Source organism: Streptomyces hokutonensis, from assembly GCF_042751305.1.
In the GTDB taxonomy this organism is placed as follows: domain Bacteria; phylum Actinomycetota; class Actinomycetes; order Streptomycetales; family Streptomycetaceae; genus Streptomyces; species Streptomyces hokutonensis_A.
The window spans coordinates 170,895-217,173 of record NZ_JBHYWD010000012.1 but is presented as its reverse complement, the minus strand read 5'-3'; the positions used below and the strand labels follow the sequence as shown (position 1 = coordinate 217,173).

At 71.0% G+C, this 46,279-nt stretch carries 43 protein-coding genes; 14 read left to right on the top strand and 29 right to left on the bottom strand.

Annotation, left to right across the window (positions count from 1 at the left end):
* Nucleotides 1-171 precede the first annotated feature (171 nt).
* Entirely contained in the window at nucleotides 172-1,905 is a 1,734-nt protein-coding gene (gene leuA / locus ACFXC1_RS30170; RefSeq protein WP_381248221.1) for a 2-isopropylmalate synthase, read from the bottom strand.
* A gap of 302 nt (nucleotides 1,906-2,207) precedes the next feature.
* On the opposite strand from leuA, the gene ACFXC1_RS30165 reads away from it, so the two are divergent.
* Genes ACFXC1_RS30165 through ACFXC1_RS30150 form a run of 4 tightly spaced genes read left to right on the top strand, consistent with a single transcriptional unit; the run spans nucleotide 2,208 to nucleotide 6,241 of the window.
* On the top strand, nucleotides 2,208-3,275 hold the full coding sequence (locus ACFXC1_RS30165) for a M4 family metallopeptidase (protein ID WP_381248218.1): 1,068 nt from the start codon (nucleotides 2,208-2,210) through the stop codon (nucleotides 3,273-3,275).
* Nucleotides 3,276-3,319: 44 nt separating this feature from the next.
* Entirely contained in the window at nucleotides 3,320-3,586 is a 267-nt protein-coding gene (locus tag ACFXC1_RS30160) for a protealysin inhibitor emfourin (protein WP_200712879.1), read from the top strand.
* A gap of 46 nt (nucleotides 3,587-3,632) precedes the next feature.
* Nucleotides 3,633-4,973, top strand: coding sequence for a GH1 family beta-glucosidase (locus ACFXC1_RS30155; protein ID WP_381248214.1), 1,341 nt, complete (start codon nucleotides 3,633-3,635; stop codon nucleotides 4,971-4,973).
* Nucleotides 4,970-6,241: an MFS transporter gene (locus ACFXC1_RS30150; protein WP_381248211.1), complete on the top strand. Its 1,272-nt coding sequence runs from the start codon at nucleotides 4,970-4,972 to the stop codon at nucleotides 6,239-6,241. The genes ACFXC1_RS30155 and ACFXC1_RS30150 overlap by 4 nt, the downstream gene beginning before the upstream one ends.
* A 6-nt stretch (nucleotides 6,242-6,247) precedes the next feature.
* On the opposite strand, the gene ACFXC1_RS30145 is transcribed toward ACFXC1_RS30150, so the two are convergent.
* Complete coding sequence (locus ACFXC1_RS30145) at nucleotides 6,248-7,102, bottom strand: NAD-dependent epimerase/dehydratase family protein (protein WP_381248443.1); 855 nt, start codon at nucleotides 7,100-7,102, stop codon at nucleotides 6,248-6,250.
* A 118-nt stretch (nucleotides 7,103-7,220) separates the two neighbouring features.
* Between ACFXC1_RS30145 and ACFXC1_RS30140 the strand changes: the two genes are divergently transcribed.
* A complete protein-coding gene (locus ACFXC1_RS30140; protein WP_381248208.1) occupies nucleotides 7,221-8,078 on the top strand; it encodes a helix-turn-helix transcriptional regulator in 858 nt (285 codons plus the stop codon).
* A gap of 111 nt (nucleotides 8,079-8,189) precedes the next feature.
* On the opposite strand, the gene era is transcribed toward ACFXC1_RS30140, so the two are convergent.
* A complete protein-coding gene (era, locus tag ACFXC1_RS30135) occupies nucleotides 8,190-9,149 on the bottom strand; it encodes a GTPase Era (RefSeq protein WP_199811129.1) in 960 nt (319 codons plus the stop codon).
* Nucleotides 9,150-9,314: 165 nt separating this feature from the next.
* On the opposite strand from era, the gene ACFXC1_RS30130 reads away from it, so the two are divergent.
* Together ACFXC1_RS30130 and ACFXC1_RS30125 are read left to right on the top strand one after the other, a co-directional pair.
* Nucleotides 9,315-10,631, top strand: a complete 1,317-nt coding sequence (locus ACFXC1_RS30130) for an ammonium transporter (protein WP_381248205.1) — start codon at nucleotides 9,315-9,317, stop codon at nucleotides 10,629-10,631.
* Nucleotides 10,628-10,966 carry a P-II family nitrogen regulator gene (locus ACFXC1_RS30125; RefSeq protein WP_033285968.1) on the top strand — a complete coding sequence of 113 codons (339 nt, stop codon included), beginning with the start codon at nucleotides 10,628-10,630 and terminating at the stop codon, nucleotides 10,964-10,966. The genes ACFXC1_RS30130 and ACFXC1_RS30125 overlap by 4 nt, the downstream gene beginning before the upstream one ends.
* On the opposite strand, the gene ACFXC1_RS30120 is transcribed toward ACFXC1_RS30125, so the two are convergent.
* The 8 genes from ACFXC1_RS30120 to ACFXC1_RS30085 all read right to left on the bottom strand — a co-directional run bounded on the left by ACFXC1_RS30120 (nucleotide 10,860) and on the right by ACFXC1_RS30085 (nucleotide 19,014).
* The gene (locus ACFXC1_RS30120) at nucleotides 10,860-11,873 is read right to left on the bottom strand and encodes a WxL protein peptidoglycan domain-containing protein (protein ID WP_381248202.1); all 1,014 of its coding nucleotides are present in this window, start codon (nucleotides 11,871-11,873) and stop codon (nucleotides 10,860-10,862) included. The genes ACFXC1_RS30125 and ACFXC1_RS30120 overlap by 107 nt on opposite strands.
* A gap of 79 nt (nucleotides 11,874-11,952) precedes the next feature.
* The gene (locus tag ACFXC1_RS30115) at nucleotides 11,953-13,269 is read right to left on the bottom strand and encodes a WxL domain-containing protein (protein WP_381248200.1); all 1,317 of its coding nucleotides are present in this window, start codon (nucleotides 13,267-13,269) and stop codon (nucleotides 11,953-11,955) included.
* A gap of 185 nt (nucleotides 13,270-13,454) precedes the next feature.
* Nucleotides 13,455-13,940, bottom strand: a complete 486-nt coding sequence (locus tag ACFXC1_RS30110) for a hypothetical protein (protein WP_381248198.1) — start codon at nucleotides 13,938-13,940, stop codon at nucleotides 13,455-13,457.
* A 362-nt stretch (nucleotides 13,941-14,302) separates the two neighbouring features.
* A complete protein-coding gene (locus tag ACFXC1_RS30105; RefSeq protein ID WP_381248195.1) occupies nucleotides 14,303-14,656 on the bottom strand; it encodes a cytidine deaminase in 354 nt (117 codons plus the stop codon).
* 36 nt (nucleotides 14,657-14,692) lie between these two features.
* Complete coding sequence (locus tag ACFXC1_RS30100; protein WP_381248193.1) at nucleotides 14,693-15,052, bottom strand: MmcQ/YjbR family DNA-binding protein; 360 nt, start codon at nucleotides 15,050-15,052, stop codon at nucleotides 14,693-14,695.
* The gene (locus ACFXC1_RS30095) at nucleotides 15,049-16,356 is read right to left on the bottom strand and encodes a hemolysin family protein (RefSeq protein WP_381248190.1); all 1,308 of its coding nucleotides are present in this window, start codon (nucleotides 16,354-16,356) and stop codon (nucleotides 15,049-15,051) included. Before ACFXC1_RS30095 ends, ACFXC1_RS30100 begins: the two co-directional genes overlap by 4 nt.
* A 21-nt stretch (nucleotides 16,357-16,377) precedes the next feature.
* Nucleotides 16,378-16,875, bottom strand: a complete 498-nt coding sequence (gene ybeY / locus ACFXC1_RS30090; RefSeq protein WP_381248188.1) for an rRNA maturation RNase YbeY — start codon at nucleotides 16,873-16,875, stop codon at nucleotides 16,378-16,380.
* 12 nt (nucleotides 16,876-16,887) lie between these two features.
* Complete coding sequence (locus ACFXC1_RS30085; RefSeq protein WP_381248186.1) at nucleotides 16,888-19,014, bottom strand: PhoH family protein; 2,127 nt, start codon at nucleotides 19,012-19,014, stop codon at nucleotides 16,888-16,890.
* A gap of 284 nt (nucleotides 19,015-19,298) precedes the next feature.
* Between ACFXC1_RS30085 and ACFXC1_RS30080 the strand changes: the two genes are divergently transcribed.
* A complete protein-coding gene (locus ACFXC1_RS30080) occupies nucleotides 19,299-20,015 on the top strand; it encodes an FAD binding domain-containing protein (RefSeq protein WP_381248183.1) in 717 nt (238 codons plus the stop codon).
* Nucleotides 20,016-20,082: 67 nt separating this feature from the next.
* Here ACFXC1_RS30080 and ACFXC1_RS30075 read toward each other — a convergent pair whose 3' ends face one another.
* The 3 genes from ACFXC1_RS30075 to ACFXC1_RS30065 all read right to left on the bottom strand — a co-directional run bounded on the left by ACFXC1_RS30075 (nucleotide 20,083) and on the right by ACFXC1_RS30065 (nucleotide 23,614).
* Nucleotides 20,083-21,246 (bottom strand): carbohydrate kinase family protein, encoded by a 1,164-nt coding sequence (locus ACFXC1_RS30075; RefSeq protein ID WP_381248180.1) that lies wholly within the window; start codon nucleotides 21,244-21,246, stop codon nucleotides 20,083-20,085.
* A gap of 185 nt (nucleotides 21,247-21,431) precedes the next feature.
* The gene (locus tag ACFXC1_RS30070; RefSeq protein ID WP_381248178.1) at nucleotides 21,432-22,721 is read right to left on the bottom strand and encodes a glucarate dehydratase family protein; all 1,290 of its coding nucleotides are present in this window, start codon (nucleotides 22,719-22,721) and stop codon (nucleotides 21,432-21,434) included.
* Nucleotides 22,718-23,614, bottom strand: a complete 897-nt coding sequence (locus ACFXC1_RS30065) for a 5-dehydro-4-deoxyglucarate dehydratase (protein ID WP_381248440.1) — start codon at nucleotides 23,612-23,614, stop codon at nucleotides 22,718-22,720. The genes ACFXC1_RS30070 and ACFXC1_RS30065 overlap by 4 nt, the downstream gene beginning before the upstream one ends.
* A 147-nt stretch (nucleotides 23,615-23,761) precedes the next feature.
* On the opposite strand from ACFXC1_RS30065, the gene ACFXC1_RS30060 reads away from it, so the two are divergent.
* Nucleotides 23,762-24,544 carry an IclR family transcriptional regulator gene (locus ACFXC1_RS30060; RefSeq protein ID WP_381248176.1) on the top strand — a complete coding sequence of 261 codons (783 nt, stop codon included), beginning with the start codon at nucleotides 23,762-23,764 and terminating at the stop codon, nucleotides 24,542-24,544.
* A gap of 74 nt (nucleotides 24,545-24,618) precedes the next feature.
* Here the strand turns inward: ACFXC1_RS30060 and ACFXC1_RS30055 are convergent, their stop codons facing one another.
* Nucleotides 24,619-25,821: a serine hydrolase domain-containing protein gene (locus ACFXC1_RS30055; RefSeq protein ID WP_381248173.1), complete on the bottom strand. Its 1,203-nt coding sequence runs from the start codon at nucleotides 25,819-25,821 to the stop codon at nucleotides 24,619-24,621.
* A 385-nt stretch (nucleotides 25,822-26,206) separates the two neighbouring features.
* Between ACFXC1_RS30055 and ACFXC1_RS30050 the strand changes: the two genes are divergently transcribed.
* Entirely contained in the window at nucleotides 26,207-27,484 is a 1,278-nt protein-coding gene (locus tag ACFXC1_RS30050; RefSeq protein ID WP_381248170.1) for an MFS transporter, read from the top strand.
* On the opposite strand, the gene ACFXC1_RS30045 is transcribed toward ACFXC1_RS30050, so the two are convergent.
* The 10 genes from ACFXC1_RS30045 to hrcA form a co-directional block, all read right to left on the bottom strand.
* Nucleotides 27,448-28,440 carry an adenosine deaminase gene (locus tag ACFXC1_RS30045; RefSeq protein ID WP_381248167.1) on the bottom strand — a complete coding sequence of 331 codons (993 nt, stop codon included), beginning with the start codon at nucleotides 28,438-28,440 and terminating at the stop codon, nucleotides 27,448-27,450. The genes ACFXC1_RS30050 and ACFXC1_RS30045 overlap by 37 nt on opposite strands.
* 20 nt (nucleotides 28,441-28,460) lie before the next feature.
* The gene (locus ACFXC1_RS30040; RefSeq protein WP_381248164.1) at nucleotides 28,461-29,366 is read right to left on the bottom strand and encodes a ribonuclease Z; all 906 of its coding nucleotides are present in this window, start codon (nucleotides 29,364-29,366) and stop codon (nucleotides 28,461-28,463) included.
* Between the two features lie 6 nt (nucleotides 29,367-29,372).
* Nucleotides 29,373-29,726 (bottom strand): histidine triad nucleotide-binding protein, encoded by a 354-nt coding sequence (locus ACFXC1_RS30035; RefSeq protein WP_381248161.1) that lies wholly within the window; start codon nucleotides 29,724-29,726, stop codon nucleotides 29,373-29,375.
* A gap of 99 nt (nucleotides 29,727-29,825) precedes the next feature.
* Nucleotides 29,826-33,053 (bottom strand): S41 family peptidase, encoded by a 3,228-nt coding sequence (locus tag ACFXC1_RS30030; protein ID WP_381248158.1) that lies wholly within the window; start codon nucleotides 33,051-33,053, stop codon nucleotides 29,826-29,828.
* A gap of 70 nt (nucleotides 33,054-33,123) precedes the next feature.
* Complete coding sequence (locus ACFXC1_RS30025) at nucleotides 33,124-33,636, bottom strand: hypothetical protein (protein WP_381248437.1); 513 nt, start codon at nucleotides 33,634-33,636, stop codon at nucleotides 33,124-33,126.
* 142 nt (nucleotides 33,637-33,778) lie between these two features.
* Nucleotides 33,779-34,171, bottom strand: a complete 393-nt coding sequence (locus ACFXC1_RS30020; protein WP_381248155.1) for a VOC family protein — start codon at nucleotides 34,169-34,171, stop codon at nucleotides 33,779-33,781.
* A gap of 28 nt (nucleotides 34,172-34,199) precedes the next feature.
* Nucleotides 34,200-34,955 carry a 16S rRNA (uracil(1498)-N(3))-methyltransferase gene (locus ACFXC1_RS30015; protein WP_381248152.1) on the bottom strand — a complete coding sequence of 252 codons (756 nt, stop codon included), beginning with the start codon at nucleotides 34,953-34,955 and terminating at the stop codon, nucleotides 34,200-34,202.
* Nucleotides 34,952-36,028, bottom strand: coding sequence for a nitronate monooxygenase (locus ACFXC1_RS30010; protein ID WP_381248150.1), 1,077 nt, complete (start codon nucleotides 36,026-36,028; stop codon nucleotides 34,952-34,954). The genes ACFXC1_RS30015 and ACFXC1_RS30010 overlap by 4 nt, the downstream gene beginning before the upstream one ends.
* 123 nt (nucleotides 36,029-36,151) lie before the next feature.
* Entirely contained in the window at nucleotides 36,152-37,288 is a 1,137-nt protein-coding gene (gene dnaJ / locus ACFXC1_RS30005) for a molecular chaperone DnaJ (protein WP_381248147.1), read from the bottom strand.
* Complete coding sequence (hrcA, locus tag ACFXC1_RS30000) at nucleotides 37,289-38,305, bottom strand: heat-inducible transcriptional repressor HrcA (RefSeq protein ID WP_381248145.1); 1,017 nt, start codon at nucleotides 38,303-38,305, stop codon at nucleotides 37,289-37,291.
* 174 nt (nucleotides 38,306-38,479) lie between these two features.
* On the opposite strand from hrcA, the gene ACFXC1_RS29995 reads away from it, so the two are divergent.
* Nucleotides 38,480-39,199: an MBL fold metallo-hydrolase gene (locus ACFXC1_RS29995; RefSeq protein ID WP_381248142.1), complete on the top strand. Its 720-nt coding sequence runs from the start codon at nucleotides 38,480-38,482 to the stop codon at nucleotides 39,197-39,199.
* 34 nt (nucleotides 39,200-39,233) lie between these two features.
* Entirely contained in the window at nucleotides 39,234-40,034 is an 801-nt protein-coding gene (locus tag ACFXC1_RS29990; protein WP_381248139.1) for a DUF3097 domain-containing protein, read from the top strand.
* On the opposite strand, the gene ACFXC1_RS29985 is transcribed toward ACFXC1_RS29990, so the two are convergent.
* Nucleotides 40,024-40,590 (bottom strand): Uma2 family endonuclease, encoded by a 567-nt coding sequence (locus ACFXC1_RS29985; RefSeq protein ID WP_381248136.1) that lies wholly within the window; start codon nucleotides 40,588-40,590, stop codon nucleotides 40,024-40,026. The genes ACFXC1_RS29990 and ACFXC1_RS29985 overlap by 11 nt on opposite strands.
* Nucleotides 40,591-40,690: 100 nt before the next feature.
* Entirely contained in the window at nucleotides 40,691-41,923 is a 1,233-nt protein-coding gene (gene hemW / locus ACFXC1_RS29980; protein WP_381248133.1) for a radical SAM family heme chaperone HemW, read from the bottom strand.
* 205 nt (nucleotides 41,924-42,128) lie between these two features.
* On the opposite strand from hemW, the gene ACFXC1_RS29975 reads away from it, so the two are divergent.
* On the top strand, nucleotides 42,129-42,902 hold the full coding sequence (locus ACFXC1_RS29975; protein WP_381248434.1) for a L,D-transpeptidase: 774 nt from the start codon (nucleotides 42,129-42,131) through the stop codon (nucleotides 42,900-42,902).
* Here the strand turns inward: ACFXC1_RS29975 and ACFXC1_RS29970 are convergent.
* On the bottom strand, nucleotides 42,817-43,938 hold the full coding sequence (locus ACFXC1_RS29970) for a Dyp-type peroxidase (RefSeq protein ID WP_381248431.1): 1,122 nt from the start codon (nucleotides 43,936-43,938) through the stop codon (nucleotides 42,817-42,819). The genes ACFXC1_RS29975 and ACFXC1_RS29970 overlap by 86 nt on opposite strands.
* Before the next feature lie 65 nt (nucleotides 43,939-44,003).
* Here ACFXC1_RS29970 and ACFXC1_RS29965 point away from each other — a divergent pair, with 65 nt between their 5' ends.
* Nucleotides 44,004-45,362: a right-handed parallel beta-helix repeat-containing protein gene (locus ACFXC1_RS29965; protein WP_381248130.1), complete on the top strand. Its 1,359-nt coding sequence runs from the start codon at nucleotides 44,004-44,006 to the stop codon at nucleotides 45,360-45,362.
* Here the strand turns inward: ACFXC1_RS29965 and ACFXC1_RS29960 are convergent.
* A complete protein-coding gene (locus ACFXC1_RS29960; protein WP_381248128.1) occupies nucleotides 45,330-46,169 on the bottom strand; it encodes a hypothetical protein in 840 nt (279 codons plus the stop codon). The two genes, ACFXC1_RS29965 and ACFXC1_RS29960, sit on opposite strands and share 33 nt — an antisense overlap.
* Nucleotides 46,170-46,279 lie beyond the last annotated feature (110 nt).

The window sequence follows — 46,279 nt, the reverse complement described above, 5'->3', positions numbered from 1 at the left end:
CCAGCGCCGGGCGGGCGTTATTTTAGCAACTTTGTTTAGCTGGTGTCAGTACCCAGTACGTCACCTGATCGTGACCTCCACATCTATGGGCCGGTAAACGACGGGGCCCCGCCCGCCGGAGAGCGGCGTGCGGGGCCCTTGAGCGACGGGTAAACCGCCGGTCAGGATGGTTCAGCGGGTAGCGCGGTTGACGGCCGAGACGACCGCCTTCAGTGAGGCACGTGTCGTATTCGCGTCGATCCCGATTCCCCACAGAACCTTGTCGTCGATCGCGCACTCGATGTACGAGGCGGCCTGCGCGGAGGCGCCCTCGCTCATCGTGTGCTCCTGGTAGTCCAGGAGCCGTACGTCGATGCCGACGGACTGCAGGGCGTCGAAGAACGCGGAGATCGGGCCGTTGCCCGAGCCGGTCAGGACGGTGTCGACGCCGTCGACCGTCGCCTCCACCTTCAGCGTGTCCACGCCGTCCGTGTCGGTGGTCGACTGGCCGGTCTTGACCTGGATACGGCCCCAGGGGTTGTCCGGGTTCGGCAGGTACTCGTCCTCGAAGGTCGCCCAGATCTGCTTGGGGGTGACCTCGCCGCCCTCGGCGTCCGTCTTGGCCTGGATCAGCTTCGAGAACTCGATCTGCATCCGGCGCGGCAGGTCCAGCTTGTGGTCGTTCTTCAGGACGTACGCGATCCCGCCCTTGCCCGACTGCGAGTTGACCCGGATGACGGCCTCGTAGGAGCGGCCGACGTCCTTCGGGTCGATCGGCAGGTACGGGACCGCCCACTCGATGTCGTCGACGGTGACGCCCTTGGCCTTGGCGTCGGCCTCCATGGCGTCGAAGCCCTTCTTGATGGCGTCCTGGTGGGAGCCGGAGAAGGACGTGTAGACCAGGTCGCCCACGTACGGGTGGCGCGGGTGGACCTCCATCTGGTTGCAGTACTCCCACGTACGACGGATCTCGTCGATGTCGGAGAAGTCGATCTGCGGGTCGACGCCCTGGGAGAACAGGTTCATGCCCAGGGTGACCAGGTCGACGTTGCCGGTGCGCTCGCCCTGGCCGAACAGGCAGCCCTCGACGCGGTCGGCGCCGGCCATCAGCGCCAGTTCGGCGGCGGCTACGGCCGTACCACGGTCGTTGTGCGGGTGGATCGACAGCACCACGTGCTCGCGGCGGGACAGGTGGCGCCCCATCCACTCGAAGCGGTCGGCGTGCGTGGAGGGGGTCGAACGCTCAACGGTGGCGGGCAGGTTGAGGATGATCTCGCGGCCCGGGCCGGGCTGCCAGACGTCCATGACCGCCTCGCAGACCTCCAGTGCGAAGTCCAGCTCGGTGTCCGTGAAGATCTCCGGGCTGTACTGGTAGCCGAACTCCGTCTCCGGGCCCAGCAGCTTCCCGGCGTACTCCATCACCAGGCGGGTGCCGTCGACGGCGATCTGCTTGATGTCGTCCTTGGAGCCGCGGAAGACCACGCGGCGGAAGACGGGCGCGGTCGCGTTGTAGAGGTGCAGGGTGGCGCGCTTGGCGCCCTTCAGGGACTCCACGGTCCGCTCGATCAGGTCCTCGCGGGCCTGCGTCAGCACGGAGATCGTGACGTCGTCCGGGATCGCGCCCTCTTCCTCGACGATCGAGCGCACGAAGTCGAAGTCGGTCTGGCCGGAGGCCGGGAAGCCGACCTCGATCTCCTTGTAGCCCATCTTGACCAGCAGGTCGAACATCGCGCGCTTGCGCGCCGGTGACATGGGGTCGATCAGGGCCTGGTTGCCGTCCCGCAGGTCCGTGGAGAGCCAGCGGGGGGCGACGGTGATCCGCTGGCCGGGCCAGGTGCGGTCGGGGATGTCGACCTGCTCGTACTGGCCGTACTTGTGGATCGGCATGGAACTGGGCTGCTGGCGATTGACGCGGCTGCTTGCCATGATGCGGGGGCTCCTCGTGGTGTCCTGAAGGACGGCCGACGGCGCAACGCCAGACTCCGCGGGGAGGGGGTCGGCCTACGACTACAGGCCCTCGCCGCGGCAGCTAAGGAGAAGCAGCCCGATACGCATGATGTCCAGCAGACTAGCCGAGTCGTGCGCGGTGCGGGGGGCCGTATCACTATGCGGGACATCGGCCGTCGTATACCACTCTCTGCTACGGGACTGTGATGATTGTCCCCGTATTTCACCAATCATGGTTGCCGGTAGTGACAGCCGCATGACTCAGTGCCAAGGTGCCGGGCATGACGACTCACGGGGGCTTCGAGCCCGTCTTCTGCACGATCGTCCCACCGCATGTCCTCGACAAGCTCGCCCAGCACGAGGACCCCGCGCTCGCCGGTCCCGCCCGCGAGACCCTGCAGCGCGACGCCTACGAGCGCACCCACCGCCGGCTGACCACGGTGCTCGGCGCACCGACCGTCGCCGCGCCCACCGAGACCGACAAGCCGCGGCGCACGATCTACGACGCCAAGCACAAGCAGGACCTGCCCGGCAAGAAGGTCCGCGCCGAGGGTTCCGACCCCGGCAAGGACGCGACCGTCAACCGCGCCTACGCGGGCCTCGGCGCCACCTTCGAGCTCTACCTCAACGCCTTCAACCGGCACTCCATCGACGGCGAGGGCCTGCCGCTCAACGCCTCCGTCCACTACGACGTGAAGTACGACAACGCGTTCTGGAACGGCGAACAGATGGTGTTCGGCGACGGCGACGGCGAGCTGTTCCTCGACTTCACCATCCCGGTCGACGTCATCGGCCACGAACTCACCCACGGCGTCACGCAGTACACCGCGAACCTGACCTACTTCGGCCAGTCCGGCGCCCTGAACGAGTCGATCTCCGACGTCTTCGGCTCCCTCATCAAGCAGTACTCGCTCGGCCAGACCGCCGCCGAGGCCGACTGGCTGATCGGCGCGGGCCTGCTCGCCCCGCGCGTCTCCGGCGTCGCCCTGCGTTCCATGAAGGCCCCGGGCACGGCCTACGACGACGACGCGCTCGGCAAGGACCCGCAGCCCGCGACGATGGACGGCTTCGTCAAGACCGGGCGCGACAACGGCGGTGTGCACCTCAACTCCGGCATCCCCAACCACGCCTTCTACCTGGTCGCCGACGCGCTCGGCGGCCACGCCTGGGAGAAGGCAGGACAGATCTGGTACGACGTGCTGACCGGCGGCGAACTCAAGAAGGACGCCCTGTTCACCGACTTCGCGACGCTCACGGTCGCCGCCGCGAAGACGCGGTTCGGGGACGGCGGTGAGGAACTGCAGGCCGTGCAGAAGGCGTGGGAGCAGGTCGGGGTGCCGATCTCGTAACCACGGCGGTCGCGCCGGGCCCGTATCCGTACTAGACAGGACCCATGCGTATTCAGGTACGGCGCACGGGCGGGTTCGGTGGCATCGAGCGCCGCGGCGAGGTCGACACCTCGGCGCGGCCCGACGCCCATGAGTGGCACGCGCTGGCCGAGCGGGCGGTCGCCGACGGCCAGCGCACGCCGAAGTCCGGTGTACCGGACGGCTTCCACTACGAGATCACGGTGGACGGGAAGACCGTGTACACGGCCGACCCCAGGCTTACGGAGGAGCAACGGACGTTGATCCAGAGGGTGTTGAAGGAAGGTGCGTAACTGCTTGTTCACGCCCGCCCGTTGACACCCGTTACCACCGGTACGGATGATCCGGCGCATGGCGACTGATGCAGGCAACCCGATACCCCGGTTCCCGGCCGATTTCCTCTGGGGCGTCTCGACCTCGGCCCACCAGATCGAGGGTGCGGCGGACAAGCGCGATCCCTCCGTCTGGGACGTGTTCGAGGCCGAACCGGGCCGGATCAAGGACGGTTCCACGGCGGCGGTGGCCTGCGACCACTTCCACCGCCACCGCGAGGACGTGGCCCTCCTGGACGACCTCGGCGTGGACGCGTACCGCTTCTCGATCTCCTGGCCGCGGGTGAACTCCCCCGGCGGCCTCGACTTCTACGACCGTCTCGTCGACGACCTGCTCGCGGCGGGCGTCCGTCCGGTGCCGACCCTGTTCCACTGGGACCTCCCGGTCGGGCTGGACTGGCTGGAGCGGGACACGGCCTCGCGCCTCGCCGAGTACGTGTCGGTGGTCGCCGACCGCCTCGGCGACCGCGTCAAGAAGTGGATCACCCTCAACGAGCCTGCGGAACAAACCCTGTTGGGCCACGCGCTCGGCGCCCACGCCCCGGGCAAGACGCTCCTGTTCGACGCGCTCCCGGTCGCCCACCACCAACTCCTCGCCCACGGCCTGTCGGTACGGGCGCTGCGCGCGGCCGGTGCCGCCGACATCGGGATCGCCAACTCCCACGGCCCGACCTGGCCGGCCTCGCAGGAGCCGGAGGACATCGAGGCGGCGAACTTCTACGACCTGCTCCTCAACCGCCTCTTCGCCGACCCTCTGCTCCTGGGCGAATACCCGTCCGGGCTCGGCGAGTTGATGCCGGGTGACGTGGAGTCCGACCTGAAGGTGATCGCCGAGCCGATCGACTGGTACGGCATCAACTACTACGCGCCGACCCTGGTCGGGGCACCCCAGGGCGCCGAGATCGAGTTCGGCGGTCTGACCCTCCCCGCCGAACTCCCCTTCTCCGTAAGGGAGATCGAGGGCGTACCGGTCACCGACTTCGGCTGGCCGGTGGTCCCCGAGGGCCTCACCGAACTCCTCACCACCTTCCACGACCGCTACGGCGACCGCCTCCCGCCCGTCGTCATCACCGAGAACGGCTGCTCCTACGACGGCCTCGACGACCAGGACCGGATCGCCTACCTCGACGGCCATGTCCGGGCGCTGCACGGGGCGTTGGAGGCGGGCGTGGACGTCCGCGGCTACTTCGTGTGGTCGCTCCTCGACAACTTCGAGTGGGCGGAGGGCTACCAGCGCCGCTTCGGCCTCGTCCACGTCGACTACGACACGCTGACGCGCACCCCGAAGGCGTCGTACGGCTGGTTCCAGGGCCTGCTGCGGGCGCAGAGAGAGCGGGGACAGGGATGACGACGGCCGACGCGGCGGACGCGGTCTCCGCGCCCGGCGCCCTCGCCGAACCCGTCGAACGCGTCGGCCGGGGCTGGACCTCCGCGCTCTCGCTCGCCAACGGGGCGATCTGGGTGGGCTGGTACGGCCCGCTCCAGATCCTGCTGGCTTCCCAGGCCAAGGACTTCGCGCCCGGCACCGGCATGTCCAAGGAGACGATGCTCGCGTGGGTGACCGGCGCGGGCGCGCTGGTGTCCCTGGTCGCCAATCCGCTCTTCGGCGCGCTGTCCGACCGTACGACCTCGCGGTGGGGGCGCCGTACGCCGTGGATCGTGGCCGGGTCGGCGGGCGGGGCGCTGTCGTTGCTGCTGCTCGCGGGCGCGGGCGGGGTGTGGACGATGGCGGCCGGCTGGTGCCTGGTCCAACTCACCCTGAACGCGGCCTTCGCGGCGGTCACGGCGGCCGTCCCCGACCGCGTCCCGCGCCTCCAACGGGGCTCTGTGGGCGGCTGGTTGGGCGCCGCGCAGATCCTGGGCGTGGTCGCCGGCACGGGGCTTGCGACGGCGGCCGGGGGCATCGGGGCGGGCTATGTGGCGTGCGCCGTGTTCACGGCGGTGGGCGTGCTCCCGTACGTCCTCCGCTACAAGGACCTGCAACTCCGCCCGGCGGACCGGCCGTTGTGGTCCTGGCAGGGCTTCTTCAAGGGCTTCTGGCTGAGCCCGCGCCGCTATCCGGACCTCGGCTGGGCATGGCTGACCCGCTTCCTGATCAACCTGAGCAATGCACTGGTCCTCCTCTACCTCCTGTACTACCTGCGCGACCGTCTGCACTACCACGACCCGGACCAGGGGGTCCTGATCCTCACGGCCGTGAACGGCCTGACACTCCTGGCCACGGTCGTGGTCGGCGGGGTGTGGTCCGACCGGGTCGGCCGCCGCAAGCCGTTCGTGATCTGGTCCGGCGTGCTGATGGCGGTCGCCACGGCGGTCCTCGCGGGCTGGCAGACCTGGCCCGGCGCGGTGGCCTCGGCGGCCCTCCTCGGCATCGGCTTCGGCGTCTTCACCTCGGTCGACTTCGCCCTGATGACGGACGTCCTCCCCAAGGCCCTGGACCGCGGCAAGGACCTCGGCGTCATCAACGTCGCCAACGCGCTTCCGCAGGTCGCGGCCCCCGCCCTGGCCGCGCCGATCGTGACGTATCTGGGCGGGTACCGGGTGCTGTATCTGGTGTCGGCGGTGATCGGGATGGCGGGGGCGTTGCTGGTTCGGCGGATTCGGGGGGTGGAGTGAGGCGGGTCAGAGCACGCCCGCGTCCCGTGCCGACCATGCCGTCGGGAACATCGGGCGGTAGCCCAGCTCGCGGCGGATGCGTTCCGTGGACATGACGCCGAACCAGGGGTCGGGGTCGGTGTTCCGGGCGAGTTCGGCGGGGATCTCCACGCCGTTGAGCAGGTGCAGGTCGACCGCGGTGACCGGCGCGTCGTCGGCGATGTTGTAGACGCGGCCGGCGATTCCCGGGGCGTGCAGGATGCGGAGAAGGCCCTGGGCCACGTCCGCGTGGTGGCCCATGTGAAGGCGCTGGTTCGAGGCCCAATGTGCCGCCCACCGAAGGGAGTTGACGAGGTGGGGGTCGCCCTCGCCGTAGACGAACGGGAGCCGGGCGACGCGGACGTCCATGTCGGTGAGCGAGAGGAGTTCACGCTCCGCCGCCACCTTCGACTCGTTGTACGCGCCCCACATCTTGCCGCCGGGGCGGCTCTCGTCCTCCTCGGTCAGCGGCCGGCCGCGCCCCACGCCGTAGATCATCCCGGTGCTCACCTGGACGAAGCGCCGTACGCCGGAGGTCAGTGCCGCTCGGCCGAGGGCGACCGCCGCCGCGTGGTTGACGGCCCAGGCCTCCTCGTCCGGTACGCCGCGGAAGGACGCGGCGACGTTCAGGACCGCGTCGGCGCCGGACACCGCCTTGCCCAGTGCGTCCTCGTCCCTCAGGTCACCGAGTACGACCTCGGCGCCCAGCTCGGCGAAGGGTTCGCCGCGTGTCTCGTCGCGGACCAGGACCCGTACCCGCTCCCCTGCCCGGCTCTGCGCCAGCAGCCTCGGTACGAAGCGGCGGCCGACCTGTCCCGTCGCGCCTGTCACCAGTGTCAGCATCATGTGCTCCTCTCGTCCCGATCAGCTTTGGGCAGCCGGGCCGCGGCCGGGAGAGACCTTCCGATCAGGGGATCAGCAGTCCCTGGATAAGCCGGGCGGACTGCCGCACGCTGGAAGCGTGAACCGAGCCGAACTCGCCGACTTCCTGCGCCGGGGCCGGGCCCGCCTCGACCCCTCCGACGTGGGCCTCACGACCGGCGCCCGCCGCCGTACGCCCGGTCTGCGCCGCGAGGAGGTGGCGCAGCTCGCCGGGATGTCGGTGGACTACTACACGCGCCTCGAACAGTCCCGGGGCCCGCACCCGTCCCGCCAGATGCTCACGGCGCTCGCACGGGCGCTGCGGCTCACGGACGACGAACGCGACCACCTCTTCCATCTGACGGGAGAGGAACCGCCGCGCCGGGGAGGCGGGACCGCGCACCTGCGGCCGGCCCTCCTGCTGGTCCTGGACCGGCTGCACGACACCCCGGCGCATGTGTCCAGCGACTGCGGTGAGGTGATCGCGCAGAACGCGATGGCACGGGCCCTGTCGGGCGACGCGTTCGCCCGCCCGCCCCGGGAACGCAACATGCTCCGCCGCTTCTTCCTGGACCCCGCCTCACGGGAACTGTTCCCACCGGAGGACATCCCGGACCACGCCCGCGCCCACGTGGCGAACCTCCGGGCAGTGGCCGCGGCCCGCCCCGACGACCCGGAACCGGCCGCACTGGTGGCCGAACTACGGGCGGGAAGCGAGGAGTTCGCCCACCTGTGGGACCAGCACGAGGTGGCTGTACGCCGCCAGTCCACGAAGCGCTTCCGCCACCCCCTGGTCGGCCTCCTGGAACTGGACTGCGAGGTCCTCCTGAACCAGGACGACCACTACCTGCTGATCATCCACACGGCACGGCCGGGCACGGAGTCGTACGAGCGCTTGCAGCTGCTGCGGGTGGTGGGGTTGCAGGACATGTCCCTCACACCACGCCAGACGGGGTGAAAATCCAGCCCCTCCGGCGTTTGAGGAGCGGGGTCCGGGGCGGAGCCCCGGAGGGATGGGACAGGTAGGGGCGGCGGGGGCGAAAAAGCCCGCAGAACCCCGACCGGCCCTCTAGAACCCCAGCTTCCGCAACTGCCGAGGATCCCGCTGCCAGTCCTTCGCCACCTTCACATGGAGGTCCAGGAAGACCGGCGTCCCCAGCAACGCCTCGATCTGCTTGCGTGACTTGATCCCGACCTGCTTCAGCCGCGCGCCCTTCGGGCCGATGATGATGCCCTTCTGGCTCGGCCGCTCGATGTAGACGAAGGCGTGGATGTCGAGGAGGGGCTTGTCGGCCGGGCGGTCCTCGCGCGGGAGCATCTCCTCGACGACGACGGCGATGGAGTGCGGCAGCTCGTCCCGCACACCCTCCAGCGCCGCCTCACGGATCAGCTCCGCGATCATGACCTGCTCGGGCTCGTCGGTGAGGTCGCCCTCGGGGTACAGCGCAGGCCCCTCCGGCAGCAGCGGGATGAGGAGGTCGGCGAGCAGATCCACCTGCTGGTCCGCGACCGCCGACACCGGCACGATCTCCGCCCACTCGAATCCCAGCTCCTTGCCGAGCTGGTCGATGGCGATGAGCTGCTCGGCGAGGGTCTTGGAGTCGACCAGGTCGGTCTTCGTGACGATCGCGATCTTCGGCGTCTTCTTGATGGACGCCAGTTCCTTCGCGATGAAACGGTCGCCCGGGCCGAGCTTCTCGTTCGCCGGGAGGCAGAAGCCGATGACGTCGACCTCGGCCCAGGTCGTGCGGACGATGTCGTTGAGCCGCTGGCCGAGCAGCGTGCGCGGCTTGTGCAGGCCAGGGGTGTCGACCAGGATCAGCTGCGCGTCCGGCCGGTGGACGATGCCGCGGACCGTGTGCCGCGTGGTCTGCGGCTGGTTGGCGGTGATCGCCACCTTCTGGCCGACCAGAGCATTCGTAAGGGTGGACTTGCCCGCGTTGGGGCGGCCCACGAAGCAGGCGAAGCCGGCGCGGTGAGGAGCCTCGGACGGCTTGGATGACGGGGTACGAACGCTCATGGCGCCCATTGTCCCTGATCCACAGGCCCGCGCCGCACAACAGTCCACCGGAGCCTCACACGGTGAGCTTTCGGTAACCCCGACGCAATGAAACGTCACGGAAACACGGACGTGCGCAACCGGAAACCCGGGCCGGTGACCCTCTGACGAGCCCCCACACCGTTGGAGACGACCGTGACCCTCGCCACCGCACTCGCCGGGAGCATCGACACCGGCGACACCGCCTGGCTGCTCGCCGCCACCGCCCTGGTCCTGCTGATGACCCCGGGCCTGGCCCTCTTCTACGGCGGCATGGTCCGCACGAAGAGCGTCCTCAACATGCTGATGATGAGTTTCGTGTCGATCGCCCTGGTCACGGTGGTGTGGCTGGCGGCCGGTTACTCCCTCGTCTTCGGCGACGACCTCGGCGGCGGGCTCATCGGCGGGCTGAAGCACGCGGGCATGGCGGGCCTCGGCCCGGACGCCGTCCACGGCACCGTCCCCACTCTCCTCTTCGCCACCTTCCAGCTCACCTTCGCGATCATCACGGCGGCGCTGATCAGCGGCGCGGTGGCCGACCGGGTGCGGTTCGGGGCGTGGCTGGTGTTTGTGCCGGTCTGGGCGCTGCTCGTATACGTTCCCGTCGCGCACTGGGTGTGGGGCCCGGGCGGCTGGATCGCGGCGCACCTCGGCGCCCTCGACTTCGCGGGCGGCCTCCCCGTCGAGATCACCTCGGGCGCCTCGGGCCTGGCCCTGTGCCTGGTGATCGGCCCCCGCCTCGGCTTCAAGTCCGAAGCGATGCGGCCGCACAACCTCCCCATGGTCGTGCTGGGCGCGGGCCTGCTCTGGTTCGGCTGGTTCGGCTTCAACGCGGGCTCCGCGCTCGGCGCCAACGGCCTCGCCGCCGCGGCCTTCCTCAACACCCTCGCCGCCGGCTGCACCGGTCTGCTCGGCTGGCTCTTCGTCGAGCAGAAGCGCGACGGCCATCCGACCACCCTGGGCGCGGCCTCCGGCGCGGTGGCCGGCCTGGTCGCCATCACCCCGTCCTGCGGCTCGGTCTCGCTGCTCGGCGCGCTGGTCGTCGGCCTCGCCGCCGGTGCCGTCTGCTCGTACGCGGTCGGCTGGAAGTTCAAGCTCAACTACGACGACTCGCTCGACGTCGTCGGCGTCCACCTGGTCGGCGGAGTCATCGGCACCCTCCTGATCGGCGTCTTCGCGGTCACCTCGATGACCGGCGGTCCGGAAGGTCTCCTCTACGGCGGCGGGCTCGCCCAGCTCGGCAGGCAGCTGGTGGCCGTGGTCGCCGTAGGGGCGTACGCGTTCCTCGTGACGTACGGGATCGGGAAGCTGCTCGACCGCGTGATGGGGCTGCGGGCGAGTGAAGAGGAGGAGCGGACGGGTCTGGACCTTACGGTGCACGCCGAGACCGCATACGATCACGGCGTCCTGGGGCACGGAGCCCCGGTCAGCTCGTCCGTCCCCTCCCTCCAGAAGGTCACGTCCCAGCCATGAAGCTCATCACCGCGATCGTCAAGCCGTACCGCCTCGACGAGGTCAAGACGGCGCTCCAGGAGCTCGGCGTGCACGGCCTGACCGTCACCGAGGCCAGCGGCTACGGCCGGCAGCGCGGCCACACCGAGGTGTACCGGGGCGCCGAGTACCGCGTCGACCTCGTGCCCAAGGTGCGGATCGAGGTCGTCGTCGACGACGCGGACTCGGACGCCGTGATCGACGCGGTCGTCAAGGCCGCGCAGACGGGGAAGATCGGGGACGGGAAGGTGTGGTCGATTCCGGTCGAGACGGTCGTACGGGTACGGACGGGCGAACGCGGCCCCGACGCGCTCTGACCGCCAGCACTCCCCCGGCGAACCCGACCGCGAGCAGCAGCGCCGCCGCCAGCCACGGCAGGGCGAAGAACGACACGCTCGCCGACTGCTTCGTCCCCGTCGCGCTCGCGGTCAACGTGACGTCGCCCCAGTCGAGTTGGGGCGCGCCCTTCCACGGCTCGGTCAGCTTCACGCTCTGCCCGGGCAGCAACTCGGCCGGGATCCGGGTGAGTCCGCGCGAGAGCAGCGTCCGGCCGAACAGGCCCTGCGCCTTCAGGGTCACCTTCGGGTCGAGGGTCACGTTGCCGGTGTTGTGCAGCGTGTAGGAGATCGTCGCGTCGCTGCTCCCCAACCCCGGTACCAGCGGCTGATGATGGGAGATGTGGACGTGCTCGACGGCGAGCGCGGGGAGCGTCGGACCGCTGACCCGGAGGTAGACACGGGCGCCGACGGCCCGCTGCACGCCGAGCGCGAGCCTTCCGTCGCCCTTGTCGACACGCTCGTCGAGGGCGACCAACGCGCCCGGGTGATCGCCGGGTTCGGCCCCTTCGGGTACGTGCAGGGTGAACGGCACGGTGACCGACTTGTGGGCGGGGACGGTGACTTGGGATTTGGTGGGCTTCGCCCACGCGCCGACGCCGCGCATCTTCTCCTTCACCGTCCGCACGGCGAACCCGCCGTCGCGCGCGGTGTTGTAGGCGTCGGCCGCGTAGAGGCGGAAGGTGAGCGGCTGCGCCGTCTTGTTGGCGACGACCACCTTGTCCTGGATGGTCTGGCCGGGATCGGCGGAGAGATAGAAGTACGGCCGCGCGGCGATCTGCGAGGCGGCCGGGTACACGGACCAACTGCCGTTGTCCGCCGCGTGGGCGGAGGGCGCGGCGAGCACGCCGAGGCAGAGGCTCAGGAGGAGGACGTACAGCTTGCGCATGGGTGCGGACCCCCACGGACGTGGTGTGCGGCGGTCGGGCGGGTGCGGGCGCCCGGCCACCGGAGGTGAGTTCGGACGGTCAGGTGAGCGTGAGCGTCAGAACGCCGGAGTACGAGCCCGGAGGCGTGAACGCCGGTACGTTCAGGGAGAGTCCGGCGTCGGCGGTGAACTGACCGCCGGTGACCGTACCGTCGGGCGTGGACGCGAGCGTCGCTCCCGAACTGCCCACCGTGCCCGCCGAACCGGCGACACAGGTGCTCGGGCTGCCCGCCTTGGTGGCGCAGGCGGGGGTCCAACTCAGCGCCCCGGCATCGATCTTGGCGCCGGGACCGGTGAAGTCGGTGACCTTGCCGGTCAGGGACCAGCCCGCGGGTCCGCCGCGGAAGTCCTGGACCGTCACCGTGTTGAGGGCGCCCGTGGAGGCACCGCCCTTGCCGAAGTCGACGGCGGAGAGGCCCACGGCGTCCCCGGCCTGCGACATCGACAGACTGCCCGCCTTGACGGTGGTCGTCAGCTTCTGACTCCCCGGCGGAACGGGCGTGGTGTCGTTGACGACATAGGCGGCCGGACCGGCACCCAGATCGGCACTCCACGCACTGCCCTCGTACGCCACGATCCCGGTCGTCGTCTTGTCGTTGACGGTGAGCGAGCCGCTGATGGTGCCGGCGCCGGTGGCCGTGACGGTCGCCGTGTCCGCGGTCTGCGCGCTGCCGGACCGCCCGGCCAGCGTCACGGTGGCACCCGGGGTGAAGTTGCTGCCGGTGACGGTGACCTTGTCACCGGCATTGCCGGATGCCGAACTCAGGCTGATCGCACGGGTGTTGACGGGTGTGGTGGCCGTCGCCGTGACGGTCTCGGAGACCGGCGCCGGCGGGTTCGTCACCGTGCAGGGGGTGTCCAGCTCCAGGATGTAGCTGGTGTGGATGTTGTAGTCGCCGGGCGAGAGGGTGATCGCGCCCGGGGTGGTGACCGTGAAGCTGCCGGTCATGGAGAAGGACGGGAAGGCGCCGTTGCCGGGCACCGGGTCGTTCTTCTTGGGCCCGGCGACCGTGAAGCTGCCGGTCTGGGCACCGCCGAGGGTGACCTTCCCGGTGGGCGTCATGATGTCGGCCGGCAGGGCGAGCGCGGTCGGGTTGCTGGCGGCCGGCTTGACCACCGTGTATGTCACGGTGACCGTGTCGCCGACCTTGGGCGCGGTCTTGTCCACCGTGATCGCGGCGGTCGTGGTGCCGTCGATCGGCGGGATGCCCGCGACCGCCGGCGGGATGCAGTGCGTGGCGAAGTCCACGTTCGTCGACGCGCCGGCCGGACAGGCCAGCGCACCGCCCGTGGCGACCGCGAGAGCGGTCACCCCGAGCAACGACGCCCATCGGCGTCTTCGGGATGTCGTAGCCATGGCTGTGCCCCCTCCTGAGGACGGTGGGCACAGCGGCTCGTCCGCGCCCACAGGGGGCATTGATGTGGGGATCGCGTGAGAAGTCAATGGACACGGAGAAAGAAACTGATGGACCGTCAGTTCTCGCCCAACGGCGGGAACTGACGGCCCAGTTGAGCCCGTGGGGGGAATCGTCGGGCGACTTCTCAGTCGAACACGAACGGACCCGGCGACTGCGGTCCGGTGGCCGTGCACGTCACGGCGATGCCGAAGATGGTCAGCTGCAGCGAGCCGCCGTACGCCTCCAGGCTGTCCCCGGAGGCCACGGTGCCGTCGAGCGGGCCGACGGTGACGGCCTCACCCGTCGCGATGGCCGGGTTCTTCGTACCGCTGAACACAGTGGTGCCACCGCTCGCGTTCACGAACGTGAAGGTGGAGGAGATGGAGTCCTGCGACAGGGCCAGCGGAGCGGTGATGGACGAGGTGACGGTGACCGTCGCCGCCGTCCCGTCCTGGGTGGCCGTGACGGTGGCGTCGCCGCCGCCGAAGATGCCGCAGTCCGCGGTGATCGTCGCCGTCTGGGGAGTGACGGCGAGCGCGCTGGGCGCGAACGCCAGCGAGGTGGCCGCGAGGACCCCCGTCACCAGTGCCGCACCCGTTCCGATTCGCTTGCTTCTCAGCTTGCCTTTCATGGATCCGGTTCCCTTCCCGAGTCTGGGAATGCCATGTGGGGATGGACGGGAGAAACACCTCAGCTCCCCTCACGGACGCGGTGCGGTGCGCCACGCGAGCGGGAATCTGACGGTCCGTCGGAACTTACGGTTCCATTGATGCGCGGGAGACGGGGGGAGAGCAAGGGCGAAATCCGGACGGGTTACTTCCGGACACGGGGACGTGTCTGCCCTGCGGGCCACTTCTCCACACAGGCCGCCACCATCCAGCCCGTCCGGCCGCTTCTCCATACAGGCCGCCAATATCCAGCCCGTCCGGCGTTTGAGGACGAGGCCCCTTCAGGGCCGATCGGGGGTCTGGGGGCGGAGCCCCCAGCACCACCTCAGCCCGCGGCGACCGTCAGCCGAACGACCCCGTCCGGCGCAGCCACGTGCACCGGCGTCTTCGGCCCACCCAGATCCCGTACGGCCGCCCGGTCCTCCGCGGACGCGGACTCCGCCTCCGTCACGACCGCCGCCGCCTCCAGCGACTTCGCCCCGGACGCCACCGCCATCGCCACCGCCGTCTGCAGCGCGCTCAGCTTCAGCGACTCCAGGGCGACCGTCCCGGCGACATACGTCCGCCCGGTCTCGTCCCGTACGGCGGCCCCCTCGGGCACACCGTTGCGGGCCCGGGCCGAACGGGCCAGGGTGACGATCTTGCGGTCCTCGGGGTCGAGCGCGCTGCTGTCGGTCATGAACAGAGCATACGAAGGACCGATCGCGCATGTCCCTCAGGGCCGGTCGAGGCGCAGCCGTTCGGCACGCGGCAGCCCGGCCACGACCAGGTCGTACGAGTCCTCGATCAGCTCCTTGAGGACCCGCTCCGGAAGGTCGCCGTCCACCCTCACCGTGTTCCAGTGCCGCTTGTTCATGTGATACCCGGGGATGATCAGCCCCTCGTACTCCTCCCGGAGCCGGATCGCGTCCTCCGGGTCGCACTTGAGGTTGACCGTGAGAGGGCTGCCGTCCAGCCGGGTCAGCGCGAAGAGCTTGCCCAGCACCTTGAAGACGGACGTCTCCGGGTTGAAGGGAAAGTCCTCCACCACCGCGTTGAACGACAGGCAGAACGCGCGCAGTTGCTCCGGGCTCACTCCGGCTTCGCCTCCTCCTCGGGCGGACCGGCCGGCCCCACCGGCTCCACCAGCACCGTCACGATCTTGTTCCGACGGCCGGCCGAGGCCTCCGCCGTGAGGCGCAGCTCGCGGCCGTCCGGCAGCTCCACGACGGAGGAGGCACCGGCGATCGGGACCCGCCCCAGCGCCTTCGCGAGGAGCCCGCCGACCGTCTCCACGTCCTCGTCGTCGTAGGCCTCGAAGCCGTACAGCTCCCCCAGGTCGCCGATGTCGAGGCGGGCGGTGACCCGGTAACGGTCGTCGCCCAGCTCCTCCACCGGAGGAAGCTCCCGGTCGTACTCGTCGGTGATCTCGCCGACGATCTCCTCCAGGATGTCCTCGATGGTGACGATGCCGGCCGTACCGCCGTACTCGTCGATGACGACCGCCACGTGATTGCGCTCCTGCTGCATCTCGCGCAGCAGATCACCGGCGTTCTTCGTGTCCGGCACGAAGCTCGCGGGCCGCATGGCCGTCGAGACCAGCTCGGACTCGGCGTCCCGGCTGATGTGCGTCTTGCGGACCAGGTCCTTCAGATACACGATCCCGACGATGTCGTCCTCGCTCTCCCCGGTCACCGGGATCCGCGAGAAACCGGAGCGGAGCGCGAGGGTGAGGGCCTGACGGATCGTCTTGTAACGCTCGATGACCACCAAGTCCGTGCGGGGGACCATGACTTCACGCACCAGGGTGTCGCCCAGCTCGAAGACCGAGTGCACCATCCGGCGCTCCTCGTCCTCGATCAGCGACTCCTTCTCGGCGAGGTCCACCAGCGCCCGCAGCTCGGCCTCGGACGCGAACGGACCGCGCCGGAAACCCTTTCCGGGCGTGAGCGCGTTGCCGATGAGGATCAGCAGATACGGGATCGGGCCCATGATCCGCGCGAGCGGCAGCAGCACGTACGCCGCCGCCGTGGCCGTGTTCAGCGGATGCTGCCGCCCGATGGTGCGCGGGGACACCCCCACCGCGACGTACGACACGAGGACCATGACGCCGATCGCCGCGAGCAGCGCGGGCGCGGTCCCGTGGATCACCTGGAGACACTCGTAGGTGACCAGCGCGGCGGCGGCCATCTCGCAGACCACCCTGACCAGCAGCGCGACATTGAGATAGCGGGTCGGGTCGGCGGCGACCTGCGCGAGCTTCGCGCTGCCGCGCCGACCGGACCGTACGGCCTCCTCGGCGCGGAAGCTGGAGACGCGCGCGAGGCCCGCCTCCGCGCAGGCGGCGAGCCAGGCGACCACGACAAGGGCGATGGCGCCGACGACGATCTGAGGACTCATGAGAGGTGGTGACCCGCTGCCCTAGGAGACCGTCGGCGCCGGGGACGGGCCGTCGTGGCCCTTCTCCGCCCGCCAGCCGTCCACGATCGCCGCCTGGAGACCGAACATCTCGGCCTTCTCGTCGGGCTCCTCGTGGTCGTACCCGAGCAGGTGCAACACACCGTGGACGGTGAGGAGTTGAAGCTCCTCGTCCATGGTGTGCTGCGTCTCCGCCTCGGCCCCCTGCTTCGCGGCGACCTCCGGGCACAGCACGATGTCACCGAGGAGCCCCTGCGGAGGCTCCTCGTCGTCCTTGCTCGGCGGACGCAGCTCGTCCATCGGGAAGGACATGACATCGGTCGGCCCGGGCAGGTCCATCCACTGGATGTGGAGCTGCTCCATGGCGTTCTCGTCCACGACGATCACCGAGAGCTCGGAGAGCGGGTGGATGCGCATCCGCGCGAGCGCGTAGCGGGCGATGTCGAGGATCGCCTGCTCGTCGACCTCGGTTCCGGACTCGTTGTTGACGTCGATCGACATGGTCGTGCTGGTCTACTTCCGCTTGTCACGGGCACCCTTGTGGGTGCCGTTCTCCGTACCGTTCTCGCTGTCGTACTTCTCGTACGCGTCGACGATACGGCCGACCAGCTTGTGCCGTACGACGTCCGCCGACGACAGGCGGGAGAAGTGCACGTCGTCGACCCCCTCCAGAATGTCCTGCACCTGCCGCAGCCCCGACTTCGTCCCGCTCGGCAGGTCCACCTGCGTCACGTCACCGGTGATCACGATCTTCGACTCGAACCCGAGCCGGGTGAGGAACATCTTCATCTGCTCGGGGCTCGTGTTCTGGGCCTCGTCCAGGATGATGAAGGCGTCATTCAGGGTGTTGTGCGTCAGCAGGTAGTCCTGTGTGACGTACAGCGAGTCCTCGGCCGCCACCTGGATGCAGACCGTCTCCTCCCTGCCTGCGGGCTCGATGCTGTCGATGAACCGCATCGGGCGCCCGCCGCCTCCGGACGCGTGGTACTTGTCGCGCTTGCGGGCGAGACGGAAGGGTTCGATGCCTTCCGGGAGACGGATGTCCACGACATGGCTGTCATGGCGGTGCGCCGCCAGAGCGGTGCCCTGCCTCCGGCCTTCGGCAGGACGACGGCGCGTGTAGGCCACGCCGCCGAGCGACTGCACCAAGGCGATGATGTCGTCGCGCAGAAGGATCGATGTGGTCGAGAACTGGATCCGGCAGGTGCGGTCGGACTGCGTGACCGGTCCGCCGTCGGAGTCGAGCAGGCCTTGGAGCACGGCCAGCCGTACTTCGGCGGTGTTGTACAGGTAGTCGTCCGGGACGAACTTCGTGGTCGAACGGGTACGAAGCAGGGCCAGCTCACGCAGAACCCGGGTGACGGGGTTCTCCAACGTGACCACATCACCGGAGGACTTGATCCGGTTGAGGACGTAGTCGGGCCCGCCTCTGTGCCGCAGGACGACACCCGGCAGCGCATCTTCCAGTGCCTCGGCCAGTTCCGGATCCTCCGTCGCGAAGGACGGAGTCGTGGAGCCCGTCAGGCATCCGTCGCCGAGCAGCAGTCCCAGCGCGTACGGGTCCATGGGGACCTCGCGTCCGGGGAACTCCACGGGCGCCGTGAGCATCGGCAGCTCGTACCGGCGAGCGTGTGCCGCCCGCAGGTTGCCGATCATCTCCTGGGTCTCCAGGACGCGCCACGGCTTGTCACGGCGCTTGTCCGAGGCCGTGCGGACAGTCCACAGGTGCTCGCCGCAGCACAGGGTCCAAGAACCGTCCTGGGCACTGACGCGGTAGATGTCCTTCTCGCCCTGCGGATACACGCCGAGGACCGGGGTCGGCTCACCGTTCGAGCCAATGACCAGGTCACCGACCTGTAGGTCGCCGATCGGGCACCAGCCGTCCGGTGTCAGGACGTTCGTGAAGACAGGTTGCGCGCGGCCCCTCATGTATGCCAGCGGCGCCACCTCGATCGTCCCCGCCGCCATCAGCTTCGGGATCGACTCCGGGTCGAGCATGTCGTGCAGGGCGTCGTAGAGCGGGCGCAGGTACGGGTCGATCTTCTCGTAGAGCGTGCCGGGGAGGAAGCCCAGGCGCTCGCCCGCCTCGACCGCCGGGCGGGTGAGGATGATGCGGCTGACCTGCTTGGCCTGGAGGGCCTGGACGGCCTTGGCCATGGCGAGGTAGGTCTTGCCGGTGCCGGCGGGGCCGATGCCGAAGACGATCGTGTTCTTGTCGATCGCGTCGACGTAGCGCTTCTGGTTGAGGGTCTTGGGGCGGATCGTGCGGCCTCGCGAGGACAGGATGTTCTGGGTGAGCACCTCGGCCGGTGTCTCCTCAGGGCCATCCCCGTTCTCGCTCGCCCTGAGCATGGCGATCGAGCGTTCCACTGCGTCCTCCGTCATCGGCTGCCCGGTGCGGAGCACCAGCATCATCTCGTCGAACAGGCGCTGGATGAGGGCGACTTCACGGGCATCGCCGACCGCGCTGATCTCGTTGCCCCGGACGTGGATGTCGGCCGCCGGGAAGGCCCTTTCGATCACCCGCAGGAGAGCGTCGCCGGATCCCAGGAGGGTCACCATGGCGTGCTGGGCGGGGACGGTGAACTCTGCTCTCGCCTGTCCCTGCGCGGGGGTGTGAGCTGTGGGTGTCTGAGTCATGGGCCGGCTCTGTAGGCCTTGCTCGTCCTCCTCGAAACGACTCGCCCGCCACAAGGGCGGCCTGGTGATTTCCAGGGTACGCCGGGCCACTGACATCGCCGTAGGGCTTTTCGGTGACCGTCGGGCCACGAAATACCGGGGGAACGCGCGTTTTCCCGGCGGCTTGCCCGGCGCAGGGAGCGTGCACAGGGTGACGCCGTGAGCCCTGTTCGCGCCCCCTCGTATGTACGGACAATGCGCTGTGTCCGTCAGGTAAGCCATGCAGGGAAAGCAGGTCGGCCGCTGTGTTCGTGCGTCTGCCCACGTCCGTGTCCGAAGCGCGGGAGTGTCTGGCCGAGGGGGCGGTGCCCGTCGGTGGGGCGACCCTTGTGTGGGCGTCCTGGCAACGGGACGGGTTCCCGGAGCAGGCGGTGTCGCTGCGGGAGGTGCCCGAGGCGAGGGTGGTCGGCGACGGGTCGCTCGGCGCGGCCGTACTGCTGCACGAGATCGACGCGCGCGTGCCGGAGGTGCTGCGGCGGGCGGCGGCCGGGGTGGGGACCGGTGCGGTGCGCAGGACCGCGACGGTCGGCGGGAACATAGTGGGCAGCACGCTGCGCTGTCTGCTGCCGCCCGCACTCGTGCTGGACGCCCGCGCGGTCGTCCTGGAACCGGACGGTCCCGTCGAGACCGACCTCGCCGAGCTGCTGGCCAAGCGCCCGCTGCTGCTGAGTCTGCGGTGGCGGGAGCCGGTGGCCACTGGCTATCGGAAGCTGACCGGTGTGCTGCGGGGTGAGGTTCCGTTCGTGGTCGCGGTCGCCGTGACGGGGGCGGAACAGCCCACTCTGCGGGTCGCCGTGCGTGACGGCTACGACGTGCTGAGCGAGGCCGTCCCCTACGACACGGATGTCCGCCGGGTTCTCGGTGCCCTGGCCCTCACACCGCTCGGCACGCTGCCGGAGGCGGTCTTCGAGGCCGTACGGGAAGAGGTCGTCGGGGTGGTGGAGCGGGCGGGGACCTGCTGATCCGAGCAGAGCAGGAACGGTTCACCCAACCCAACCCAACCCAGCCCGGAACGGGACCCCGCCTCCCCTACGTCGACCGCCCGAACCCGATCGTCGGCACCGCCCGCCGCAGCGGCCACGGACTGGCCCCGCCCTGTTCCTCCGGGACGAGTCCGGCCAGGAACGCGTACCGGCTCAGGGCCGTCGGGTCCTGGCCCTCGACCGACTGGACCTTGCGCCACCAGGCGCCGATCTCGGACCAGCCGGGGGCCGAGAGGGACCCGCCGAACTCCTGGACGGAGAGGGCGGCGGTGAGGCCGGCGAAGGCGAGGCGGTCGGCGAGCGGCCAGCCGGCCAGGGTGCCGGTGACGAAGCCGGCCACGAAGACGTCGCCCGCGCCGGTGGGGTCGAGGGCCTCGACGGCGATGGCCGGGACCTCGGCGGATTCCCCGGTGCGGCGGTCCACGGCGTAGGCGCCGTCCGCGCCGAGGGTGACGACGGCGAGGGGTACGTGTTCGGTGAGGGCGTGTGCGGCGGCGCGGGGGCAGTCGGCGCCGGTGTAGCGCATGGCCTCCTCGGCGTTCGGCAGGAAGGCCTCGCAGTGCGCGAGGTCGGCGAGGCCTGCGAGGTCCCAGGCGCCGGTCTCGTCCCAGCCGACGTCGGCGAAGATCCGGGTGCCCTCGCTCGCGGCCTGGGCGACCCAGGGGGCCTGTTTGCCGGGGGTGAGGGAGGCGATGGCGGCACGTGCGCGTGGCGGGCAGTCGGGGGCGCCGCCTTCGCTGAACTCGGTCTCCGGGGGCGGCTCGTGGCCGTGGGAGACCATCGTGCGTTCGCCTTCGTAGGCCATCGACACGGTGACCGGGGAGTGCCAGCCGGGTACCGAGCGGGAGGCGGAGAGGTCGATGCCCTCGCCCTGTTCCAGCGCGTCCCAGCAGTACTCGCCGTAGTGGTCGTCGCCGAAGGCCGCGGCGAGTGAGGTGCGCAGTCCGAGGCGGGCCAGGGCCGTGGCCATGTTCGCCACGCCACCCGGGCTCGACCCCATCCCGCGGGCCCAGGACTCGGTGCCGCGTACGGGGGCGGATTCGAGGCCGGTGAAGATGATGTCGAGGAAGACGGTGCCGGTGAGGTACACGTCCCAGGGCGGGTCGTCCGGCGCGCGCAGTGCGGACAGGGGGTCGACCTGGGCCGGACAGGATCTCCTCTCCCGGTCGGCCGACGATCCCTTTCCGTTGGACGCGGTGGACGCGGTCACGGTGCGCTCCCTGACGTGATGCGGATCAGGCCAGTGTGCACCACCACGCACGCGTGAGCGCGACTCCCGCTCCGGACCCGCCCGTCGCGCCGGTGTCGGGCAACCGCAGGTCCGGGCCGTACGGTGCGGACCTGGTGCCCCTCGGCCGCCCGTGCCGGGCGCGTCCGGATCCGGTCACCCGGTTCCTACCAGCGCGGCATCGAGGGCGTCACCCACTCCGGGTCGGTGATCCGCATCGCCGCCGCGTCGTCGCGCTCGCGCAGCGCGCCGTCGTCGTCGAGCCACCGCTGGTGCAGCAACTCCAGCCTGGCGCGGTCGAGTTCGACGCCGAGGCCGGGCGCGTCGGAGACGGTGACCTTGGCGTCGGTGAAGGTGAGGCGTTCGGTGAGGACGTCCTCGGACTGCCAGGGGTAGTGGGAGTCGCAGGCGTGGTGGAGGTTCGGCACGGTCGAGGCGACGTGGGTCATCGCGGCGAGGCTGATGCCGAGGTGGGTGTTGGAGTGCATGGAGATGCCGACGCCGAACGTGCGGCAGATGGCGGCGAGTTGCTGGGTGTTGCGCAGGCCGCCCCAGTAGTGGTGGTCGGAGAGCACGACCTGTACGGCATCGCGCGTGAACGCCTCCTTGATCTCGGCGAAGGTCGTCACGCACATGTTGGTGGCGAGCGGCACGTCGGTCCCGGCGGACACCTCGGCCATGGCGGGGGTGCCGAGGGCGGGGTCCTCCAGGTATTCGAGGACGTCCCCGAGTTCCTTCGCCACCTTCAGCGAAGTCTCCACGGACCAGGCGCCGTTGGGGTCGAGGCGCAGGGGGTGGTCGGGGAAGGCCGCGGCCAACGCCCGTACGGCGGCGATCTCTTCGTCGGGCGGGAAGACTCCTCCCTTGAGCTTGAAGGAGGTGAAGCCGTAGCGCTCCTTGAACTTCCGTGCCTGCTCGACGACTCCGGCCGGGTCGACGGCCGCACCCCAGTCGTCCTTCTCGCTCGCCACGCCCTCGGGGTGGTCGGCCCACTTGTAGAACAGGTACGCGCTGTACTCGACCGCGTCCCGCACCTTGCCGCCGAGCAGCGCGTGCACGGGCAGTCCGAGTGTCTTGCCCAGGGCGTCGAGGCAGGCGACCTCGAAGGCCGAGACGACGGACAGGCGCAGCTTGTCGGCGGTCTGGACGCCCCGCAGTCCGCCGACGTCGACCTGTGCGGAGGTCCGGGAGCTGTCGACCGCGAGCTCGTCGGCGACGGTGAACAGGCCGTTGAGGTCGGAGACTTGACGGCCGATCAGCTTCTGGGCATAGGGCCGGGCCAGTTCCAGGTACTTGGTGTCGCCGTAGGTCTCGCCGAGGCCGGTGATCCCGTCGGCGGTCTCGATCTCGACGATCAGGCGCGGGGTGTAGGGCTGGTGGACGCCCTGGGTGTTGAGCAGCGGCGGGTCGGCGACCAGGATCGGGGTGAGCCGGACGTCAGCGATGGTGAGGTTCACAGCGCGGCTCCTACGAGGTCGAGTCCGGTGGTGAGCAGGGCGGTGAGGTCGGCCAGGTCGGCGGGCGTGGGGTCGGTGAGCGGGGCGCGCACGGGGCCCACCGGGCGACCGCGCAGCCGGGCCGCCGCCTTGACGAGGGAGACCGCGTATCCCGGTACCCGGTCGCGGAGTTCGACGAACGGGACGTAGAACTCGCGGAGCAGTTTCTCGACCGCCTTGTCGTCCCCGTCCCGCAGCGCGGCGAAGAAGGCATTCGCGATCTCGGGGGCGAAGGCGTGGACGGCGGAGGAGTAGGCGGGGATGCCGACGGTGGCGTAGGCGCGGGCCTGGATCTCGGCGGTGGAGGCGCCGTTGAAGAAGAGGAAGCCCTCGGGGGCGGCGAGGGTGAGGCGTTGCAGCCGGTCGAGGTCGCTGTGGCCGTCCTTGAGGCCGACGACTCCGGGGATGCGCGCGATTCGCCTCAACGAGCTTGCCGTATAGGCGACTTGGCCGCGCTGGTAGGCGATGAGCGGGAGCCGGGTGCGGGCGGCGAGTTGTTCGAGCTGGGCCACCAGGCCGTCCTGCGGGGCGGCGACGAGGTAGTGCGGGAGGACCAGGAGCGCGTCGGCGCCGGCCTCCTCGGCGATGCGGGCGAAGCGGGCGGCCTGTGCCCAGCCGTAGCCGACGCCGGCGACGACGGGGACGCGGCCCGCCGCCTCCTCGACGGCGATGGTGACGACCTGCCGGTACTCGTCCTCGTCGAGCGAGAAGAACTCGCCGGTGCCGCAGGCCGGGAAGATCGCGCCGGGGCCGGTGGCGGTCTGGGCGGCGACATGGGTGCGGAAGCCGTCGGGGTCGAGGGAGCCGTCGTCGTGGAAGGAGGTGAGCGGGAAGGAGAGCACTCCGCCCGCCATCCCGTCCCGCAGCCTGCGCACCACGGTCTCCGTTTCGCCGTTCACCTAGCCATCTCCCTATGTAGACGCTATCTACGTATGAAGACAGAGGTTAGATACACGAACAACAGCCGTCAATGGGGCGCACCCGCTCGCTACCATCTCCCCATGTCAGAGCCCGGGGGCGTCCGCGAGGTGAAGTCCGCCGCCCGCACGGTCGAGCTGCTCGAACTGCTCGCCGCGCGCGGCGACCGTCCCGCGCGCCTCCAGGAACTCGCCGACGAGCTGGGCGTACCGCGCAGCTCGATGTACGCCCTGCTCCAGACCCTGATCGCGTACGGCTGGGTCCGCACCGACAGCACCGGTTCGCTCTACGGCATCGGCATCCACGCCCTGCTCACCGGCACCAGCTATCTCGACTCCGACCCGCGGGTGCGGACCGTACGGCCGTATCTCGACGAGGCGTCCCAGGCGCTCGGCGAGACGATCCACCTGGGCCGGCTGGACGGGCGGGACGTCGCCTATCTGGCGACGCGGGAGTCCCACGAGTACCTGCGGACCATCAGCCGGGTGGGACGACGGCTCCCCGCGCATGTCGGCGCCCTCGGCAAGGCGCTCCTCGCGGAACGCGACGACGCCGAACTGCCGCCCGGCCCCTACGAGGCGGCGACCCCCAACACCCACACCACGCGGGAGTCCCTGACCGCCGACCTCGCCGTGATCCGCGTCCGCGGCTACTCGGTCGACCGCGAGGAGGGCGTCCTCGGGATCGTCGGCTTCGGCTTCGCGCTGCGCTACGACAACCCGCCGCTGGACGCGATCAGTTGCTCGGTCCCGGTGGTCCGGCTGACGCCGGAGCACGAGGGGGAGATCGTGACGGTGATGCGGGAGGTCAGGGCGAAGATCGAGTCGGCGGCACGGGCGGCCGGCGGGGCGGTCCACTGGCGTTAGCGGTGGCCCGGCGGCTGCCACTCGGTGCCGGCACGTCTTCCCCTGCCGTGCCCGTGACTTCGCCGGCGGCCCGGTCAGTCGAAGATGGCGCAGTTGAGCGCGTTCATCAGGGCCGCGCCTGTCTGGTGCGCCTCCCTGGTGGGAAGAGTGGACGTGGCGAAGAAGAAGGAGGCCGTGCGACGGCCGGTGGAGTCGGTGACGTTGTAGGTCGCGTAGCCCGGGACGATGCCGACGTGGTCCCAGACCGTGCCGCAGTCGGTCTCCGCCGACTCGATGCCGAGCCCGTAGCCGAGCTGGTCCGGGTCCTCCGGCCCGATCTCCGGCACGGTGGTGCGCATCTCGGCCAGTTGGGCGGCGGGCAGCAGGCGGCCCGACATCAGCGCGCCGTAGAAACGGGACCAGTCACCGGCGGTGGACACGACCGCGGCATCCGCTCCGTCGGCCGTGACGTAGTCGCCGGTGACGTCCACGTGGTCGTCGTGCTGCGGTCCGGCGTAGTTCCTGAACTCCTCGGGAACGTCCGGTGGCATGTGGGCGGCGTCGGGTTCGTAGCCGTGCGCGTGCCGGTCGCGCCAGGCGGAGCCGGTGGCGTAGAAGGTGTGCCGGAGCCCCAGGGGTCCGGCGATCCGGTCCCGCACCAGCGCCGCGAGGCTCCTGCCGGTGGCCTTCTCCAGGACGGCGCCGATCGCGATGTAGTTGGTGTTGCTGTACGACCACTCGCTGCCGGGCTCGAACAGCGCCGGGTGCCCGCGCACCAGGCCCAGGATTTCCGCCGACGTCCATACGTGGGTGTCCTGGCCGGTGAGGGCCGGTGCGAGGGCGGGATCGTCGGTGTAGTCGAACAACCCACTGGTGTGGTTGAGCAGCATGCGCAGGGTGATCGCCCTGCCGTTGCGCACCTGGCCGGGCAGCCACTTGTCGACCGGGTCGGTGAGGGCGAGTCTGTGCTCGGCGGCCAGTTGCAGGACGAGGGTGGCCATCACCGTCTTGGTGTTGGACGCTTCCCGCACCTCGTCGTCCGCGCCGAGCCGATGGTCCTTCCTCGTCCAGGCGGCCTGCTCGGAGATCTCGATGGGCCTGCCGTGACCGTCGTCCACCCGCACGGTCACCCCGGGCACTCCTTCTTCCACCAACTTCCGCGCCAGCTCCCGCAGTTGAGCCCGTCTCTCCGCGGTGCCGTCCTGTCGTACCGCAGTACTCCCGTGGACCGTGCCGGCACTCGCCGGGGCCGTGGCGAGGGGCACGACGAGGGCCGCGGACACCGCGACTGTCGCCATTGCGCGTAACCCCGTCGGTCGCGGGCGCCGTCCGACACGCGAATTCACACGCACTTCATGCTCCTTCGGGAATCCGGGAGGGCCGCCGGGCACGATCTGGAGGCCGAGCGGTGCGCGTCCGATGCTCTCAGCAGTACCGGCGCGATGCATAGCGGTTCCGTCGCTCAGGAAGTGGACCGGGCGCGTCGGCGCCCGCCGGCACCGGGAATTGGGCGCGCGTCTACCCGGCGCTCCCCACCCCAAACACAACGTGCCCCACATCACACCCCCCGCCCTTCATCCCGAACCGCGTGCTTGATACAAATTGCCCGCGCGTTCCTGTCCGTCGACGGTCGTCGCCCATCCCCTGCTTGAGCCGCTTCTTTCGCATGCCCTGGGAACGCCCGTGTCCGCCCGCAGCACCACCACGCCCTGGCCCCTCGTCGCCCTTTTCACGGCCGGGTATCTCGCCCCCTACCTCCTGCCCACCACCGTCGGCCGCCTCGACGCCGGGCTCCCGCTGTCCGCCACGCAGGCCGGGGCCGTCGGCAGCGCACTGCTGCTGAGTTCGGCGGCGGCGGGCTTCCTGCTCGCCTCGCGCGTCGACCGGATCGGCCCGCGCACCCTCGCCCGCGTCGGCCTCGCGCTGGCCGTCCTCGGCTACGGCTCGGCCGCCCTCACGCACGCCGTCCCCGCGGTCGTCGCGGGCGCGATCGTCGGCGGCTTCGGATCGGGTACGGCCACCACGGTCGCCGCGTCCGGCATCGCCGCCGAACAGGACCCCCACCGCGCCTCCACGCTCGGCCTGTTGTGCGTGTCCGCGCTCGCGGGTGCCGTCTACCTCACGGTCCCGCACCTCGGCGCGGGCCACGGCCAGCCGCTCACCGCGATCGCGCTGACCGCACTGGCCGTATGGCCGCTGACCGGCCGCCTCCCGGTCCGTACGGCGACGGAGCACACGCGCGTGGAGACCGCCGGACTCCCCCACCGCCGCGCCGGACTGGTCCTCGCCGCCACCCTGCTGTGCTGGTCCCTCGCCCAGAACTCCCTCTGGGGCGTCAGCGGACGCATCGGCCTCACCCAGGCCCACCTCTCCGAGGTCACCGTCGGCGTGGTCTTCGCCATCGCGCTCGGCACCGGCCTCGTCGGCGTCATCGGCGCGGGCGCACTCGGCTCCCGGCTGAGCCGCGCGGTGCCGATCGGCGCGGGCACGGCGCTCATCGCGGGCTGCATCGTGCTCAGCGCGTCCGCACACGACCTGAGGACGTTCGCGACCGGCGAGATCGCCTGGAACACCCTCTACCCGATCGTCCTGTCCTACGTCCTCGGCCTCGCCGCCTCCCTTGATCCACGCGGCCGTTGGGCGGTCCTGGTCGGCTCGGCCTCGTCACTGGGGACGGCGGCGGGGCCGCTGGCGGGGAGTGTGCTGTCGGCGGGGGCGGGGTTCCCGGCGATGGGGGCGATTCTGGCGGCGGGGCTGATCGTGGTGGCGGTGCCGATGACGGCGGTAGCGGTGCGCTCCGGTCGGCGACGCTTGCCGCAATCGGTCGTCGAGATCTCTGTCGAGGCCCGGGTGTCGCGCCCCCTCAGGGGCGCGGGGAACCGCGCGCCCAGCCCCCACCGACCCACAGCCTCAACACCACCCGCCTACGAGAACTCGTACGCCTCCACCTCGGCCACATAACGAGCCCGCAACTCCTCGTCGTCCTCCAGGAAGGAAGCGACGAACGAGTTCCGGGCCAGCTCGCGCAACCGATCCTCGCTCAACCGCAGAGCCGAACGCACCGCATCGAAGTTGTCGCCCGCGTACCCGCCGAAGTACGCCGGGTCGTCGGAGTTGACCGTGCACAGCAGGCCCGCATCCAGCATCGCGGGCAGCGGGTGCTCGGCGAGGACGTCCACCGCGCGCAGCCGGACGTTGGAGAGCGGGCAGAGGGTGAGCGGGATGCGGTCGCGGACCAGGCGGGCGACCAGTTCCGCGTCCTCCATGCAGCGCAGCCCGTGGTCGACGCGCTCGACGCCGAGGACGTCCAGGGCCTCGGTGATGTAGGCCGGCGGGCCCTCCTCGCCGGCGTGCGCGACCCGTCGTAGACCCAGCGCGGCGGCGGCCTCGTAGACCTCGCGGAACTTCACCGGCGGGTGGCCGACCTCGGCCGAGTCGAGGCCGATGCCGGTGATCCGGTGGAGGTACGGCTTGGCCGCGTCCAGGGTCTCCATGGCCGAGTCGGCGGACTCGTCGCGGAGGAAGCACATGATCAGCCGGGTCGAGATGCCGTGGTTGGTCTCGCTGTCGCCGAGCGCCCGCCACAGGCCCTCCACCACCGTGCCCATGTCCACGCCCCGCGCGATGTGCGCCTGCGGGTCGAAGAAGATCTCCGCGTGCCGTACGCCCTGCGCGGCGGCGCGGGCGAGATAGGCGTTGGCGAGGTCCTCGAAGTCCCGCTCGGTGCGCAGGACGGCCATCAGCTCGTAGTAGAGGTTCAGGAAGGACTGCAGGTCCTCGAAGAGGTACGCCTTGCGGAGCGCCTCGGTGTCCGCGTACGGCAGCTCGACGCCGTTGCGGGCGGCGAGGGCGAACGCCAGCTCGGGTTCGAGGGTGCCTTCGATGTGGAGGTGCAGTTCGGCTTTGGGAATGGGCATCGAAATATCGTACGGGTGTTTTATAGCCGTTTCGGAACCGGCACCCTGAGTAGATCGTGCGCCACGGTCAGCTCCCCCTCGAACCCGGCCGCCCGCGCCTGCCGCTCGAACTCCTCCGGCTCGGAGTAGCGCTGGCTGAAGTGGGTGAGGACGAGGTGGCGGACGCCGGCCTCCTGCGCCACCCGGGCCGCCTGACCGGCCGTCAAGTGGCCGTGGTCCACGGCCAGTTGCTCGTCCTCGTCCAGGAACGTCGACTCGATCGCCAGCAGGTCGCAGCCCTCCGCGAGGGCGTGCACTCCGTCGCAGAGGCGGGTGTCCATGACGAACGCGAACCGCTGCCCGGGACGGACCTCGCTGACGTCTTCGAGCGAGACGCCGTCCACGACTCCCTCGCGCTGGATACGGCCCACGTCCGGGCCCTTGATGCCGTGCGCGGCGAGGCGGTCGGGGAGCATACGGCGGCCGTCGGGTTCGGTGAGGCGGTAGCCGTAGGACTCGACGGGGTGGGAGAGCCTGCGGGTCTCCAGGGTGTAGTTCCCCGTGGTCGCGATCACTCCGTCCGCCGCCACCGGGGACTCGGTGATGCCTACCGTCTCGCGGTATGCCGTGGCGTAGCGGAGGCGGTCGAAGAAGTGCTGGCCCGAGCGCGGGTAGTGCGCGGTGATCGGGTGCGGGACGCGGTCCAGGTTGATGCGCTGGATGACGCCGGCGAGGCCGAGGGAGTGGTCGCCGTGGAAGTGGGTGACGCAGATCCGGTTGAGGTCGTGCGCGGCGACCCCGGCGCGGAGCATCTGGCGCTGGGTGCCCTCGCCGGGGTCGAAGAGGATGCCCTCGCCGTCCCAGCGCAGCAGGTAGCCGTTGTGGTTGCGGTGACGGGTGGGGACCTGGCTCGCGGTGCCGAGGATCACCAATTCACGTACGGACACGGTGAGTTACCCGGGGGGCCACTGCATGCCGCGGCCGCCCATGACATGGGCGTGGGCGTGGAAGACGGTCTGGCCCACGCCGGTGCCCGTGTTGAACACCACGCGGTAGCTGTCGAGCTTCTCGTCCGCCGCGACCTCGCCTGCCTCGCGCAGTATGTCGGCGGCGATCGTCGGTTCGGCGGCGGCGAGGGAGGCGGCGTCGGGGTAGTGGACGCGGGGGATCACCAGGACGTGGGTGGGGGCCTGGGGGTTGATGTCCCGGAACGCGACGGTGGTGTCCGTTTCACGGACGATCGTTGCCGGGATGTGGCCCTCGACGATCTTGCAGAACAGGCAGTCGTTCTGCGGTTCCCCTGACATTTGGGATCCCTCCGAGGCGTGGGCTGTGCTTTACGCGGGGCATCGTATCGTCGTTGAGTGCGGGTGCGTGGGGGCTGGGCGCGCAGTTCCCCGCGCCCCTCAGGTGGGCAAGCCCGGCGGGGTTTTCGCCGGAACGGTCTCCAGTTTCTCCAACGCCAGGCGGATTGCCTCGTCCAGCTGGGTGTCCCTGCCCGCCGCGTAGTCCTGTGGCCTCTGCACCACCTCCACGTCGGGATCCACCCCGTGGTTCTCCACCCCCCAGCCGTAACCCTCAAGCCAGAACGCGTACTTGGGCTGGGTGACCAACGTGCCGTCGACCAGGCGGTAGCGGCTGTCGATGCCGATCACCCCGCCCCACGTGCGCGTGCCGACCACCGGCCCGATCCCCAGCGCCTTGATCGCCGCGTTGACGATGTCGCCGTCGGAGCCCGAGAACTCGTTGGCCACGGCCACGACCGGGCCGCGAGGTGCGTCCTCGGGGTAGCTGTACGGGCGCATGCCTCGCGGTAGGTCCCAGCCGACGATGCGGCGGGCCAGCTTCTCCACGACCAGCTGGGAGGTGTGGCCGCCCCGGTTGTAGCGGACGTCGACCACCAGGCCCTCGCGGGCCACCTCCACGCGCAGGTCGCGGTGGATCTGGGCCCAGCCGGGGGCCTGCATGTCGGGGACGTGGAGGTAGCCGAGGCGGCCGCCGGACTTCTCGTGGACGTAGGCGCGGCGGTCGGCGACCCAGGCGTGGTAGTAGAGGGGCTCCTCGTCGGCGAGGGGGACGACGACCGCGTGGCGGGGGTCTCCGCCGCCGGCCGGGGAGATGGTCAGCTCGATGGGTTTGCCCGCCGTGCCGACGAGGAGGGGGGCGGGTCCGGTGATCGGGTCGACCGGTTGGCCGGCTACCGCGAGGATCGCGTCGCCCGGGCGGACGGCGACTCCGGGGGCGGCGAGCGGGGCGCGGGCGGCCGGGTCGGAGGTCTCGGAGGGCAGAACGCGGTCGATGCGCCAACTGCCGTCCTCGTGACGGGAGATGTCGGCGCCGAGCAGGCCCTGTCGTTCGCCGCTGCCGTGGCCGCCGCGCGGGGTGACGTAGGCGTGCGAGGTGCCGAGTTCGCCGTGCACCTCCCAGAGGAGGTCGACGAGGTCGTCGTGGGTGGCTACGCGGTCGAGGACCGGGCGGTAGCGGTCGAGGACGCCGGCCCAGTCGACGCCGCTCATGTCGGGGCGCCAGAAGTTGTCGCGCATGATGCGGCCGGTCTCGTCGAACATCTGGCGCCATTCGGCGGCCGGGTCGACGGTCTGGCGGATGCGGGAGAGGTCGACGTTGATGTTCGAGTCGCTGTCGTCGTCCTCGGAGGAGGCGCGGCGGTCGCTGGGGACGACCCGCAGTTTGTGGTCGGTGCGCAGCAGGACGCGTTTGCCGTCGCCGCTGACCTCGAAGTGCTCGGCGTCCCCGGCGAGGTGCTCGATGCGCTGCTGGGCGAGGTCGTAGCGCTCCAACTCCGTTTTGGGGTCCGGGTCTTCGGGGGTCGCGCGGGTGGCGCCGAGGACGCCCTGCACGGGGTGGCGCAGCCACAGGACGCCGTCCTTGGCGGCGCGCAGGTTGGAGTAGCGGCCGGCCTCGACGGGGAACGGGACGATGCGGTCGGCGAGGCCTTCGAGGTCGATACGGGTGGTGGGGCGGCCCTCGCTGTCAGGGGTCTCGTCCTTGTCGGGGGCCTCGAAGGGGCGGCCGTGCCGCTGCGGTCCGAAGGGGGACGGGGTCGTCGCGGCGAGGGTGATCAGGTGCGGGCGGTCGCCGACCACGAAGGCCAGGTCGAAGACGTGCTCGTCGTAGACCGGGTCGAAGGAGCGGGTGGAGAGGAAGACCAGGTGTTTGCCGTCGAGGGTGAAGGCGGGGGCGTAGTCCTGGAAGCGGAGCGGCGTGGCCTCGGTGACCGACAGGTCGGTGGTGTTGGCGAGCTTGAGCTGGCGCAGCGGGCGCGGGCCGGGGTGCGACCACGCGAGCCAGGCGGAGTCGGGCGAGAAGGAGAGGCCTGAGGCGTCGCCGTCCTCGCTGCGGTCGACCTCGCGGACCTCGCCGGTCTCGCGCTCGACGAGGAGGACGCGGCCGTCGTGCGAGGCGGCGGCGACGCGGCTGCCGTCGGGGGCGACGGTGAGCGCGAGAACGCGGCCGAGCTGTCCGGCGGCGATGCGGCGCGGGGTGGCGCCGGGGGCGAGACCGGTGGCGGGGGCGAACTCCAGGGCGTCGTCGCCCTCGGCGTCCGTCACCCACACCACCCACTCCTCGCCGTCGACGCGGAAGGTGTGGGGCAGCCGGGCGCGTACGCCGGGGGTGGCGGCCAGCGCGCGGGCGGGGCCGGAGCGGTGGGTGATCCAGTGGACGGTGCCGCGGACGGCGACGGCGCTGCCGCGCGCGGTGTGGTCGGGCGAGGCGGAGGCGAACCAGCGGGCGGCGGACACCGGGAAGGGCTGCTGGTCGGTGCGCTGTCCGCCGAGCCGGATGTCGAGGCGGCGCGGTTCGGCGCCGTCCAGGTCGTCGAGGAGCCAGAGTTCACCGGCGGAGGAGTAGATGATCCGGGTGCCGTCGCCGGCCGCGTGCCGGGCGTAGAACCTGTCGAGCGGGGTGTGGCGGCGGAGGTCGGTGCCGTCGGTGAGGGAGGAGTAGAGGGCGCCGGTGCCCTCGTGGTCGGAGAGGAACGCGATCCTCTCCCCCGACCACACCGGGTACTCGAGGTTGCCGTCCAACTCCTCGTGCAGCCGCGTGAATTCGCCGTCGCCCTCGCGGTCGATCCACAGCTTGCCCGCCGTGCCGCCCCGGTAGCGCTTCCACCAGGCGGCCTCGCGGCCCATGGGGGCGGAGAGCAGGACGGTGGCGGCGGGACCGATGGCCACATCGCCAACGGGCCCGTACGGCAGGGTGGTTGCCGGTCCGCCGTCCAGCGGGACGGTGCGGGCCCAGCTGCGGCGGAGGTTCGCCTGGCCGTGGGTGCTGATGGCGAGGACCTGGCCGTCCGCCGTCCAGCCGCGCACCTGGGTGCGTGAACTCCCCCAGTGGGTGAGGCGTTTGGCGGGTCCGCCGACGACCGGGGCGATGTGCACCTCGGGGGCGCCGTCCCGGGTGGAGGTCCAGGCGACGGTCGTGCCGTCCGGCGAGATGCGCGGGTGGTTCACCGGCACGTTCTCGGCGCTGACCCGCCACGCCCGGCCGCCGTCGAGGGGGGCCAGCCACACATCGTCCTCGGCGGTGAAGGCGATCAACTCGCCGTGCAGGTGCGGGAAGCGGAGATAGGCCTGGAGACCGGCCTGGGCTGCGGACGCTGAGGGCTGAGTCACCTGATCAGCGTATGCAGCGGGGGCCTGTGAGGACAGCGGTTTGGATCACTTGCCCGCTATGGAAGGGCCCTCACTTGCCCTGCACGGGCCAGCAACTCGGGTCGCCCTTGCACCAGATGGTCTTGGTGACCGTGACGGTGACGGTCGGTCCCGGGCCGTAGGTGAGGCTCGGGTTCGGGTTGACCACGGACGAGGGTGTCGCCGCGTTGCAGTCGCCGAGCCCGGTCACGTGGAACACCTGCTTGCCGCCCACCTTGGCGACCAGGTCGCCGCGCACACAGGCGCCGTCGACGGCCCGGGTGACCTTGCCGGTGACGGTGATGGTCCGGTTGTCGTTCGTCTGCCCCTGGCAGTCCACGGAGACGACGGTGGACTCGGTCGGCGAGGGCGTCCTCCCGGGCGTGTAGGCCTTGTTGCCGCTGCCGTAGTTGCCCGTGCAGGTCAGATAACGGACGCTCACATGGTCCCGCTTGAGCTCCGCGGTCGCCGTCTTGTCGGTGGTGTACGCGACGGTCGCCGCGCTGAGATCACCGGGCTGGCACGCGACGACCCCGCCCACGGACACCATCGCGAGCCCCGCCACGGCGGCCACCCGCCGTCCGCGGGGCCGACGCCAGTTCTGCCTCAACGCCCCCATGGACGGCAGCCTGCCACCGTCGGGGCGCACACGGAAGAGCGCATACGGCCACCCGTGCGCCGGGGGCGCGGTCACCGGCGCACGATCGTCAGCCCCGGAGCAGCAGCCATTCCTGAAGCTCCACCACATTGCCCTCGGGGTCCTTGAGATGCGCGACCCGCATCCGGTCCGTCATCGGCGCGGGGCCATGGAGAAGGGTCGCCCCCCGGTCGGCGACCTGCTCGCAGTACGCGTCCAGGTCGTCCACCCGCAGCACCACCAGCGAGCGGTGTCCGGTCACCAACTCCCCCAGCTCACCGAGGACTTGGGCCATCATCGCCCGGTCCTGCAGCGCGATCCCGGCCGACCCGACCGCCGGGCTGAACTTCTCGTACGGTCCCTCGGCCGCCCCCGACTGCGGCTTCAGGCCGAGGACTTCGGCGTAGAAGCGGTAGCAGGCGGCGAAGTCGGTGACGAGCAGCCTCACTTGGGCCAGTTCCACGACGGTTCTCCCCTGTCGTTCCGGTAGTTCAGGACCAGCGTCCGGTACGGCCCATGAGCAGGGCGGTGGCCGCTGTCCCGGCGGTCGATGTGCGCAGCACGCTGCGCCCGAGCCGGTAGGCCTTCGCCCCGGCCTCCTCGAAGAGTGCCAACTCCTCGGGGGAGACGCCGCCTTCGGGGCCCACGACCAGCACGATCTCGCCCTCGGCGGGGAGTTCGGCGGTGGCGAGGGGCTCGCTGCCGTAGTCACGGTCCTCGTGGAGTACGGCGGCGAAGTCGGCTTTGGCGAGAAGTGCGGCAACCTGTTTGCTCGTCGCGGCGTCCGCGACCTCCGGGAAGCGCAGCCGGCGGGACTGCTTGCCGGCCTCGCGGGCGGTGGCCCGCCACTTCGCGAGGGCCTTCAGACCGCGCTCGCCCTTCCACTGCGTGATGCAACGGGAGGCCGCCCAGGGGACGACGGCGTCGACGCCGGTCTCGGTCATCGTCTCCACGGCCAGCTCGCCGCGGTCACCCTTGGGGAGGGCCTGGACGACGGTGATGCGGGGCTGTTCCTGGGGCTCCTCGTAGACGGTGGAGCCGAGAACGATGAGCCGGTCCTTGCCTTCCACGGTCTTGACGACACCGTCCAGATACCGGCCGCGCCCGTCGGTGAGCATGATGTCCTCACCCGGCCGCAGGCGCTTCACCGAGACCGCGTGCCTGCCCTCGGAACCGTCGAGAACGACCTCGCCGCCACTGAAATCCGGGATCACCAGGGGATCGAGGATGAACACCGGTGCCGTCATCGGAGGTCACCCCCGGCCGACAACGCTGTCCGGGCGGCGGCCAGTTCGGCGACCAGGACCTCGACCAGTTGGCCCGCCGGCAGCTCGCGTGCCATGCGGTGACCCTGTCCGGCCCACAGCGCCATGCCCTGCGCGTCACCGGCCGCGGCGGCCTGCTTGCGCAGCGGGGAGGTGAGGTGGTGGACCTCGGGGTACGCGGCGGGGGCGTACGGACCGTGCTCGCGCATGAAGCGGTTGACCAGGCCGCGGGCCGGGCGGCCGGAGAACGCGCGGGTCAACTCGGTACGGGTGAAAAGGGGGTTGGTGAGTGCCTGCTTGTGCAGGACGTTCGCCGCGGACTCGGGGGTGGCGAGGAATGCCGTGCCGAGCTGGGCCGCGCTCGCGCCCGCCGCGAGAGCTGCGGCGATCTGGCTGCCGCGCATCAGACCGCCGGCGGCGACGATCGGGAGACTCACGGTCTCGCGGATCTGGGCGACCAGGGAGAGCAGTCCTATGCCGGAGCCGTCGTTCTCCGGGAGGTCGCGGTGGGTGCCCTGGTGGCCGCCGGCCTCGACGCCCTGCGCGATCACCGCGTCGGCACCGGCCCGCTCCACGGCGAGGGCCTCCTCGGCGGTGGTCGCCGTGACGAGGGTGAAGGTGCCGGCCCGGCGCAGCGAGTCCAGCACCTCACGGGTGGGGACACCGAAGTGGAAGGAGGCGAAGGACACCGGGTTGTCGAGCAGGACGGACAGCTTCGCGTCGTAGCCGTCCTCGCGGCCGCTGTCCGGGTCGCCGAGCTCCGTGTCGTACCAGGCGGCCTCGCCGGCCAGCTGGTGGGCGTAGACGTCGACGGCCGCCTTGTCCGCGTACTCCGGCTGCGGCATGAAGAGGTTCACGCCGAAGGGGCGGGACGTCAGGCTCCGCAGCTGCTTGATCTCCTGGTACATGCCGTCGGCCGTCTTGTACCCGGCGGCGAGGAATCCCAGCCCGCCGGCCTCGGACACGGCGGCCGCGAGACGCGGTACGGAGACACCGCCCGCCATGGGGGCCTGCACGATCGGATGTGGGAAGAGATCGGTCAGTGCGGAGGACATGACGGCATGTTGTCACGTCCTCCGAACAAGTCCGAATCCGCCCTTCCGCCGGGCATAGGACAGATGCATGCCCGCGCGGAGACCGGTTCGACGACTGATTCGACGACCGGTTCGACGATCGGCTCAGCGGCCGTTGAAGGCGTCCTTCAGCCGCGAGAACAGCCCCTGCTGACCCGGTTGGAACTGCCCGAGAGGCCGCTCCTCGCCGCGCAGTTTCGCCAGCTCCCTGAGCAGGCGTTCCTGTTCCACGTCGAGCTTGGTCGGGGTGGTGACCTCGACATGCACGATGAGGTCGCCCCGGCCACCGCCGCGCAGATGCGTGATGCCCCGCGTGTGCAGCGGGATCGACTGGCCGGACTGGGTGCCCGGGCGGATGTCGACCTCCTCCATGCCGTCCAGCGTCTCCAACGGCACCTTCGTGCCCAGGGACGCCGCCGTCATCGGGAGGGTGACCGTGCAGTGCAGGTCGTCGCCGCGGCGTTGGAACATCGCGTGCGGCAGCTCGTGGATCTCGACGTACAGGTCACCGGCGGGGCCGCCGCCGGGGCCGACCTCGCCCTCGCCCGCGAGCTGGATCCGCGTGCCGTTGTCCACACCGGCCGGGATCTTCACCGTGAGCGTGCGCCGCGAGCGGACGCGGCCGTCGCCGGCGCACTCCGGGCACGGCGTCGGCACGACGGTGCCGAAGCCCTGGCACTGCGGGCACGGGCGGGACGTCATGACCTGGCCCAGGAAGGACCGGGTCACCTGCGACACCTCACCGCGGCCGCGGCACATGTCACAGGTCTGCGCGGAGGTGCCGGGGGCGGCGCCCTCGCCGTTGCAGGTGCCGCAGACGACGGCCGTGTCGACCTGGATGTCCTTCGTGGTGCCGAAGGCCGCCTCGTCCAGCTCGATCTCCAGCCGGATCATGGCGTCCTGGCCCCGGCGGGTGCGCGAGCGCGGTCCGCGCTGCGACGCCGTACCGAAGAACGCGTCCATGATGTCCGAGAAGTTCCCGAAGCCGCCCGCGCCGAAGCCGCCGGCACCGCCGCCGCCCGCCTGCGAGAGGGGGTCGCCGCCGAGGTCGTAGACCTGCTTCTTCTGCGGGTCCGAGAGCACCTCGTAAGCGGCGTTGATCTCCTTGAACCGCTCCTGGGTCTTCGGATCCGGATTCACGTCCGGGTGCAGCTCGCGCGCGAGCCGGCGGAAGGCCTTCTTGATCTCATCCTGCGACGCGTCGCGACGCACGCCGAGAACGGCGTAGTAGTCCGTGGCCACTTAGGACTCCGCCAGGATCTGTCCGACGTACCGTGCCACTGCGCGTACCGCTCCCATCGTTCCCGGGTAATCCATGCGGGTCGGTCCGACCACGCCGAGCTTGGCGACTGCCTCGCCGCCCGAACCGTAACCGACCGACACCACGGAAGTGGAGTTGAGGCCCTCGTAGGCGTTCTCGTGACCGATCCGTACGGTCATGCCCGAATCCCCCGCCTCACCAAGCAACTTGAGGAGGACGACCTGCTCCTCCAGGGCTTCCAGGATGGGGCGGATGGTGAGGGGAAAGTCATGTCCGAAGCGGGTGAGATTGGCGGTGCCGCCGATCATCAGCCGCTCCTCGGTCTCCTCGACGAGGGTCTCCAGGAGGGTGGAGAGCACCGTCGCGACCGTGCCGCGGTCCTCGTTCTCGAAGGCGTCCGGCAGGTCCTGCACGAGCTGCGGCACGTCCGCGAAGCGGCGGCCGGCGATCCGGCTGTTGAGCCGCGCGCGTAGATCCGCGAGCGGGGACTCCCCGAAGGGGGCCGGGCAGTCCACCATGCGCTGCTCGACCCGCCCGGTGTCGGTGATCAGCACGAGCATCACGCGCGCGGGGGCCAGCGACAGCAGCTCCACGTGGCGGACGGTCGAGCGGGTCAGCGAGGGGTACTGCACGACGGCGACCTGCCGGGTGAGCTGCGCGAGCAGCCGTACCGTACGGCCCACCACGTCGTCGAGGTCCACGGCGCCGTCCAGGAAGTTCTGGATCGCCTTGCGCTCGGGGCCGGTCATCGGCTTGACGCCGGCGAGCTTGTCGACGAACAGGCGGTAGCCCTTGTCCGTCGGGATGCGGCCGGCGCTGGTGTGCGGCTGGGCGATGTACCCCTCGTCCTCCAGGGCCGCCATGTCGTTGCGCACGGTCGCCGGGGAGACGCCCAGGCTGTGCCGCTCGGTGAGCGCCTTGGAACCCACCGGCTCCTCGGTGCCGACATAGTCCTGGACGATGGCGCGCAGTACCTGAAGCCTGCGTTCGCTGAGCATCGCGCACACCTCCAGTTCTGGTCGCCGTTTTGTTACCGGGCTGCCCTTTCCTGGCACTCTGTGCGCGCGAGTGCCAGCGTTCCCCGGCCCAGTGTACGGCTGTGGGGTACACCCCGGGCAAGGCCGGTCCTGCGATGTCACGCCGTGGGGTGCCGTCACCGTTAGCGTCGCCGTATGACGGTGACTTGGGAAGAGGCGGGGTGGGAGCGGCTCGCCGCCGGGGTGGGCCGGTGCCGGCTGCCTGGCTGGGACTGCACGGTCGGCCTGGTCGTCGGGGGCGGCTCGGCGCTCATGATCGACGCCGGGTCGAGTGTGGCGGAGGGCGCGCGGTTGCGCAGGGAGGCGCAGGCGCTCGCCGGGCGCCGTGTGACCCATCTCGCGCTCACCCACGCCCATTTCGACCATGTCTTCGGGGCGGCGGTCTTTGCCGGGGCGACGGTCCTCGTGGCCGGGGGCCTGAGCGAGGTGTTCGAGCACGGCGGCGAGGAGTTGCGGGCCGACGCGGTGCGCAACGGGCTGGATCCGGAGGCGGCGGAGAACGCGGCGGACGTCCTCGTGTGCCCCCGTGAATATGTGTGGGGCCCCGCGGTGCTCGACATGGACGGCGGCCCGGAGGTCCAGTTGTTGGCGATGCGGGGACACACCGCCCACGACCTCGCGGTCCTCGTCCCCGGCTCCCCGGCGGTCGTGTTCTGCGGCGACCTGGTCGAGGAGTCCGGCGAACCCCAGGCAGGCCCGGACGCCGTACCGTCGCACTGGCCGGCGGCGCTCGACCAGCTCCTCTCCCTGGGCGGCGAGGACGCGCTGTACGTGCCCGGTCACGGAGCGGCGGTGGACGCGGGGTTCGTGCGGGCCCAACGGGACGCGTTGGCAACGCGTTTCGGCGTGTCGTGATGAGGGTCGGCCCGGTTCTCCTATCGTCATCCGAATGCGCCAGTACTCCGCCGACCTGACCCCGCCGTGGAAGAAGCCCAAGCCGGCCCCCGAGGTCCCCGCGGAGGCGGGCCTGGTGGTCGAGGAGCCGGGCACCGGTTTCTGCGGAGCGGTGATCCGCTGCGAGGCCGGCACGGTCACCCTGGAGGACCGCTTCGGCAAGCACCGGGTGTTCCCGATGGAGCCGCGCGGCTTCCTCCTGGAGGGCCGCGTGGTCACCCTCGTCAGGCCGCCGTCGTCGAGTGCGCTACGGCCTACTCGTACGGCATCCGGTTCGGTCGCCGTTCCCGGTGCACGCGCGCGTGTGGCCCGCGCCGGGCGGATCTACGTCGAGGGGCGGCACGACGCCGAGCTCGTCGAGCGGGTGTGGGGCGACGACCTGCGCATCGAGGGCGTGGTGGTCGAGTACCTGGAGGGCGTCGACGATCTGCCGGCCATCGTGGACGAGTTCGCCCCCGGCCCGGACGCGCGGTTGGGCATCCTGGTGGACCACCTGGTGCCGGGCACCAAGGAGTGGCGCATCGCCCAGTCGGTCACCAGCGAGCACGCGCTTGTCGTGGGCCACCCGTACATCGACATCTGGGAGGCCGTGAAACCGTCCTCGGTCGGCATCGCGGCCTGGCCCCGCGTGCCGCACGGGCAGGACTGGAAGACGGGGGTGTGCCGGGCTCTGGGTTGGCCGGAAAACACCGGTGCGGTGTGGCAGGCGATTCTGGCCAAGGTCCAGTCCTACAAGGATCTCGAGCCGGAACTGCTGGGGCGGGTGGAGGAGTTGATCGACTTCGTCACGGCATGAGACGCGGCAAGGTGGCGAATGTGGTCGTATCCAGGTCGATGCCCACGATCGGCAGCGTTACGAGGTCTCCGAACTTACGCGTCCGCTCGGACTGATAGTTCGCCGCCAAGCCGGTCCCGGTCGGCTCCGTCAGCACCACGCACTTGGCCTCGAACGGATCGATGATCAAGTAGACGGGGACACCCCCTGCGGCGTAGATCGACCGCTTGTCCACGTAGTCCCGGTGGGCGCTGGTCTTCGATACGACCTCGACAAGCATCGTCACGGCGGGAGCGGGCACGAGTCGTCCCGGACCGTCGTCCGCACCGATCTCCATGACTACGAGATCCGGCTGGGGCTCGCTGTTCTCGCCAGGGAATGCCACATCCTGCGTCTGGAGGCGCTCCCACCGACTCGAGGGAATCTGGTCCTGCACGGACTGCACGATGCGGTTGTGGACCTTGTCGGGCCCCGCCATCATCACGATGTCCCCCCGGATGAGTTCAGCCTTGAAGCCCTCGGGAACCTCAAGGTTCTCGAACGCCTCACGCACTCGGCGATCATCCACAGCGGTCATCTCCGTGGCCCTCCGCATCCGCCGCGTTCTGTCGACGGCAGCTTGGGAACCAGCCTAAGGACCGAACCGGCGTTCTGCTTGGATTCACCCACCCGAGTGATCAGTCCACCAGGTCCCGCACCACCGCATCCGCCAACAACCGCCCGCGCAGCGTGAGCACGGCGCGCCCCTCGTCGTAGGGCCGCTGTTCCAGCAGTCCGTCGTTGAGGGCCCGGCGGGAAGCCTTGAGGCCGTCCTCGTGGAGGAGGTCCAGCGGTGCCCCCTCCCGGAGCCGCAGCTCCAGCAGGATCCGCTCCACCCGGCGGTCCTCCTCGGAGAGGATCTCGCGGCCCGCACCCGGTGACCGTCCGGCCGCCAGCGCCCCCGCGTACGCGCCCGGGTGCTTCACGTTCCACCAGCGCACCCCGCCGACGTGCGAGTGCGCTCCGGGGCCCGCGCCCCACCAGTCGGCGCCGCGCCAGTACAGCTCGTTGTGGAGACAACGGCCGGATTCCGACGTCGCCCAGTTCGAGACCTCGTACCAGTCGAAGCCCGCCGCCGACATCACCTCGTCCGCGATGAGGTACCGGTCGGCGTGCACGTCGTCGTCCGTCATCGGGACCTCGCCGCGGCGGATCCGGCGGGCGAGCTGGGTGCCCTCCTCGACGATCAGGGCGTACGCGCTGATGTGGTCGGGGCCCGCGCCGAGCGCGGAGTCGAGGGACGCACGCCAGTCGTCGTCGCTCTCGCCCGGGGTGCCGTAGATCAGGTCGAGGTTGACGTGGTCGAAGCCGGCCGCACGGGCCTCCGCGACGCACGCCTCGGGGCGGCCGGGGGTGTGCGTTCGGTCCAGGACCTTCAGTACGTGCTGTTTCGCGCTCTGCATGCCGAAGGAGACGCGGTTGAAGCCGCCGTCGCGGAGGGCCGCGAGGTAGGCGGGGTCGACCGACTCCGGGTTCGCCTCCGTGGTGATCTCCGCGTCCGGCGCCAGGCCGAACTCGTCGCGGATCGCGCCCAGCATCCGGACGAGATCGCCCGCCGCGAGCAGCGTGGGCGTACCGCCGCCGACGAAGACCGTGCGGACCGGGCGGGGGTCGTCGCCGAGGACCTTGCGGGCCAGGCGGACCTCGTCGATCAGGGTGTCCGCGTAGTTGTCGCGGGAGGCCAGCACTCCGCCCGTGCCGCGCAGCTCGGTCGCCGTGTAGGTGTTGAAGTCGCAGTAGCCGCAGCGGGTCGCGCAGTACGGGACGTGCAGATAGAACCCGAGGGGGCGGTCCACGGCACCGGCGAGCGCCTGCGGGGGCAGGGCGCCGTCGTCGGGGACGGGATCGCCGTCGGGGAGTGCGGAAGGCATGTCCTCCATTGTCCCGTACGTTCGTCCCGGCCACGGACGGCCCAGCCCGGGCGGACGGCGCGGACGGTGTGCCGTATTCCTGGAAGCCGAGGCGGAGGACGCGAACTACCCGGGAGGCTCAGTGGGGACACCCCGAACGGAAATCCGCACAGAAAGCGGAACAGGGAGCCGAACAGGGAGCGGGCCGGGGATCCGTGCGGGAAGTCTGGCAGCGGTCCTCGTCGTCGCCCTGACGCTCACCGCCGGAGCCGCCCCCACCCCCGCCCCCTCGACCGACCCTGCCCCCTCGGCCGCCCCCACCTCCTGCTCCACCGGCACCGGCCCCTACCAGCGCGAGTTGGAGAGCTATCTCCGGCTGCCGCCGGACGGACACCAGTCCCCCGCCGACTGCGCGGCGATCAGCGCCTTCCAGTCCCGCAACGAGGTACGGCCCGCCGACGGCTACGCCAGTCTCGCGACCTATCGCACGATGCTCGTCGTCCAGGCCCGGCCGGACCCGAACGCGGCCGGAAACTGCCCGGTCCGCGACTACAAGGTGGCCTGCGTGGATCTGGACCGGCAGCTGATGTGGGTCCAGGAGGGCCGGCGGGTGACGTTCGCACCGGTGCCCATCCGCTCCGGGCGCGACGGCTACGAGACCCGTACCGGCTGGTTCTCCGTGTACTGGCGCGACCAGGACCACTACTCCGATCTCTACGACAACGCGCCGATGCCCTACTCCCAGTTCTTCAGCGACGGGCAGGCCTTCCACGGCAGCCTGGTCGACCTGTTCAAGGGCGGATCGCACGGCTGCGTCAACCTCCAGCTGAACGACGCCCGGCGGCTGTGGGACGAGCTCACGGAGGACGACGCGGTGTACATCTGGGGGACGAAACCCGGCACGGAACGCGGTCTCAGGCCAGCAGCGGAGCGCCCGGATCCGCATGGGAACCCACCCCCGGCAGTACATACGCCACCGCCGAACCCCGGTGCTCGGTGAACTGACTCAGGTCGTCCCGCACCGCCAGCCGCTGCTGCACCCGTACGAACAGCGCCGGATCACGCATGAAGGCGAGGAACAGCAGTCCCCGGTCACCGGGGCCGTCGTCGTAGGAGTAGCCGCGGCGCAGCATCCGGGCTCCCGCGTCGAAGCGGGGGCTGGCCGCGTGGACATGGGAGCGCAGCGGGGTGACGTACCGGCCCTGCGGTGTCTTGGCGAAGACGTCCACGTCGTCGTCCTCCCGGCCGCCGCCCAGTGGGGCGCCGTCGGCCCGGCGGCGGCCGATGACCTCCTCCTGCCGGTGCGCGGCCAGGCGCGCGAACGCCTCTACGCGCAGCCGGACACGCCGTACCACGAGGAAGGTCGCGTCCTGCGACCACACCCAGCGCTCGCACTCGTCGGGCGTCGGGTTCCCCGTGCCGTCCTTGAAGCCGAGCAGGTTGCGCGGGGTGGAGCCGTCGGGCGTCGGCGGCAGGAACCCGGCCTGCCGCCAGCGTGGCCGCAGTACGTCACCGGCCAGCCGGCTCAGTTCGGCGGCGGCACCGGCGGCACTGCGGGCGTCGTCGGCGCAGACCTGGAGGAGGAGGTCGCCCCCGCAGCGGGCGGGGTCCAGCCGGTCGCCGGGAAAGGGGGGCAGCTCGTCCAGGCCTGCGGGCGCCGGGAGGCCAAGGCGCCCGGGCAGCCGGGGGCCGACGGCGACGGTCGCGGTGAGGTGCGCGCCCGGGTCCGGCGCCTGGGGGACGGCTCGACGCCACCTTCGGAGCACTCCCCGCAACGCACGCGCCCCCGCCGCGCCGCGCAGGCCGGCGTGCAGGTCGTACGCCATGACGAGTACCGCGGCCTGCTGCGGTGTCGTCACCCCGGCCTGCCGCGCGCACTCGAAAGCGGGCCCGCGCCGCCCGGGCGCCGGGTCGTCGCGCGTGCAGCCGGTCGCCGTCACGGCAGGGGGAAGCAGCGCGGCGGCCAGGACGTGCCGGCGGGGGAGGCCGGTCCGGGCGGGAACATCAAGCGTGTCGAATCCGGCATTCGTTGCCATGGGCACGAAAGGGACGATACATCTGCGGGGTGCGACCCAACCGTTTCCCGCGTCCCCTCCGTCATGTGTCCCGAGCAGCGGCCCTGCTCCTGGCCACGGCCGTCCTCACCGCCTGCGGTGCCATCTCCGGCGGCGGTGCGCCCGGCGGCTCGGCGGGAGCCGCCGTCGTCCGTGTCCCGCAGGACGCCGCGTCCCTGCGGGAGGGGGTGGACCGGGTGCGGCCCGGCGGCCTTGTCCTCGTGTCGCCGGGCGTCTACCGGGAGAGCGTGACCGTCGCCAAGCCGGGCGTGGTGCTGCGCGGCACCGACCGTTCGACGGTGGTCGTGGACGGGGAGTTCAAGCGTCCCAACGGCATCACCGTCACCGGCGCGGGCGCGGCCGTGGAGAACCTGACCGTACGCGACCATCTCGCCAACGGCGTCCTGTTCACCGGCGTGACGGACGCGACGCTCCAGGCGGGCCGCGCCGGCGGCTCGGCGTACGACCCGCTGGACACGGTCAAGTTCCCACCCCTCAAGGGTTTCCGGGCCTCGTACGTGACGGCCTACGACAACGCCCTGTACGGCATCTACGCCTTCGACGCCCGCTCCGGCGTCATCGAGCACTCCTACGCCTCCGGGCAGGCCGACTCCGGCATCTACGTCGGCCAGTGCCGGCCCTGCGACACCGTCGTACGGCACAACACCGTCGAGCACAACGCGGTGGGCCTGGAGGTCACCAACGCCTCCGAACGGCTGTATCTGCTGGGCAACCGCGCCTCCCACAACCGGGTCGGCCTCACCCTCGACTCCAACGACCTGGAGGCGCTGGGCCCGCAGCACGGCGCCGTCGTCGCGGGCAACGCCTTCACCGACAACAACGACGCGGCGAGCCCCGAACAGGCCGACGGCGGCTTCGGCATCGGCATCGGCGCGGGCGGCGGCCGGGACAACGTGATCGAGCGCAACCTGATCAGCGGCAACCGGTCGGCCGGCGTCCTGCTGAGCGACGTCCAGGGCTACCCCGCCCGCGGCAACACCGTGCGCGCCAACCGGGCCACCGGCAACGGCACCGACCTGGTCCTGTCCACCGGCGCCCCGGCCGGCAACTGCTTCGCCGGCAACGCCGAGTCGAGCAGCAGCCCGGGGAACCTGTCCGGCATCGCGGGCTGCGACCGGGCGACGGGGGCGGGGACGACCGCGGTGCCGGACACCGCCGCCCCGGCCGAGCCCGGCACCGGCCGCCCGCCCCTCGGCAGCGCCCTCCCCGTCCAGGCTCCCCCGGGCATCTCCTTCCAGGACGTCCCCGCACCCCCGGCCCAGCCCGCGATGCCCGGCGCCCCCACAGCGGCTCCGCGCCCCGCGACCGGTCTGCCGGGCCATGTGGAGCCCGGGGCCTTCCGGCTCCCGAAGTCACCGACCGCGGTCCCGATCCGCACCGGCTGAGCCCGACCTCCGTTTCCACGGCCCGTCAGGCAGCTTCCCGGGCACATGTCCCGCCGTCACATCGACCTGTACCGTCCGGCCCGGCCCGAGGTCCGCGGTGAGGCGGCGGAGGCTGCCGTCCGCGTCGATCCAGTACGTCAGGGGAGAGCGCCCGGACGCCGACGGCACCGTGGGGCGGCCGGTGCCCTGGGGGCGGGGCCGCGGCCCGGTGAAGACACCGTACGAACGACCGTCGATCCGGTCGTCCCGCAGCCACAACGGGCCTGACTGTGCGAGGAGTTGGGCGTTGTCAGGCCGGTCGGCCGCCATGGACGTCGTCAGCCGCAGGGCGATGTCGAGCGGATCCCCGCTGAACCCCCGCCGCACCCACTCCCGCTCCCCCACGCCCCGGACCACCCGCTGCAGAGCCCCGGCCCCGATCCCGGCGCCACCGGCGACCGCCCCTGCCCGCCGGCCCCGCGCGACCGCCACGCCCCCCAGGTCCCAGGCGAGCACCCCCTGCCCGTCGTTCCCCGCGCCCGCCACCTCGTACGTGCCGACCGCCCGGTGGGTGCGGTGGTCGACGACGGCGTGGATCACGGTGGTTCCGCCCGGGGTCACGGCCCGGAGGGTGACGGCCGACGGGCTCTCGCGGTACGTACGGAAGCGGGCCAGCGCCATCCGCTGAGCCTCACCGGCCGAGACGGCCCGCGGTCCCTCGTCGCCCCTGGACACGAGGACGGCGGCACCGCCGACGCCCACCGTCGCGAGGCCGACGAGCGCGGCCACCACCCGTCGGCTCGCCTTCTTCTTCGCCTTGATACGCATGACACGTCTCTACAGGCGGGGGGGGGGGGGGGGGGGGGGCCCCCCGCCGCGGGGGGGGCCCCCGCCGCACCAGCACCGGCGGGCGGAGGACGCGCCGCGGCGGGCGCGGG

Coding starts and splice junctions, on each gene's coding strand:
- ACFXC1_RS30055 (WP_381248173.1), bottom strand. CDS start 25,821: ATGGCGACAGTCGCGGTGTCCGCGGCCCTCGTCGTGCCCCTCGCCACG.
- ACFXC1_RS30145 (WP_381248443.1), bottom strand. CDS start 7,102: ATGCTGACACTGGTGACAGGCGCGACGGGACAGGTCGGCCGCCGCTTC.
- ACFXC1_RS30065 (WP_381248440.1), bottom strand. CDS start 23,614: ATGGCGGGCGGAGTGCTCTCCTTCCCGCTCACCTCCTTCCACGACGAC.
- ACFXC1_RS30150 (WP_381248211.1), top strand. CDS start 4,970: ATGACGACGGCCGACGCGGCGGACGCGGTCTCCGCGCCCGGCGCCCTC.
- ACFXC1_RS30060 (WP_381248176.1), top strand. CDS start 23,762: ATGTCAGAGCCCGGGGGCGTCCGCGAGGTGAAGTCCGCCGCCCGCACG.
- ACFXC1_RS30120 (WP_381248202.1), bottom strand. CDS start 11,873: ATGCGCAAGCTGTACGTCCTCCTCCTGAGCCTCTGCCTCGGCGTGCTC.
- hemW (WP_381248133.1), bottom strand. CDS start 41,923: ATGCCTTCCGCACTCCCCGACGGCGATCCCGTCCCCGACGACGGCGCC.
- ACFXC1_RS30110 (WP_381248198.1), bottom strand. CDS start 13,940: ATGAAAGGCAAGCTGAGAAGCAAGCGAATCGGAACGGGTGCGGCACTG.
- ACFXC1_RS30035 (WP_381248161.1), bottom strand. CDS start 29,726: ATGTCAGGGGAACCGCAGAACGACTGCCTGTTCTGCAAGATCGTCGAG.
- era (WP_199811129.1), bottom strand. CDS start 9,149: ATGGGCGCCATGAGCGTTCGTACCCCGTCATCCAAGCCGTCCGAGGCT.
- hrcA (WP_381248145.1), bottom strand. CDS start 38,305: ATGCTCAGCGAACGCAGGCTTCAGGTACTGCGCGCCATCGTCCAGGAC.
- ACFXC1_RS29985 (WP_381248136.1), bottom strand. CDS start 40,590: ATGACCGCTGTGGATGATCGCCGAGTGCGTGAGGCGTTCGAGAACCTT.
- ACFXC1_RS30115 (WP_381248200.1), bottom strand. CDS start 13,269: ATGGCTACGACATCCCGAAGACGCCGATGGGCGTCGTTGCTCGGGGTG.
- ACFXC1_RS30085 (WP_381248186.1), bottom strand. CDS start 19,014: ATGACTCAGACACCCACAGCTCACACCCCCGCGCAGGGACAGGCGAGA.
- ACFXC1_RS29990 (WP_381248139.1), top strand. CDS start 39,234: ATGCGCCAGTACTCCGCCGACCTGACCCCGCCGTGGAAGAAGCCCAAG.
- ACFXC1_RS30015 (WP_381248152.1), bottom strand. CDS start 34,955: ATGACGGCACCGGTGTTCATCCTCGATCCCCTGGTGATCCCGGATTTC.
- leuA (WP_381248221.1), bottom strand. CDS start 1,905: ATGGCAAGCAGCCGCGTCAATCGCCAGCAGCCCAGTTCCATGCCGATC.
- ybeY (WP_381248188.1), bottom strand. CDS start 16,875: ATGTCGATCGACGTCAACAACGAGTCCGGAACCGAGGTCGACGAGCAG.
- ACFXC1_RS30125 (WP_033285968.1), top strand. CDS start 10,628: ATGAAGCTCATCACCGCGATCGTCAAGCCGTACCGCCTCGACGAGGTC.
- ACFXC1_RS29970 (WP_381248431.1), bottom strand. CDS start 43,938: ATGGCAACGAATGCCGGATTCGACACGCTTGATGTTCCCGCCCGGACC.
- ACFXC1_RS29960 (WP_381248128.1), bottom strand. CDS start 46,169: ATGCGTATCAAGGCGAAGAAGAAGGCGAGCCGACGGGTGGTGGCCGCG.
- ACFXC1_RS30105 (WP_381248195.1), bottom strand. CDS start 14,656: ATGACCGACAGCAGCGCGCTCGACCCCGAGGACCGCAAGATCGTCACC.
- ACFXC1_RS30160 (WP_200712879.1), top strand. CDS start 3,320: ATGCGTATTCAGGTACGGCGCACGGGCGGGTTCGGTGGCATCGAGCGC.
- ACFXC1_RS30155 (WP_381248214.1), top strand. CDS start 3,633: ATGATCCGGCGCATGGCGACTGATGCAGGCAACCCGATACCCCGGTTC.
- ACFXC1_RS30010 (WP_381248150.1), bottom strand. CDS start 36,028: ATGTCCTCCGCACTGACCGATCTCTTCCCACATCCGATCGTGCAGGCC.
- ACFXC1_RS29995 (WP_381248142.1), top strand. CDS start 38,480: ATGACGGTGACTTGGGAAGAGGCGGGGTGGGAGCGGCTCGCCGCCGGG.
- ACFXC1_RS30165 (WP_381248218.1), top strand. CDS start 2,208: ATGACGACTCACGGGGGCTTCGAGCCCGTCTTCTGCACGATCGTCCCA.
- ACFXC1_RS30095 (WP_381248190.1), bottom strand. CDS start 16,356: ATGAGTCCTCAGATCGTCGTCGGCGCCATCGCCCTTGTCGTGGTCGCC.
- ACFXC1_RS30045 (WP_381248167.1), bottom strand. CDS start 28,440: ATGCCCATTCCCAAAGCCGAACTGCACCTCCACATCGAAGGCACCCTC.